The sequence below is a fragment of the Pseudomonas sp. S3E12 genome, assembly GCF_001702295.1.
GTDB classification, from domain to species: domain Bacteria; phylum Pseudomonadota; class Gammaproteobacteria; order Pseudomonadales; family Pseudomonadaceae; genus Aquipseudomonas; species Aquipseudomonas marginalis.
This window is the reverse complement of the sequence record NZ_MBDT01000004.1, coordinates 57672-115342: the sequence shown is the minus strand read 5'-3', so window position 1 is coordinate 115342 and position 57671 is coordinate 57672. Positions and strand designations below refer to the sequence as shown.

The 57671-nt window shown below is 57.2% G+C and carries 46 protein-coding genes, 1 other RNA gene and 1 pseudogene (2 of these 48 cut by a window edge); 25 read left to right on the top strand and 23 right to left on the bottom strand.

Features of this window, described 5'->3' with window-relative positions; genetic code table 11:
• On the top strand, nt 1-215 hold the 3' portion of the coding sequence (gene ettA, locus BB029_RS04050) for an energy-dependent translational throttle protein EttA (RefSeq protein ID WP_027605320.1). The gene continues 1450 nt to the left of window position 1, outside the view; the window shows 215 of its 1665 coding nt (coding positions 1451-1665); the start codon falls outside the window, past its left edge; it ends in the stop codon at nt 213-215.
• Between the two features lie 298 nt (nt 216-513).
• The gene (gene gdhA / locus BB029_RS04045) at nt 514-1851 is read left to right on the top strand and encodes an NADP-specific glutamate dehydrogenase (RefSeq protein WP_065938305.1); all 1338 of its coding nucleotides are present in this window, start codon (nt 514-516) and stop codon (nt 1849-1851) included.
• On the opposite strand, the gene BB029_RS04040 is transcribed toward gdhA, so the two are convergent.
• The 4 genes from BB029_RS04040 to BB029_RS04025 all read right to left on the bottom strand — a co-directional run bounded on the left by BB029_RS04040 (nt 1848) and on the right by BB029_RS04025 (nt 5566).
• Nucleotides 1848-2345 (bottom strand): GreA/GreB family elongation factor, encoded by a 498-nt coding sequence (locus tag BB029_RS04040; protein WP_027605322.1) that lies wholly within the window; start codon nt 2343-2345, stop codon nt 1848-1850. The two genes, gdhA and BB029_RS04040, sit on opposite strands and share 4 nt — an antisense overlap.
• Nucleotides 2346-2415: 70 nt before the next feature.
• The gene (locus BB029_RS04035; protein ID WP_065938304.1) at nt 2416-2772 is read right to left on the bottom strand and encodes a hypothetical protein; all 357 of its coding nucleotides are present in this window, start codon (nt 2770-2772) and stop codon (nt 2416-2418) included.
• 360 nt (nt 2773-3132) lie between these two features.
• Nucleotides 3133-4986, bottom strand: a complete 1854-nt coding sequence (locus BB029_RS04030) for a DUF4105 domain-containing protein (RefSeq protein ID WP_065938303.1) — start codon at nt 4984-4986, stop codon at nt 3133-3135.
• A gap of 91 nt (nt 4987-5077) precedes the next feature.
• Entirely contained in the window at nt 5078-5566 is a 489-nt protein-coding gene (locus BB029_RS04025) for a DUF3015 domain-containing protein (RefSeq protein WP_027605327.1), read from the bottom strand.
• A 268-nt stretch (nt 5567-5834) separates the two neighbouring features.
• Here BB029_RS04025 and BB029_RS04020 point away from each other — a divergent pair, with 268 nt between their 5' ends.
• Nucleotides 5835-8273 carry a Lon protease family protein gene (locus BB029_RS04020; protein WP_065938302.1) on the top strand — a complete coding sequence of 813 codons (2439 nt, stop codon included), beginning with the start codon at nt 5835-5837 and terminating at the stop codon, nt 8271-8273.
• 297 nt (nt 8274-8570) lie between these two features.
• Nucleotides 8571-8888 (top strand): hypothetical protein, encoded by a 318-nt coding sequence (locus BB029_RS04015; protein ID WP_027605329.1) that lies wholly within the window; start codon nt 8571-8573, stop codon nt 8886-8888.
• Between the two features lie 6 nt (nt 8889-8894).
• On the opposite strand, the gene BB029_RS04010 is transcribed toward BB029_RS04015, so the two are convergent.
• Complete coding sequence (locus tag BB029_RS04010) at nt 8895-10718, bottom strand: hypothetical protein (protein ID WP_083236332.1); 1824 nt, start codon at nt 10716-10718, stop codon at nt 8895-8897.
• Between the two features lie 163 nt (nt 10719-10881).
• Between BB029_RS04010 and BB029_RS04005 the strand changes: the two genes are divergently transcribed.
• Nucleotides 10882-11370, top strand: coding sequence for a TIGR00645 family protein (locus BB029_RS04005; protein WP_017253710.1), 489 nt, complete (start codon nt 10882-10884; stop codon nt 11368-11370).
• Nucleotides 11371-11385: 15 nt separating this feature from the next.
• Here the strand turns inward: BB029_RS04005 and BB029_RS04000 are convergent, their stop codons facing one another.
• The 5 genes and pseudogenes from BB029_RS04000 to BB029_RS34090 form a co-directional block, all read right to left on the bottom strand.
• Entirely contained in the window at nt 11386-12825 is a 1440-nt protein-coding gene (locus BB029_RS04000) for a glycosyltransferase family 39 protein (RefSeq protein WP_065938301.1), read from the bottom strand.
• A gap of 149 nt (nt 12826-12974) precedes the next feature.
• On the bottom strand, nt 12975-15137 hold the full coding sequence (locus BB029_RS03995; RefSeq protein WP_065938300.1) for a methyl-accepting chemotaxis protein: 2163 nt from the start codon (nt 15135-15137) through the stop codon (nt 12975-12977).
• 132 nt (nt 15138-15269) lie between these two features.
• On the bottom strand, nt 15270-16385 hold the full coding sequence (locus BB029_RS03990; protein ID WP_083236331.1) for an HD-GYP domain-containing protein: 1116 nt from the start codon (nt 16383-16385) through the stop codon (nt 15270-15272).
• A 75-nt stretch (nt 16386-16460) separates the two neighbouring features.
• A complete protein-coding gene (locus BB029_RS03985) occupies nt 16461-17393 on the bottom strand; it encodes a chemotaxis protein CheV (protein ID WP_065938299.1) in 933 nt (310 codons plus the stop codon).
• 352 nt (nt 17394-17745) lie between these two features.
• Nucleotides 17746-17877 (bottom strand): annotated as a pseudogene (locus BB029_RS34090) (DUF6124 family protein); the annotation flags it as partial.
• A gap of 206 nt (nt 17878-18083) precedes the next feature.
• On the opposite strand from BB029_RS34090, the gene BB029_RS03980 reads away from it, so the two are divergent.
• Nucleotides 18084-19253, top strand: coding sequence for an MFS transporter (locus BB029_RS03980; RefSeq protein ID WP_065938298.1), 1170 nt, complete (start codon nt 18084-18086; stop codon nt 19251-19253).
• Nucleotides 19254-19863: 610 nt separating this feature from the next.
• Here the strand turns inward: BB029_RS03980 and BB029_RS03975 are convergent.
• From BB029_RS03975 to BB029_RS03960, 4 genes are read right to left on the bottom strand one after another with little or no spacing between them, the layout of a single operon-like run.
• Nucleotides 19864-23061, bottom strand: coding sequence for a type I restriction endonuclease subunit R (locus tag BB029_RS03975; protein ID WP_065938297.1), 3198 nt, complete (start codon nt 23059-23061; stop codon nt 19864-19866).
• A complete protein-coding gene (locus tag BB029_RS03970) occupies nt 23061-23768 on the bottom strand; it encodes an abortive infection family protein (RefSeq protein WP_256558124.1) in 708 nt (235 codons plus the stop codon). The genes BB029_RS03975 and BB029_RS03970 overlap by 1 nt, the downstream gene beginning before the upstream one ends.
• Nucleotides 23769-23803: 35 nt before the next feature.
• Nucleotides 23804-25123 (bottom strand): restriction endonuclease subunit S, encoded by a 1320-nt coding sequence (locus BB029_RS03965; RefSeq protein WP_065938295.1) that lies wholly within the window; start codon nt 25121-25123, stop codon nt 23804-23806.
• On the bottom strand, nt 25113-26702 hold the full coding sequence (locus tag BB029_RS03960) for a class I SAM-dependent DNA methyltransferase (RefSeq protein WP_065938388.1): 1590 nt from the start codon (nt 26700-26702) through the stop codon (nt 25113-25115). The genes BB029_RS03965 and BB029_RS03960 overlap by 11 nt, the downstream gene beginning before the upstream one ends.
• An 833-nt stretch (nt 26703-27535) precedes the next feature.
• Between BB029_RS03960 and BB029_RS03955 the strand changes: the two genes are divergently transcribed.
• The 5 genes from BB029_RS03955 (at nt 27536) to BB029_RS33630 (ending at nt 32091) form a co-directional block, all read left to right on the top strand.
• Entirely contained in the window at nt 27536-28072 is a 537-nt protein-coding gene (locus BB029_RS03955) for a LasR-specific antiactivator QslA (protein WP_065938294.1), read from the top strand.
• Between the two features lie 1051 nt (nt 28073-29123).
• A complete protein-coding gene (locus BB029_RS03950) occupies nt 29124-30530 on the top strand; it encodes a YfjI family protein (RefSeq protein WP_065938293.1) in 1407 nt (468 codons plus the stop codon).
• Nucleotides 30517-30861, top strand: coding sequence for a hypothetical protein (locus BB029_RS03945; RefSeq protein WP_065938292.1), 345 nt, complete (start codon nt 30517-30519; stop codon nt 30859-30861). Before BB029_RS03950 ends, BB029_RS03945 begins: the two co-directional genes overlap by 14 nt.
• The gene (locus tag BB029_RS03940; protein ID WP_065938291.1) at nt 30845-31825 is read left to right on the top strand and encodes an integrase domain-containing protein; all 981 of its coding nucleotides are present in this window, start codon (nt 30845-30847) and stop codon (nt 31823-31825) included. Before BB029_RS03945 ends, BB029_RS03940 begins: the two co-directional genes overlap by 17 nt.
• Entirely contained in the window at nt 31822-32091 is a 270-nt protein-coding gene (locus BB029_RS33630) for a hypothetical protein (RefSeq protein ID WP_052965702.1), read from the top strand. The genes BB029_RS03940 and BB029_RS33630 overlap by 4 nt, the downstream gene beginning before the upstream one ends.
• 167 nt (nt 32092-32258) lie before the next feature.
• Here the strand turns inward: BB029_RS33630 and BB029_RS03930 are convergent, their stop codons facing one another.
• From BB029_RS03930 to BB029_RS03910, 5 genes are all read right to left on the bottom strand, one after another.
• The gene (locus BB029_RS03930) at nt 32259-33515 is read right to left on the bottom strand and encodes an integrase domain-containing protein (protein ID WP_065938290.1); all 1257 of its coding nucleotides are present in this window, start codon (nt 33513-33515) and stop codon (nt 32259-32261) included.
• 187 nt (nt 33516-33702) lie between these two features.
• Nucleotides 33703-34099, bottom strand: a transfer-messenger RNA (tmRNA) gene (gene ssrA / locus BB029_RS03925).
• Between the two features lie 94 nt (nt 34100-34193).
• Nucleotides 34194-34472, bottom strand: a complete 279-nt coding sequence (locus tag BB029_RS03920; RefSeq protein ID WP_065938289.1) for a hypothetical protein — start codon at nt 34470-34472, stop codon at nt 34194-34196.
• Between the two features lie 137 nt (nt 34473-34609).
• Nucleotides 34610-37420, bottom strand: coding sequence for an FAD-binding and (Fe-S)-binding domain-containing protein (locus BB029_RS03915; RefSeq protein ID WP_065938288.1), 2811 nt, complete (start codon nt 37418-37420; stop codon nt 34610-34612).
• 105 nt (nt 37421-37525) lie between these two features.
• Complete coding sequence (locus BB029_RS03910) at nt 37526-39220, bottom strand: lactate permease LctP family transporter (protein WP_065938287.1); 1695 nt, start codon at nt 39218-39220, stop codon at nt 37526-37528.
• Nucleotides 39221-39481: 261 nt separating this feature from the next.
• Here BB029_RS03910 and BB029_RS03905 point away from each other — a divergent pair, with 261 nt between their 5' ends.
• Entirely contained in the window at nt 39482-40249 is a 768-nt protein-coding gene (locus BB029_RS03905; RefSeq protein ID WP_065938286.1) for an FCD domain-containing protein, read from the top strand.
• 37 nt (nt 40250-40286) lie between these two features.
• Here the strand turns inward: BB029_RS03905 and smpB are convergent, their stop codons facing one another.
• Complete coding sequence (gene smpB, locus BB029_RS03900; RefSeq protein ID WP_058427663.1) at nt 40287-40769, bottom strand: SsrA-binding protein SmpB; 483 nt, start codon at nt 40767-40769, stop codon at nt 40287-40289.
• A 168-nt stretch (nt 40770-40937) separates the two neighbouring features.
• On the opposite strand from smpB, the gene BB029_RS03895 reads away from it, so the two are divergent.
• Both BB029_RS03895 and BB029_RS03890 read left to right on the top strand, forming a co-directional pair.
• A complete protein-coding gene (locus tag BB029_RS03895; RefSeq protein WP_027605353.1) occupies nt 40938-41372 on the top strand; it encodes a type II toxin-antitoxin system RatA family toxin in 435 nt (144 codons plus the stop codon).
• Nucleotides 41365-41667: an RnfH family protein gene (locus BB029_RS03890; RefSeq protein WP_065938285.1), complete on the top strand. Its 303-nt coding sequence runs from the start codon at nt 41365-41367 to the stop codon at nt 41665-41667. Before BB029_RS03895 ends, BB029_RS03890 begins: the two co-directional genes overlap by 8 nt.
• Nucleotides 41668-41729: 62 nt before the next feature.
• Here BB029_RS03890 and BB029_RS03885 read toward each other — a convergent pair whose 3' ends face one another.
• A complete protein-coding gene (locus BB029_RS03885) occupies nt 41730-42257 on the bottom strand; it encodes an outer membrane protein assembly factor BamE (RefSeq protein WP_027605355.1) in 528 nt (175 codons plus the stop codon).
• Between the two features lie 98 nt (nt 42258-42355).
• On the opposite strand from BB029_RS03885, the gene fur reads away from it, so the two are divergent.
• Entirely contained in the window at nt 42356-42760 is a 405-nt protein-coding gene (fur, locus tag BB029_RS03880; protein ID WP_010562662.1) for a ferric iron uptake transcriptional regulator, read from the top strand.
• Nucleotides 42761-42846: 86 nt separating this feature from the next.
• On the opposite strand, the gene recN is transcribed toward fur, so the two are convergent.
• Nucleotides 42847-44520 (bottom strand): DNA repair protein RecN, encoded by a 1674-nt coding sequence (gene recN, locus BB029_RS03875; RefSeq protein WP_065938284.1) that lies wholly within the window; start codon nt 44518-44520, stop codon nt 42847-42849.
• 254 nt (nt 44521-44774) lie between these two features.
• Here recN and grpE point away from each other — a divergent pair, with 254 nt between their 5' ends.
• The 8 genes from grpE (at nt 44775) to BB029_RS03835 (ending at nt 55239) form a co-directional block, all read left to right on the top strand.
• On the top strand, nt 44775-45335 hold the full coding sequence (grpE, locus tag BB029_RS03870) for a nucleotide exchange factor GrpE (RefSeq protein WP_027605357.1): 561 nt from the start codon (nt 44775-44777) through the stop codon (nt 45333-45335).
• A gap of 102 nt (nt 45336-45437) precedes the next feature.
• Nucleotides 45438-47351 carry a molecular chaperone DnaK gene (gene dnaK, locus BB029_RS03865; protein WP_027605358.1) on the top strand — a complete coding sequence of 638 codons (1914 nt, stop codon included), beginning with the start codon at nt 45438-45440 and terminating at the stop codon, nt 47349-47351.
• Between the two features lie 318 nt (nt 47352-47669).
• Complete coding sequence (gene dnaJ / locus BB029_RS03860; protein ID WP_065925314.1) at nt 47670-48794, top strand: molecular chaperone DnaJ; 1125 nt, start codon at nt 47670-47672, stop codon at nt 48792-48794.
• Nucleotides 48795-48804: 10 nt separating this feature from the next.
• Nucleotides 48805-49611: a 4-hydroxy-tetrahydrodipicolinate reductase gene (gene dapB / locus BB029_RS03855; RefSeq protein ID WP_065938283.1), complete on the top strand. Its 807-nt coding sequence runs from the start codon at nt 48805-48807 to the stop codon at nt 49609-49611.
• Between the two features lie 259 nt (nt 49612-49870).
• A complete protein-coding gene (gene carA, locus BB029_RS03850) occupies nt 49871-51007 on the top strand; it encodes a glutamine-hydrolyzing carbamoyl-phosphate synthase small subunit (RefSeq protein WP_027605361.1) in 1137 nt (378 codons plus the stop codon).
• Between the two features lie 104 nt (nt 51008-51111).
• On the top strand, nt 51112-54333 hold the full coding sequence (gene carB, locus BB029_RS03845; RefSeq protein WP_065938282.1) for a carbamoyl-phosphate synthase large subunit: 3222 nt from the start codon (nt 51112-51114) through the stop codon (nt 54331-54333).
• Nucleotides 54330-54806 carry a transcription elongation factor GreA gene (gene greA / locus BB029_RS03840; RefSeq protein ID WP_027605363.1) on the top strand — a complete coding sequence of 159 codons (477 nt, stop codon included), beginning with the start codon at nt 54330-54332 and terminating at the stop codon, nt 54804-54806. Before carB ends, greA begins: the two co-directional genes overlap by 4 nt.
• A 28-nt stretch (nt 54807-54834) precedes the next feature.
• On the top strand, nt 54835-55239 hold the full coding sequence (locus tag BB029_RS03835) for an MFS transporter (protein WP_065938281.1): 405 nt from the start codon (nt 54835-54837) through the stop codon (nt 55237-55239).
• A gap of 9 nt (nt 55240-55248) precedes the next feature.
• Here BB029_RS03835 and BB029_RS03830 read toward each other — a convergent pair whose 3' ends face one another.
• Nucleotides 55249-55557: a YhbY family RNA-binding protein gene (locus tag BB029_RS03830; protein WP_029298992.1), complete on the bottom strand. Its 309-nt coding sequence runs from the start codon at nt 55555-55557 to the stop codon at nt 55249-55251.
• A 105-nt stretch (nt 55558-55662) separates the two neighbouring features.
• Here BB029_RS03830 and rlmE point away from each other — a divergent pair, with 105 nt between their 5' ends.
• Both rlmE and ftsH read left to right on the top strand, forming a co-directional pair.
• The gene (rlmE, locus tag BB029_RS03825; protein WP_065938280.1) at nt 55663-56313 is read left to right on the top strand and encodes a 23S rRNA (uridine(2552)-2'-O)-methyltransferase RlmE; all 651 of its coding nucleotides are present in this window, start codon (nt 55663-55665) and stop codon (nt 56311-56313) included.
• Nucleotides 56314-56513: 200 nt separating this feature from the next.
• Nucleotides 56514-57671, top strand: the 5' portion of a protein-coding gene (gene ftsH / locus BB029_RS03820) for an ATP-dependent zinc metalloprotease FtsH (protein WP_027605365.1). Its footprint extends 753 nt past the window's final position; 1158 of the gene's 1911 nt are visible here — the first part of the coding sequence; its start codon is at nt 56514-56516; its stop codon lies beyond the right edge, outside the window.

Here is a 57671-nt window from a genome sequence, read left to right as displayed (position 1 = left end):
AAGAAGCCCTGCTGGACTTCCCGGGCGCCGCCATTGTGATCTCTCACGATCGGTGGTTCCTTGACCGCGTCGCGACCCACATCCTGGCGTACGAAGACGACTCGCAAGCGGTGTTCTTCGAAGGCAACTACACCGAGTACGAAGCGGACCGTAAAAAGCGCCTGGGCGAAGCTGCCGCCCAGCCGCACCGTGTACGGCACAAAAAACTGGCCTGATCCGGCTGGTGTGAAAAAAGCGGAGCCCTCGGGCTCCGTTTTTTTTGTACATTTTTCCTGACCCACACCGATCAAATGTGGGAGGGGGCTTGCCCCCGATAGCTTTTTCCCTGCTGGTGCATAACCTGCCTTGGCAATCCCCTTTTAAGTGCGATAAATCCCTTTTTCCTGGGTTTATTTATATCTAATGCACCATTTAAATTCACAAAAGCGACATTTTGCCCTGTCGCGGTGCGACATGAATTGATAAAGTCCGGCTCAATCTCATTTAAAAACAATCAATTTGCCGAGACTTTTCATGATCGAATCCGTCGAATCCTTCCTCGCCCGCCTGAAAAAACGCGACCCCGACCAGCCGGAATTCCACCAGGCGGTAGAAGAAGTCCTACGCAGCCTGTGGCCGTTTCTTGAAGCCAATCCCCACTACCTGGCCTCGGGCATCCTGGAGCGCATCTGCGAGCCGGAGCGTGCGATTACCTTTCGGGTGTCGTGGGTCGATGATCACGGCAAGGTCCAGGTCAACCGCGGCTTTCGTATCCAGATGAACAGCGCCATCGGCCCCTACAAGGGCGGCCTGCGTTTCCACCCGTCGGTAAACCTGGGTGTGCTGAAGTTCCTCGCCTTCGAGCAGACCTTCAAGAACTCCCTGACTTCGCTGCCCATGGGCGGCGGCAAGGGCGGCTCGGATTTTGATCCCAAAGGCAAGAGCGATGCCGAAGTCATGCGCTTCTGCCAGGCGTTCATGAGCGAGCTGTACCGCCATATCGGCGCAGACGTGGACGTGCCGGCCGGCGACATCGGCGTGGGCGCCCGGGAGATTGGCTTCCTGTTCGGCCAGTACAAGCGCCTGAGCAACCAATTCACCTCCGTGCTCACCGGCAAGGGCATGACCTACGGCGGCAGCCTGATCCGCCCGGAAGCCACCGGGTTCGGGTGTGTGTACTTCGCCGAAGAAATGCTCAAGCGCGATGGCCTGCGGGTGGAAGGCAAGCGCGTGGCGGTCTCCGGCTCCGGCAACGTCGCCCAGTATGCGGCGCGCAAGGTCATGGACCTGGGCGGCAAGGTGATTTCCCTGTCCGACTCCGAAGGCACGCTCTACGCCGAAAGCGGCTTGACCGAGGAGCAATGGTCGGCGCTGCTGGAGCTGAAAAACGTGCAGCGCGGGCGCATCAGCGAACTGGCCGGCCGTTACGGCCTGGAATTCCGCGCCGGTAAGACTCCTTGGGAACTGGCCTGCGACATTGCCCTGCCATGCGCTACCCAGAACGAACTCGACGCCGAAGCGGCCCGCACGCTGCTGCGCAACGGCTGCATCTGCGTGGCCGAAGGCGCCAACATGCCGACCACCCTTGAGGCTGTGGATATCTTTATCGAGGCGGGCATTCTGTTTGCGCCGGGCAAGGCATCGAATGCCGGCGGCGTCGCCGTGAGCGGCCTGGAGATGTCGCAGAACGCCATGCGCCTGTTGTGGACCGCCGGTGAAGTGGACAGCAAGCTGCACAACATCATGCAGTCGATCCACCATGCCTGCGTGCACTACGGCGAAGAGAACGGTCGGATCAACTACGTGAAGGGCGCGAACATTGCGGGCTTCGTCAAGGTTGCCGACGCGATGCTGGCCCAGGGCATCGTCTAAGCCTCGGCCTCGATGCGCAGGACTTCGATCAACTGATCGCCGACGGGGCGCTTCCACAGCACCTCGTCACCCACCTGGGCGCCCAGCAAGGCACGGCCCAGGGGCGAGCCCCAGTTGATCAGGCCGGCGCCGGCATCGGCCTGGTCTTCCCCGACCAATTGAATGCGCTGCTGTTCGTCATGCTCATTGGCGAACGTCACCCAGCTGCCGATCTGCACCTTGTCGGTAGACGTAGCGGGCGCCACCACCTGGGCGCTTTGCACGCGCTGGTTGAAGTAGCGCAAATCCCGCTCAAGGTCGGCCTGGCGCTGCTTATCGGCCTGTTCGCCCTTGGCGGACTCGGCGCTGTGGGCGGCCTGTAGCTGCGCAACCTTGGCCTGCAATTGCGCCAACCCCTGGGCGGTCAGGCGATTGGGCTGCTCACTGACCTGGCGCTCCACCGGCTGATCGGCCTGGGCGGCGGCGTTGTCCTCATTTACAAAAGCTCGGCTCATGACGTTCTCCCTCTATGGAGCTTGGGCCATGTTCGCCGCGCTTTAGTTTCGATGAATGTCTGAAAGCGACCTATTGCGAGCGATAGGCCCGCGCAGCATCCCGGTTCTTCTCCTGTTGCCAGGCGCGTTCACGGTCATCCCAGTGATTGTCCTTGTAGTCGCGCAGCTCCTCGTTCTCGCGCATGGCCTTGCACTGGCGAAAACCATCCTCCCAGCCTTCGGCGTAGACCCGGTCTTTCAGGTAACGCGGCACGTTTTTGCGAAACACCCCGGTGATCACCCCCGCCGCCTGGCGGCCGCTGCTGCACCCATCGTCAAAACCATCGGCAAAGGCGGGCGGATAGCCCCGAGCCAGCAATTCCTGATGGGTTGACTGGCAACCCGATAGCCACACCACCGCACACAGCATTACTGCATACCGCCACATTGCTTGCTCCCTGGCCGTTTCACGGCTGATAGGAGAAGTCTAGATAGGGATTTGTCGGGGAGGTGTGAAAGGGGTGTGAGAAAGGTGTGGAGCACGATGAGATCGAGCGGTGGGCGCTGACCCTGCCCCCCCAAAACCAGCCTCTACAGGGTGTCTGATACACCGCGTTCTTCTTTACTGGGGCTGCTACGCAGCCCAACGCGGGACAAGCCCGCTCGCCACAGGGGAATTTTTCAGGATCTGAAAAGTTGTGTAGAGACCCATGCCCCGATAGAGGTGCGCCAGCCACTCGATACTGGACTGAACCGCCGCCATCGGGGGCAAGGCCCTCCCACATTTTTGATGTTCGCCAGGCGTTGGTCAGTAGTGATACCACTTCACCTCAAGCATCACTTCATTCACCGGCGTCGACAAGTGGCTGTACTCGCGCTGTGCACTCAGGCGCAGGCCCAGGTTACGGGACAGTTCCCACTGCTGGTTCAGGCTGATGCTGCGCCGCACTTCACCATTGGTGAAGAAGTCTCCTTTAGCCTCCAGGCTCAAGTTGCCCAGGGGGTTTTTCCACAGCACGCCGGTATTGAACCCGGCAGCAGGGGAGATGGCTTCGTTGAAGTCGTTGTTGTGTTCCACGCGCACGGTGCCGAGGGCGAAGCCGAGCATGTCGTCGCGCAGTTGCCAGGTGCCACCGGCACCGCCGTTGACGTGGGCGACCAGGGTTTCGTCGTCGTGTTTACCGGGCACCCGCTCCAGGCCGCCGGTAACTTGCCAGGACCACGGCTGCAGCAAGGCGTTGCGCGGGGTCAGGGAGCGGATGGTGGCCAGGTCCAGTTGCTGCAGTTGCCAGTGGTTGCCTTCGTACTGGCGCAGTTTCATCTGCAGGATTTCGATCTGCGCGCCGAGGGGGAAGCCTTCGGCGTTGTCGTTGAGGTCGTGGTAGGCCATGCGCAGGCCGTATTCGCCGAAGGCCTTGTCGCCACGGGTGCCGAGGCCGGCTTGCCAGGTGCGCGATTCATGGCCGTTTTCGGGCAGGCCGGGGGGCGTGATCGTCAGGTCGGGCGCGGGGTTCTGGTTGATCGCGCGCAGCAGTTCGAAGCTGCGTTGGGAGCGTGCGGTGTCGCGCTCGAGGCCATTGGCACGGTAGCGGCCCAGGCGGTAGGCGGCGTCGATGATCAGGGCCTGGCGGTCGCGAGGCAATGCTTTGAAGGCTGGCGCCTGCAATTGCTGCTGGTCGTCGCTGACCTTCAACACCCATTGTTGCTCGTCGCTGTTCAGCGGCTTGGCACGCTCCAGCAACTCGCGCTCGCGGGAGGGACGGTAGTCGATCTTTTCCACCAGGCCCGCGTCCTTCACGGCCTTGACCGTGTCGGTGGGGATCGCGGTGAGCGGGAATTGCTCGGTCAGGCGCAGGCCGGGGCGCGCCACTTGCAGCAGCTCCAGCAGGCGATAGGAGCAGTTTTCATCGAAGAAAAAGTAGTCGAACTGGATCTGCTTGAGCTCCCACACGTGTTCGACCATGCGCTCGGTCTCGACCTGGGTGAGGTTGAGGCGGTATTCCCACAGGTCGCGGTTTTCGAGGCTGCGGTATTCGGAGAGTTTTTCCTGGTAGGGCACCAGGGCGAACAGGCCGGGGTAGCCGCCCATCAGGCCTTTCCAGGCGTACAGGATGCTGTTGTCCGAGCCTTCGATATAGGCGCCGAAGTTGATCGCGTAGCTGAGCAGCGCAGTCTTGTTGCTTTGCACGTCGGCCTGGTCGATACGCAGCAGGGTGTGGCCGAACATCGACGACGGGCTGTTGAGGTAGGCCGCCGGGAAGATCATCACTGCGCTATGGGGGGCGACGTCCTTGAACCACTGCTTGAATTCCTTGCAGTCCACGGCGGGCAGGTCAGTGAGGTGCAACTGATCCTTGAGCCAGCGGGTACGTGCGGGGTAAACGCATTGAGCGTGTTTTTCACCCAGGCTGGCCGGAGCGTAAAGCGCTTCAACGGTGGCCTTGAGTTCTGCATCCGGGTGGTGGGCGCCATCGGCGGCGAGGAAGAATTTCTTTTCACTGACATAACTGCGCCAGCCACTGACTTTGCCGGCTTCGTAATGGCCCAGAGAAAGCCAGAACGGATCATTGGCCAGTTGCTGCAAACGTTGATCATCAAGATGCGGTGCCGCGTACAGCGGGGCGCAGGCAAAGAGTGCCATCCAGGCAAAGCGTTTGAGCATAGGGGCAACTTAAGTCGGAAATTAGAGAGACCCAAGGAGAGGCGGGTCCAAAAATAAAACCCGCGCCTGGGTAGGCGCGGGCAGGACGAGCTTAAGCCTGGGTAGCGTATTTCGCCAGACGGGCATCGCCTTTCAGTACAGCCAGGGTGTTGTTGTGCACGTCTTCAGCGGTCACATCGGCCTTGCTGAAGATTTGCTGGAAGTGTTCGTGAGCCACGGCAGCGAAGTGCTCGCGATCTTCCGGAGCAACGCCCAGTACCACGGCGTAGGTGGTCAGTGCTTCGCCATTACCCTTGGCCATGTCTTCGGACAGCTCGTTCATCATGCCATTCATGGCAATCCAGGACTTGCCGCCGTAGGTCAGCGCGCTGTTGGTGCTGCAACCGTTGGTGCCCGAGGTCATGCCGAAGGTGGCGTTACCCGAAGTACCGTTGGTGGTGGAAGCCAGGAAGTGAGCTGGAGTACCGCGCTGGCCTTCGAACAACATGTTGCCCCAACCGCAGTTCGGGCCACCTGGTGCTTCAGCCATTGCATTGAGGGAGACGACGGTGAAGAGAGTACCGAGAAGGATCCGTTTCATAGCTTTGTTCTCTTTGTGTGCAAACCAATGGACAAGGGTTCAGGCACTTCATAGCGCCCTAGGGATCGGTTATTAGTCCAACCCGCGCAGTTTGGAGTTTAGGCACGTTCCAAGGGTTCCGTGTGTTTTTATAAAACAATCAGCATTGTCGCGATTTTTTTGGCAGGGCGCCTCCCGTGTCCAGGGTTTCCCAACGGCGCGCCTTGCCAGAGCGCGCAACAGGGAGCCAGAATGCCGTCATCTGCCCCGCCTGATGTAAGGAAGCCCGATGCCTGATCCTGTTGCTGCCAGCTTGCGTCTAGCGCCCGAAGCGCTGACTCGCCCTTTCTCCGCTGAACAGTTCAGCTTCTCGACCACCAATGATTTGGAGCCCTTTCGCGGTGTGCTTGGCCAGGAACGTGCGGTTGAAGCGTTGCAGTTCGGTGTGGCCATGCCACGCCCCGGTTACAACGTATTTGTCATGGGCGAGCCGGGTACCGGCCGCTTTTCGTTCGTCAAACGCTACCTGAAAGCCGAGGGCAAGCGCCTGCAGACCCCGGCAGACTGGGTCTATGTGAACAATTTTGACGAGCCTCGCGAACCCCGCGCCCTGGAATTGCCAGGCGGCGGTGCGGCGGCGTTCATTGCCGATATCAATGGCCTGGTCGACAACCTCGTCGCGACCTTCCCGGCGGTGTTCGAACACCCGACTTATCAGCAGCGCAAGAGTGCCATCGACCGCGCCTTCAACCAGCGCTATGACAAGGCCCTGGACGTGATCGAGCGCCTGGCCCTGGAAAAGGACGTGGCGCTGTACCGCGACAGCTCAAATATCGCCTTCACCCCGATGCTCGACGGCAAGGCCCTGGATGAGGCCGAGTTCTCCCAGCTGCCGGAAGTGGATCGCGAGCGTTTCCACACGGATATTTCCGAGCTGGAAGAACGCCTCAACGAGGAATTGGCCAGCCTGCCCCAGTGGAAGCGCGAGTCCAATAACCAACTGCGTCAGTTCAACGAAGAAACCATCACCCTGGCCCTGCAGCCTTTGCTCGCACCGCTGTCGGAAAAGTACGCGGAGAACGCCGGTGTCTGCGGTTACCTGCAGGCCATGCAGGTGTACCTGCTGAAAACCGTGGTCGAGCAACTGGTGGACGACGCCAAGACCGACGCCCAGGCCCGCAAGCTGCTCGAAGAGCAATACTGCCCGAGCCTGGTGGTGGGCCATGCGGTCAACGGTGGCGCGCCGGTGGTGTTTGAACCGCACCCGACCTACGACAACCTGTTCGGCCGTATCGAATACAGCACCGACCAGGGCGCGCTGTACACCACCTATCGGCAGTTACGCCCGGGTGCGTTGCACCGTGCCAACGGCGGTTTTCTGATTCTTGAAGCCGAGAAGATGCTCAGCGAGCCGTTTGTGTGGGACGCCCTCAAGCGTTCCCTGCAGTCGCGCAAGCTGAAGATGGAATCGCCCCTGGGCGAACTGGGCCGCCTGGCCACCGTGACCCTTAACCCGCAGATGATCCCATTGCAGGTCAAAGTCATCATTATCGGTTCGCGCCAGTTGTATTACGCGCTGCAGGACGCCGATCCGGACTTCCAGGAGATGTTCCGGGTGCTGGTGGATTTCGACGAAGATATTCCGATGGTGGACGAGAGCCTGGAGCAGTTCGCCCAGTTGCTCAAGACCCGCACTTCGGAAGAAGGCATGGCGCCGCTGACTTCGGACGCGGTGGCGCGGCTGGCCACCTACAGCGCACGGCTGGCGGAGCACCAGGGCCGTTTGTCGGCACGTATTGGGGATTTGTTCCAGCTGGTCAGCGAAGCGGACTTTATCCGGCACCTGGCAGGCGATGAGATGACCGATGCGGGCCATATCGAGCGCGCGCTGAAGGCCAAGGCCACGCGCACCGGGCGTGTGTCGGCGCGGATTCTCGACGATATGCTCGCCGGGGTGATCCTGATCGACACCGCCGGCGCGGCGGTCGGCAAGTGCAACGGGCTGACGGTGCTGGAGGTCGGCGACTCGGCGTTCGGGGTGCCGGCGCGGATTTCCGCCACGGTGTACCCGGGCGGCAGCGGAATCGTCGACATCGAGCGTGAAGTTAACCTCGGGCAGCCGATTCACTCCAAAGGCGTGATGATCCTCACCGGTTACCTGGGCAGCCGCTATGCCCAGGAATTTCCGCTGGCGATCTCGGCGAGTATCGCGCTGGAACAGTCCTACGGTTACGTGGACGGTGACAGCGCGTCCCTGGGCGAGGCCTGCACGTTGATCTCGGCCTTGTCGAAGACGCCGCTCAAGCAGTGCTTTGCGATCACCGGTTCGATCAACCAGTTTGGTGAAGTGCAGGCCGTGGGCGGGGTCAACGAGAAGATCGAAGGCTTCTTCCGCCTGTGCGAAGCCCGCGGTTTGACCGGCGAGCAAGGGGCGATCATTCCCCAGGCGAACGTGGCCACGTTGATGCTGGATGAAAAGGTGTTGCAGGCCGTGCGCGCCGGGCAATTCCACATCTACGCGGTGCGTCAGGCCGACGAGGCATTGAGCCTTCTGGTGGGCGAGGATGCCGGTGAGCCGGACGCCGAGGGGCAGTTCCCGGAAGGCACGGTCAATGCCCGCGTGGTCGAGCGCTTGCGCGCGATTGCCGAGATGATCAGCGAGGAAGACCTGAAGGAAGCGGAGAAGGAGCTGGCGCAGCAGGCGCTGGCCGAAGCCAAGCCCACCTGAGTTCTGAGGCCAGGCCGGATCAAACATGTGGGAGGGGGCTTGCTCCCGATTGCGATAGGTCAGTCATGTAGATGTCGACTGACACACTGCATCGGGAGCAAGCCCCCACACATTTGGATCTGGTTACGTCACTAAATTGACGTCCTTCCGAGGGGCCAACGTCCGTTGGTCCCTACAGCCTTGGTTTGTCATGTTTTTATTCTATTCTGAGCCTTAGGGATATCCACAGGAGTCGCTGGATAGAAACAGCCTCGCCATAGGTTGAGGCTGAACACCGATCTACCGAGGGTCGCCGCCATGCCGCGCAACCTTTGCCTTACCCGCCAGTGCTTCGGCCTGGTTACCCGAATCGAATGTTCCGTTCGCCCGCTCGCGGGGGATAACGGGATGTGGACCTTGTTGTTTGCCGCCGGAATGACGGGTGAGCAGCCTTCCACAATCAAGTCCCAGGGCCCGTTTCATGGGCCCTTCGTGGCAGAAAGCATGCTGCAATCGATCGTCGACAGCCTGACCCTGCATGGCTATGAGCTGGCGGGTGACCCGCAGATCTGGTGCCTGCACATGCAGGCCCATCTGCGGCAGCTCAATGGCAGCCATGAGCAACTGGCGCTGTAGGCGCGGTTATTTGCTCTCGGGTTTGTCCAGCTTGACCTCAAAGCCGTATTGCACGGTACTGAGGTCGGTGCGCTGGTAGCTTTCCAGTGCCGTCGGCTGGCCGTAGAAGTAATGCACGTCAAACAAGGCCGTGCCGTATTCCTCGGCGCGATGGCTGACGCCGAGGATTTCCTTGAGGTAGTTGCCGCTGGCGTCCTTGGCGTAGAAGCGCCAGCTGTCGGCGGGGAACTCCTTTTGGTCGACGATCAGTGCGTTGTCCTTGAGTGATAAACCCTTGGGCAGCTTGGCCGCATCGATGTCGCCTTTCTCGATAGTCGCCAGGAACAGCGGGATCGAACCCACCACAAACGCCGGGTTTTCCGGGAACAGGTTGAGATCGTAGGTGAGGGTGCCGCGGGCCGGGTTCAATTCATACGCCTCGGTCGGCAATTCGATGGGCTCGCCGCGTTCACCTTTCTCATCGGCAGTGAAGAACGTCACCGGTGATTCGCTGCTGTTGCGCTCGCTGCCCACCAAGTCGTCATTGAAGGTGAATGGGTGGTCGAACACGATATGGGCGGCGCTGGCGTCTTCGACGGACTGGCTGATGGTGACGCTGTTCTTCAGTTGTTCCTCGGTCAACGAGGCGTCCTTGAGCCAGCTGGCGGCGCCGTCGTCGTACACGGTGACCGGCATGGGCAAGGCTTGTACGGTTTTTTCCAGGCTGTTCTTGTCGAAGCGCAGGACCGGCAGGTCGAGGTCCTTGCGGGTGACCGTGGCCGTGGAGAAATCCAGCACGTTGATCTGCAGGGTGTCGATCAGGCCATTGAAATAGACCTTGGCGTAATGGCTGCTCTGCTTGTGTTCGAAGGCTTTCTGCTCATCGACCAGTTGCTTTTCAAACCCATCGGACCAGGCCTTCTGTTTTTGCATCTCGGCCAATTGCTTCTGGTAGAACTCGACTTGCGCGCTGCTTTCGTTGATCGAACCCGAGCGTGTGAGGAATTGCCCGGTGCTGTCCCGCGCCTGTACCAGCAAGGGGTTAGGCGATTCGTCACCCACTTCGGGGGCCAGTGGTTGGCTGTTGGTCAGTTCGATTTCGGCGTAGTTCTTTTCCAGGAGCAGCAGGTTGACGGTGATATTGCCTTCGGTGCGTTTGTGGCCGACGTCCTTTTTCGACAAGTCGAAGGTCAGCACCTTGCCCGGCGCGATCACTTCCACTGCGCCTTTGAGGCGAACGGGTTGCGGCTGGCTTTTGTTTTCCGTCTCGATGCCATCGATGAACGGGTAGGTGACCGTCAGGTCATCCGGGTTGGTCAGGTTGGAGCTGCTGGGGCTCAACTGGATGCCGGGATCGGTTTCCGACCATTCCGGCTGGAACGGCACGACCTTGTTGTTGCTCAAGGTGACGGACTGCCATTCCAGGCCGTGGGGGAAGGGGAACTGGTCCGGCACATTGAAGTTGAACGGGAAGACCGGCTGCAGATCGGTCAGGTAGTCGGAATGTGAGGCTTTGCGCAGTACGAACAAGCCATTGATGTAGGTGTCCACCAGCCCTTGCGGCGTGGGGTAGTGCTTGAGCAGCGCGAGGCTGTCCTCGCCGTATTCGGCCTCGATGGGCTTGGTGGCGAGCTTGACCCGCGCCCGTTCCAGCAGCAGCAGCGAGCCGCCGAGGTCGGCAATGGCGTCGCGCAGTTTCGGATCCTGGATGCTGTCGAGGGACTGCTCGAACTTCGCGGTTTTCTCTTCGAGGGTGGCCTGTTTCTGCTCATCGCTTGGGGAACAGCCGCCGGCCAGCAACAAGGCGGCGCACAGGCCAACGCTGGCCAAAGGGGATCGCACATCCATCATCTGAGTTTTTCCTGTCCGACGTCATCGAGCCGAGTTATTGGGCTCGACACTAGCAGAAAAATTCTCTTACAGATGCCGCCCAGGTCAGTTTTCTCGTGGTTACAGGTGTCTTATAGCGGCTGGTATACTCGCCGCCATTTCTAGCCATGCTGTGTGAGATCCAATGGAACGCTTTATCGAAAATGCTATGTACGCCTCGCGCTGGCTGCTGGCGCCTATCTATTTCGGCCTGTCCCTCGGGTTGCTGGCGCTGGCGCTGAAATTCTTCCAGGAAGTGATTCACCTGCTGCCGAGCGTGTTCTCGATGGCCGAGTCCGAGCTGATCCTGGTGCTGCTGTCGTTGATCGACATGGCCCTGGTCGGCGGCTTGCTGGTGATGGTGATGATTTCCGGCTACGAGAACTTCGTCTCGCAGCTGGACATCGATGAAAACAAGGAAAAGCTCAACTGGCTGGGCACCATGGACTCTTCGTCGCTGAAGATGAAAGTGGCGGCCTCCATCGTGGCGATTTCCTCCATCCATTTGCTGCGCATCTTCATGGACGCCAAGAACGTCGATCCGCAACACCTGATGTGGTACGTGATCATTCACATGACCTTCGTGATCTCGGCGTTCGCCATGGGTTACCTGGACAAGGTCACCAAGCACTGATGCCCCGCGCTGGCCTTACTGCTCGATGAAGTAGTAGGGCTGGCGGTTGATGGCTATCTCCTTGATCACCGTGACCTTGGTGGTCAGGTCGTTGGTATGGTCCAGCAGCGCGACGTTGCCGGGCTTGGCGGTCAAAAAGTGCTGAAGCTCGGCTTCGGTCTGCAGGATCGGCAGGTAGGCCTGGGTGTAGAACACGCTGGCGCCGGCGATCCGCTCATTGGGCTGAAACAACACCACCTCCTTGCCTTCGGCTTGCAGTGCCTGGATCTGACTGATCAACGGCACGAACGACTGGCGCACGTCGGCTTTGGGCGCGAACCAGAAAGCAGCGATCAGGTAGCACGCCACTGCCAGGGTGAAAACGCCGCCAATCACGCGGCGGTGATAGGCGTACAACGCCGGCTTGTGATCCTTCAGCCATTTCAGCAGTACCCGCACATATTCCGCAGCCAGTACAGCGGCGGCCGGTGTCAGGGCCATCAGGTAAACCGTGCGCTTGCTTGAGGCCAGCGTCAGCAGGGTGAATTGCGCCACCAGCCATACGCTGAAAAACAGGCGATAGCGGTTACGCACCAGGCTTTTCCGGAAGTGCCACAGGCCCAGGTACACCAGGATGTTCCACGGCAGGAAGGCCTCGGGCAGCTTGGCGATGTAGTAGTAGAACGGCTCGTAATGCCCGGCCTCCACGAACGAGCCGCTGAAACGCCCGACGCTGTTGGTCCACAGCACTTCGCCCACGGCCTGCATTCCGCCGCGCTGGAACAGGAAACCCAGCCAGATCATCAGTGGCACCAATGCCAGCAGGGTGAACAACGCCGGCTTGAGCCAATCGGCGAGGCGCAGGCGCTTGTCCATCAGGCTGGTGCTGGCCAGGTACACAAAAATCACGATGCCCGGCATCGCCAGGCCCAGTACGCCTTTGCTCAAGGTGGCGATCACCATGCCGGCGGTAAACAGCGCCCAGGCCCAGGTCGTCGAGCCTTGGCGCTCGGACTCAGGCCGCATCGCCTGGTAGAACGCCAGCAGCGCGGTGGTCACGCCGAGGCTGAGCAGTGAGTCTTCCCCCACGCCGCGCACATTGCTCCAGTAGCTGGCCATGGTCGCCAGGATCAGCGCCGCACTGAAGGCCAATGTTTTCGGGCGCCCGAACCGGCGCAGCATTCCATAGAACAGCATCACGCTGAACAGACCGGCAAATGCCGAGGCCAGGCGGACCGCCCCAGGCGTGCCGCCGAACAGGCGAATCGCTCCGGCGTCCAGCCACAGGCTCAAGGGCGGTTTTTCCAGGAAGGGTTCACGAAACAGTTGCGGCACGACCCAGTCATTGTCCAGGTGCATGGCCATGGCGATCCCCGCGACGCGGGCCTCGGTGGAGCCTTGCAGTTCGTGGTTACCCAGGGCAAAGAAGAACAACAGAGCAGCAAGCAGGAGCAGCAGGGGGGCGGGGCGCGTCATGGAGTCTGGCTACCGAGGCAGAAGGCCGTTCGGGGGAACGGCTCGCAATCGGTGAGTATAGGGAGACGATTCTTAATATTTCATGAATGGGAGTGGGTTTATATCGCTGGGCCAGGACGTTGATGTACCCCCTGGCTTTGCGTGAGGCATTACGAGGCTTTGACTTTGAAGCGGCTCAGGCCCTGTTGCATGGCGTTGGCTCGTTCCGAGAGGTTCTTGGCCGCCACCGCGCATTGTTGGGAGTTGACCTGATTCTGCTGGGTGACTTCGTCGATCTGCTCCAGGCCGATGCTCGCCTGCTGCAGGCCGGAAGCCTGTTCACTGGAGGCTTGGTAGATCAACGACACCAGGCTGGACACCGTGCTGGTGCCGCTGACGATATTTCTCAACGAGTCGGCTGTACGGCCTGCGATGATCATGCCGCGCTGGGTCTTGGTCGAGGAGTCGGCAATCAGCGCGGCGGTTTGCTGGGCGGCCTCGGCGCTGCGGGCGGCGAGGCTCCTGACCTCATCGGCGACCACCGCAAAGCCACGGCCCAGTTCGCCGGCACGCGCGGCCTCGATGGCCGCGTTCAGCGCCAGCAGATTGGTCTGAGCGGCGATGTTGTCGATGGTGGTGATAATGGCCGTGATGTCTTTGCCCGAGTTGTCGATTTCCGCCATGGCGGCGATCAATTCACTCATCAACTTGTCACTTTCCCCGGCGTCGGCGCGGGAAGCCTGGGATTGCTCGTCGGCCTTTTTCGCATTGGCGGCGTTGTCGGTGGTTTGCGCTGCCATCTGGGTCATCACCGCACTGATTTCAGTGATGGACGAGGCAGAATTGGACGCGCCGTCGGACAGCGACTGGCTCAACTCGGTGACCTGCGCGGAACTGCCGGTGATTTGCGTGGCGCTGGCCTGCACCTGGGAAATCAAGGTGTTCAGGTTGCCGACCATTTTTTCCAACGACTTGCCCAGGGTGTCATTGGGCGAGGACAGGCGCACTTCCAGATCCAGGTCCCCTTCGGAAATTCGCTCGGCCACGCGCACCTGGCGTTGCAGGCTTTCCGACATATCGTTCAAGGCAAAGGATAATTGGCCCACTTCATCTTCAGATTTTTGCACCAGCCGACGCGAGAAATCCCCCAGGCTGATGTTGGCGGCCAGGGCCGCTGCTTCACGAATCGGGCCGACGATTTTCGCCGTGGCCAACCACAGCGCCAGCAATGCCAGCAAGGAGATACCCACGCCGACCGAGACCTGCCAGATGCTGCTCTTGACACCGCGTGACTGCAGTTCCTGCTCCAGGGCAATGGCCTGGCTCATGACCACCGCCTTGGGCAGATGGATCACGATCGCCCAGGGCTTGCCGGTGCGGCCCAGGTTGATCGGCATCTGCACTTCGATTTCCTGGGAATCCGGGTTGAACCGGCTGTCTCCCTGACCCTTCTGTACATTGCTCAACACGTTCTCCCAAGAGCCGGGCAACAACGCTTTCAATGACTGGCCAATGAGTTCCGGGCGTTTACTGTCGGCCACCACCAACCCTTGATTGCTCAGGATCGACACCGAGCCTTTGCCGCCATACAGGTCGGCGGACATTTGCTCGCTGAGTTTCTGGATAAACGAAATGTCGAAGTCTGCACCGACCACGCCGTAGAACTTGCCATTGGCGGTGATCGGTACCGACAGCGTGGTCAACCACACATTTTTGCCTTGCACCACGTAGGGAAGTGGGTCCAGCACGCTTTCTTTCTGGGTGTCCCGCGGGCCGGAATACCAACCGCCCTTCAGCACACCATTGGGGTGGCGGGCATCGGAATCGTACTCAACCAGCGGTTGCACGGCGATATGGCCGTCTGAACTGCGTGTCCAGTAAGGCGTGAAGCGGCCCGTCATCGGGTTGTTACCGCCCTCATTGATACGAAAGGCTTGATCCTGGCCGTCCAGCGCATCAGGCTCCCAGCATGAATACGTGCCGTTGAAGTCGGGGTTGTCCTTGAGCACGCTGAGCAGCATCGCATTGATCTGCTCGCGGCCCAGGGTCAGCGGGCTCTGGGCACTTTTACTCGCTCCAAGGGTATTGGCCATTGTGCGTGCCGAATCCAAGGCGTTTTGCAGTTTTGCCTGGATGGCATTGGCTCGCGACTCAGCCAGGTTTTGCACTTCGCGGATAGTGGCGCTTTCAATCAGGGTTGAAACTTCAGTGCCTACATAGGCCTGGTTGGCGTTCGAGGAATACAGGCCATACAGCACCAGGCTCGCACAGGAGATAAACAGGCAAAGTCCGGCGGTGAAGCAAATTCGAGTCTGCAGTGAGTTGAATTTCATGATATTTCCTGCCCATGCTAATAGTCGCCAACATCATCGAATGTCGACATTCCGGTACTTTCTTTGCACAAGGCATAGTGTTTTATCATTGGCTGCTTAGGCATATACATGCGGTACAGCGCTGGGTGTTGCTTAATGCTCTTTGGGCGTCTCTTCATCGAGCCATAAACGGTCGGTGTTTTTAAAACCGTAACGCTGGTGCGGCACCCTCGCGACAATCCGGTCGGGTTGTGCGGGATCACTCAGGTCTATTATTTTCGGCGTTACATGGATATTCAGAACGGGCAGGAAAAACACTTTTATTTTTGGCGTCAATAAAGAATCAGGATGTTGTTCTATGACTACGCCGATACTGCCACTTTTCAATTGAACGATAGAACCGATCGGGTAAATACCCACGGACTTCAAAAACGCACGAAATACCTCATCATCAAAGTGTCCGTCCCATGTGGACATTTGCTGGATGGCGACGGCGGGGTCCCAGCCCTGGTTGTAGGAACGGTCCGAGGTGATTGCATCGTAGACATCGCATACCGCCGCCATCCGGGCCACCAGGCTGATCTGGTCACCCGCCAACTGATGGGGGTAGCCGGTACCGTCGAACTTTTCGTGGTGATGCAGGCACACATCCACGACCATTTCGCACATCTGCGAGGCCGCCAGCAGGGTTTTCTCTCCCTCCAGTGGATGGGTGCGCACCAACTGCAATTCGTCACTGCTCAACCGGCCAGGCTTGTTGAGGATGGCACCTGGTATGGCCATTTTGCCGATGTCGTGCAGCAACCCGGCCATCCCGACCCGACGAATCAGTGCGGAGGACAGGCCCAATTGATTGCCCAGGGCAATCATCAACGCACACACGGCGACCGAATGCATGTAGGTGTAGTCGTCGATGCTTTTAAGGCGTGCCAGGCTGATAAAGGCGTTGGGATGGCGGGCGATCGAGCTCGAAATGTCGTCCACCAGTGCACTGACGTCTTCAAGCTCCAGGGCCCGGCCCATGCGGGCATGGCCGAACATTTCGACCACGGCGGCCTTGGCGCGGCTACAGATTTCCTGTGCGGCGACCAACTCGTCCTGCATGGAGGTGGGGACGACGGCGATGACCGGAGCAGCTGTTGGGGGCTGGGTGGCTGGCGGAGCGCCGCAGCCCAGGGCGCACGGCCCCTCTGAGGGTGCACCGTCCCGCCAGAAGGGCTTTGCCTCGCCGTCAGGCGCCTGCAGATTGAGTTCATTGCACTTCAACATGGTATGCCCTCTGTTGATGTTCTTCTTATACGTGTCTCATCAGCCTCCCTGGCTTGAGCAGTGTTGTCTTGCCTTTCAGATCGGGCTCGCGGCCTTGATACGCGCGACTACGCGGCCTGCCAGGTCATCCGGGCGAAACTTCGCCAGGAAGTCATCGGCCCCGACTTTCTTGACCATGGCCTGGTTGAAACCGCCCGACAGGGAGGTGTGCAGCACGATATGCAACTTGGCCATGCGCGGGTCGCCGCGGATTTCGGCGGTCAGGGTATAACCGTCCATTTCCGGCATTTCGATGTCCGAAATCATCATCAGGAACTCCTCGTGCGGGTTGCGCCCCTCGTCGAGCATGGCCCGAAGGTAATCCAGCGCCTGGCGCCCATCGTTCAAGGCGACCACCTCGACGCCTACCGTCTCCAGGCAGCGGGTCACCTGTTTACGCGCCACCATCGAGTCGTCCACGGTCAACACACGCAGATGCCTGGCCTGTTGGGTGACCGCGTCATCCACCACGCCGACCGATATTTCCTCGGAGGAGGGCGAGATTTCCGTCAGCACCTTTTCCACGTCGATGATTTCGACCAGACGATCATCGGCACGGGTAACGGCCGTCAGGTAATTGTTGTCGCCGCTGCCCTTGGGGGGCGGATGAATATCTTCCCAGTTCAAATTGACGATGTGTTCAACCGCATAGACCAAGAAGCCCTGAACGCGGTTGTTGTACTCCGTAAGTATAATAAAGGCGCTTTCTTTATCCGTGATCCCGGGCAGCCCCGTTGCCATAGCGAGGTCTAGAATAGGAATGCAAGCGCCGCGTATATTGGCAACACCACAAATGTTGTTATTAGACTTTGGTAGTGGAGATAACTTGGGGCAGCGAATAACTTCCCGAACTTTAAAGACGTTGATTCCGTACAGCTGTTGGTCGTTGAAGCGGAATAGCAATAATTCCAGCCTGTTCTGACCGACCAGTTGTGTACGGCTGTTAACGGATGCCATTACACCTGCCATACACACCCCTTGATTCTGGTTGGAACAGCGTTGATGTCGTAATGACATTATCATATGTAGGGGAATGTAAAATATATGTGAAATAAAAATTATCGAGGGGTTTATCGTTAAAGCAATATCGACGCGGATGAGTAGCTATTCAGGTGGGTGTTTTAAAATAGTTAGTTGGCTAACTTGCTAGTTTGGGAGTTGATAATGATTAAGATTGGAAAATAGCAGGGTGGATGTATGACCACAAAAGGCCGAGACGCTGAATGCGACTCGGCCTTTCTTGTTAGTGGAATGCGCGCGCGTCTTGGGTGAGTACCAGCACTCGTTCGACCAACAGTTCACCTGGCACGATCAATTGTTAGGTGGCCAGTAGCTTGTGACGGTTGGCACCTTCGAGCTCGAAGGCCTGGTCGGTGGTCATGGCGTTGAGTGAGGCGACGGTTTCGCTTGCTTGACTCAGCAGGGGCTCGGGGGGGGGCGGTGCGTAATACATGCTTCACCGCGGGATAGTCGAGCCGGAACAGATGGGTCATCGTCGGGTGCTGGAAATTGCTCTACCCTTCCTCGAAAGCCTCTAAGGCAGCCAGGCCGACTGGACGCCTCTGGACACCATCTGTGCGCTGTTTCACAAGCCCGAAGGTGAGCTCTGCCCGTGGTTGTTCGAACACTTTAGCGCTGTCTAGCCAAGGTCGGTCACGAATGGAAAATACCGGTATTGAGTACACCGACAAACAACGCTGGTTTGCGCTCACCAAGATAAACACGCTCTCGGCCCTGTCACAGGTCGTGCAGATAGGTACCGTCACTCCGCTGCTGTCGCTTTCGCTGGATCAGCAAGGGGTCGAGCCGGCAAAGATCGGGGTGATTGTCAGTGCCTCGTGGTTGGCGATCCTGCTGCTCTACAAATGGGTTCCGCGCTTGCTGGCCCATTTGGGGCTCGTCAGGACGAATATCCTCAGCGCAGCGCTGACGATTGCCGCGCTGATCGGTATGACCTTGACTACCCATTTGGTACTGATTTTTTCGCTGAATTTCGTGCTCGGTATTGGCTTGATCCTGCGCTGGATTGCCTGCGATACGTGGATCCTCGCGGTCGCCTCGAAAGACGAGCGCGGCCGGGCGATCGGCGTACATGAGACCTTGATGGGCCTGGGTATTGCTGTTGGCCCGCTGCTGTTGGTGGTATTCGGCGTCGGGAGTACCGCGCCTTACTACGCCTGTGCCGTGATCGTGTTGTTATCCGGCGCGCTGGTCTTAACCCTCAAGGACTACGATACGCGACCGCAAACCCCGGCGGAAAAACGCCATGGCAAGTTATTCAGCGTCATCCCTACGGCGCTGTGTGGCGCGTTTATCGCAGGCTTTTCGGAAACCTCATCCGTATCGTTCCTTGCCGGCTACAGCCTCTCGACCGGTTATCTATTGACCGCCGCCACCCTGCTGATATCGGTGTTCGGCATTGGAGGCACCGTCCTGCAACTGCCGATCGGTTGGATGGCCGACCGCAGTTCCTACAAGGTCGGTCAATTAGTCTGCGGCTTGATACTGTTGCTGGGCACCCTGGCTATTCCGTTCAGCCAGCCGCTCCCTTGGTTGGCGACGATTACGGTGTTCCTCTGGGGAGGCGCCATTGGCGGCATGAACACCCTGGCAGTGATCGAGGCGGGAGACCGTGTGGGCGAACATCAAGTGTCCACCGCCATGACGGCGATTGCGATGTTCTACACCTTGGGTAGCGTATTGGGTCCCATTGCCACGGGCGCCACAGTGTCCTATGTCAGCGAGCATGGGCTGATGATCTCGGTGGGGACAGTCGGTGCGGTTTTCATTGCAATGTTGATGTTGCGCAGAGCTCCTGCATCAGAGTGAATTGCGTCTGTACCTTGTTTAGCGCTGTATCCCGGTTGCGCCTCTGCTGGAGATAAATTCGGAGAACGTCGTCTTCACAAGTGCAGGGGGGCTTTCCCAAGACTGGTGCTGTGCAGCCGGGAATACCATTGGAATACCAAAGCGTCTGGAACTCAAAAAGCGCTAGAAAGCGCAAAGCAGTCATCAAAACCTTGTGTTTGCTGGATTTCAGGCACAAAAAAAGACGTCCGTGGACGTCTTTAGATGATGAAGTGGTGGACCGGGGTAAGTTGAATTGATTTAGTAACCTATTGATTTATATGATCTATGTAAAAATTTAATTTTAACTGGAATACCAGTTGGAATACGACGCGAATTTGCACGGGGTAGACGAGCAGCTTGCCCATTTAAGGCCCTCCACGGTCTCTACAAAGCCAGGCGCGATTCAGCAAAGTACTAGCCTTGTTCGCACTCCTCTGATCATTTGAGTAGCTGTCGTGACGACTTGACCTGAGACAGGCACCACATGAGGCAGCGACTGACGTAGGGATTGTACGGGGCGGTAGGTGATTGCGGTCCCTACCGCGTCCTATCTTAGTCATCCAGAGACCATTTATTAATGGCCTCTGGCTTAGTTATGGCTCCATGTGGACGATAGTGCTTCTGCTTGTTGTAACACCGTCTGCACTGCAACATCCTGCAAATCTGGGGGATAGCCGTATTTACGAAGGATGCGCTTGACTAGCACACGAAGCCTAGCTCTAGCTGACTCACGATGTGCCCAGTCTACGGAAACATTTTCACGCAGGCTGACCAATAATTCATAAGCAATCAAACGCAGCTTTTCATCTCCCATCATCTGCAACGCTGATTCGTTTTCGGCCAGAGCATCGTAAAAAGCAATTTCCTCATCGGACAATCCCTGTTCCTCGCCCCTGCTTCGTGCGGCGCGGATATCTCGTGCAAGGTTTATTAAGTGCTGAAGAACTTCAGCGGTGGTAATGGCGTTCGCGTGATAACGTGATATAGCATCCTCTAATCTTTCACTGAAGGTACGCGTCTCTACTACGTTTGTCCGAGTTCGGGAACGAATGCTATCGTTAAGCAACTTACGAAGGGCCTCCAACCCCAAGTTTTTCTTGTCCATTTGTTGAATTTCTGCGAGAAATTCGTCCGAGAGAATGGATATATCCGGAGTTTGTAAGCCTGCGGCAGCCAAAATATCGACTATCTCAGTGGAAACCACTGAGCGGCTAACAATCTGCTGGATAGCCAACTCCCGATCCTGCCTTAGCATGCCGGTGCCAGAAGCAGTCTTCACCAATGCAATACGAATTGCCTGGAAAAACCCCACCTCTTCCCTGATAACCCTTGCTTCATCCGAACTGGCTGCCAAGGCAAATGATTTAGAAAGCGCAAGAACACTATCTGCAAAGCGTCGCTGTGCCTTTCTTTTGGCTTCATGTGTCTTTTCCACAGAAGCCCATTGCTGCTGTTTGTTAAGAATCCACTCGATGGCTCCCGCCATCATTTTTAGGCGTTCACTGGGCGAGCCGTCCAAAACAGTGCGGTAATCAAATCCATGGAACATATCCCTTACTACTTCGTACTTTTCCTGCATCACGGCTATAGCTTCGGCTTCGTTTATTCCCGTCTTGTCTTGGTCGGGTTTCGAATACTGTGCTAGCGCAGACTTTAGATTCTGTGCGATACCAATGTAGTCTACGATAAGACCCCCCGGCTTATCTCGGTACACGCGGTTAACGCGAGCGACTGCCTGCATCAAGCCGTGGCCACGCATGGGCTTATCGATATACATAGTATGCATACTTGGGGAATCAAATCCGGTTAGCCACATGTCGCATACGATCACAAGGTTGAGTGAGTTATTTGCGTCGCGCGCGCGTTTAGCAAGTAAGTCTCTGCGAGCATTATTACCAATGTGTTGTTGCCATTCAGCGGGGTCGGAGGCATTGCCCGTCATGACGATTTTAATTGTGCCAGCATTATCATCTGTGCTGTGCCAGCTTGGGCGCAGCTTTACGATTGTGTCGTAGAGAGCGATGCAGATTTTTCTGCTCATGCATACAATTATCGCTTTACCATCAAGTGCCGCAATGCGATCTTCAAAGTGTTGTACTAGATCGGTGGCCACTAAAGTCAGCCTCTTTTCGCTGCCTACAAGGGCTTCTACGGTGCTCCACTTCTGTTTAGTACGCTCTGCATCGGACTCTTCTTCATCTTCTAGAAGCGCCTCTATTTCCGCATCAATATGCGGCGTTTCGTTTTCATCTAGTTCGATACGGGCCAGCCTTGACTCGTAGTAGATTGGTACAGTTGCACCGTCCTCTACCGCACGACTAATATCGTAGATGTCGATGTAGTCACCAAAGACCGCTGGTGTGTTAACGTCGGTAGCTTCGATTGGCGTGCCCGTGAAACCAATGAAAGATGCATTGGGCACAGCGTCTCGTAAATATTTGGCAAACCCATAGGCTATTTCACCGGTTTTGCTTGCAAACTTTGCTTTGAAACCGTACTGACTACGATGTGCCTCGTCAGCAATGACAACTATGTTTGAGCGATTTGTAAGTGGTGAGTAATCAGTCTCTGTCGCAGGAGGGGAAAACTTCTGCAAAGTAGTAAAAATAACTCCCCCAGAGGCCCTGCTCAGTAGTGTGCGGAGATGTTTTCGGCTCTCGGCCTGTACAGGAGTCTGTCGGATTAAATCTTCACACATCGCGAACGTAGCAAAAAGCTGATCGTCTAAGTCATTGCGATCTGTGAGTACTATTAGAGTAGGATTGGCCATTCGTGGCTCTACTACTAAAACGCCTGCGTAAAAAGCCATGAGCAGGCTCTTCCCTGAACCCTGAGTGTGCCAAATCACTCCAGCCTTATGATTCCCCGGCGCTTGGTTGGCGACGTTGGTCAAATCATTGGTTGATGAATGGGTAACCTTACTGGTTGAGCTCGCTCGGAGCGTGGAAGCGACAGCCTTCTTCACCGCGTGGAACTGATGATAACCAGCGATTATCTTATTCAAGCCTCCGCTGGTTTTACCGAAAACTGTGAAGTTCCGTAGCAACTCAAGTAGCCGCGATTGATCGAGAACGCCGCCAATTAGGGTTGTCAGTTCCGGAGTTCCTAGAGGCGCAATTTCCTGACCGTCAACAGTGCGCCATGGCATAAATCGTTCTAAATCGGCGGAAAGCGATCCAACTCGAGCCGAAAGTCCGTCCGAGGTCACGAGAAATGCATTTGTACGAAATAGCGCCGAGATTTGCAATTTATATGTTTGTAGCTGATTAAAGGCGCCGACTAAAGATGCGTTCTCGCTACTAGGCGCTTTTAGCTCAATTACTACTAATGGCATACCATTGACGAATATCACCACATCCGGCCTACGCTTTATTTGCCCTGATACTACTACGAATTGCCGCACCGCCAGCCAGTCATTACTCGTCACGTCGTCAAAATCGATGAGTCGAACTTTGCCCGCAGTTAAAGTACCATCCTCGGCATAATATTCAACATCAACACCTTCCGTTAGCAGGCGATGAAGGCGATGGTTCTCATCCAGCAGGTTGGGCATTTCAGATTGTATTACGCGACGTACAGCATCTGCCTGTGCTTCGGGAGGGAAACTAGGATTAAGTAGAGCTATTGCTGTGGTGAAACGCGCCTTAAGTATCACCTCGTCATATGATTCTCTCTCCGGCAGTTTGCTATCCGGGCCGATCAAATCATCAGATATACAGGCATATTGCAATGCAGCTAGTTGACCAAGTAGCGCTGTTTCTAATTGGGCCTCTGATAGAAAAGCCATTAGAGTTCTCCTGCTTCTTTGGCTTGACCCGCGATCGTGACAGGAACGCCGCGCGCAGCGATCAGGGCTTCGATGTAGGCATCGCGATCAAGTAGATAAAGCAGACGGCTGATAGGTATGTTTAGAGAGAGAGATTCGTTGCTAGGTAAGAGAATCTGAAGCGTTGAGTCTCCATCATCGTCTATTTCAAGCGTTAACCTTACATGTTCATCTATTAGTTGATTAAAACTTTCAAATCGTTCCCATGGCTCGCGAGAATTGACAGGGTCGAGGTGGGTTTCCAGGTATGCCTGATGTAAAAAAGTTACGAGGGCGTCGGCCGCCAAGATCGACGAACGCCTGTGATGGATTGAAAGCTTATTAAGAAAGCCGTCTCGTCCATGGCTTACCGGGCCTGACTCATTGCGGAGGTCACCTAGAGCGGTAGTCAACTTGTGATGTTGCGAAACCAGCTTCAGGAATTTGTTGTTCTGATTTTCGCCAAGTTTCAAAACGCGCACTGCAGCGCCAACCCATTCCCCGAAGTCTGGTGCACTCGCTTTAGGTTTAATAGGATGGGTTGGAGAATCAAGTTCGTCTACGATGATGCGGCAGAATACCTCGACGATTGACTTTGCACAGTCAATACATGCGTCATTGTCCTGTTCTAGGGTTCGTTCCAACGCCTCGAATGTCTGTTGCAGCATCTCTGCATCACGCCAGTGCATGCAAGCGTCGCGTATACCGGGGCACCAGTCCAAATTCATATATTGTCTTCTATAAAACGCTTGGCATTTTTAATACGAAGCTCGCCTGAAATTAGCTTTGGCAATAGCGTATCGCGAAGGGAGACGAGGGTGCGAGACTCTTCTACGCTGGAAAAAATCTCTTCAAACCACTCTAGAACCAAGGTCTCAAATTTTTTAATTATCTCGGGAGGCGGGAGCGGACGTTTAATTGCTTCAAACGTTTGCCTAGTAATAGTTGAAAAAACGGAGCCATGTGCCATCGACTTAAGTTGATCCACCATCTGCTGTGCCGTTAGGTAAACAAAATAGTCACCTATGCCCGCAACGCCTTGTAACCCGTAGCATGATTGATTGAATGAAATAGGGCATCCAGCAATCGCGAGGTTTCCAACCGTGCCCCGGGCGGAAATAATGGTTGTACCTTTCGGAACACGCCTGGCGGAGCTCTCTGCTAACCCCTGTTCTGTAATTGACTTCTCGGTTGTGATCACGAATACATCGCTAGCCGATGGTGTATCGACTACCGAAAACCAAGGTATATCACCGCCCCAATATTCTGTGACAGAGGTTTTTGGTGTTCCACCACCGATAATGGTAAACATTGAACTTAGCGGTTTTTCATCCCAACCTTCTGGTTTACCACTCGCATCGAAGCGTTTGGGAAAAATTTCCCAGATTTCAGTGGGCAAATAGGGCACGCGGCCCTCCACTTTTGCGCGGACTGGACCGAAGTCGACGAACCAGTCGTTAAAGAGCGCACGAGCCATAGACTCTAATGTCTGATTTCTTTGGCGGATAAGTGCGATCTTGTCGTCAAAAGATCCTAGGATGTAGGCGATAGCCCGTTGTTCGGCTAGCGGAGGAATACGGGTGGTAAAACTCTCAATTCTGCCTGGAGACGTGTGCTTCACAGTTGTTCCCGTAGCCGAACCGATTACCCATGATCTATATTCATGGGATCGCAGAAGATATTCGACAAATCGAGGAATGGCAGGCGCCTTATGCTTGAACTCCAAAAGCCCAACTCGCTGGTTATGAAGCCAAGTGTTGGAGTCGTCAGGAATACGACCAGCAAAACCCAAGGTGTCGGCTTCCTTGCTGAGATCCGTCATTGTAACGACAATCTGACCCGGTTTCAGTATGTAGTCGCCTAGAATCGGACCGCGATAATATCTTCGTTTTTCGTCCTTAAATCCTCCGCCAACAGCGAAGTTTCCAGGTGTGACGAGAACGGTTTTGTGCTTCTCGTTGGTAAAATGTTCGCCTTTAAAAGCGAAGCCGTGCTTTACCTTAAATAAATCACCAAGAGAAACATCCTGCCACTCACCCGCCATATCCAAGCTCCTTCAAATTGGCTTCGATTACAGTCGTCAGTCTCGTAGCTTCCTTTTGCCACTGTCTCCACTCAGCGCTCAATCGCTGCATTTTTTCGGAGAATACTTCACTATCGATTTCCGCTGTTTGGGCACCGACGTAGCGCCCAGGCGTTAGTACATGGCCATGCTCGCGAATCTCTTCCAATGTAGATGATTTGCAAAAACCAGGTATGTCTTGATAATTACCGGCATTTTGCTCCCCGCGCCAAGCATGATAAGTGGTTGCGATCTTCAGTGCATCGTCATCTGTAAGTTCGCGGCGGGTACGATCCACCAGTTGTCCCATATTTCGGGCGTCTATAAATAGCACTTCGCCACGACGATCCCTTAGATGCGATTTTCCTGCTTTGCCGTTGGATTTGTCGCGTGCTAAAAACCATAGACAGGCGGGAATTTGCGTTGAATAAAACAATTGCCCCGGCAGAGCAACCATGCAGTCCACTGTATCTGCCTCAATCATGGCTTTACGGATATCTCCTTCGCCACTTTGCCCTGAACTCATCGAGCCATTGGCCAGCACCACTCCAGCGGTTCCAAACGGTGCAAGGTGATGGTATATGTGCTGAAGCCAGGCGTAATTGGCATTTCCGGCGGGTGGCGTACCGAATTTCCAGCGCACGTCGTCCTTCAAACGTTCGCCACCCCAGTCAGAGATGTTAAACGGGGGGTTGGCCAGTATGAAGTCAGCTTTTATAGGCGCACCATCGTTGCCACGTTTGGCCGCGAATTCGTCTTTATGGAAGCTGCCTTCGTTATTCCACGATATGTCGGCGTCAATGCGGCGAACAGCTAAGTTCATTTTTGCTAATCGCCATGTTGTGTAGTTGCTCTCTTGGCCATAAATAGCTATATCGCCGATGCGTCCGCCATGCTCTCGCACGAACTTTTCGCTCTGAACAAACATGCCCCCTGAACCGCAGCACGGGTCGTATACTCGACCTTGATAGGGTTCAAGCATCTCCACCAGAAGTCGGACTACTGAGCGCGGCGTATAGAACTCTCCTCCGCGCTTACCCTCGCTACCCGCAAACTGGCTGAGGAAATATTCATAAACTCGTCCAAGTACGTCCTTGGACTTGTTTTCACCTTCACCCAGTGCTATCCCTGAAATGAGATCAATTAGTTCACCCAGCATTACCTTGTTGAGCGCAGGGCGAGCATATTCTTTAGGTAGAACGCTTTTCAGTGATTCGTTATCTTTTTCAATTGCCCTCATAGCATCGTCGACTAAAGTACCAATCTGTGGACGCTTGGCATTTGCTTTCAGATGCGACCAGCGAGCCTCTTTTGGAACCCAAAAGATGTTATCGGCAATGTATTCGTCCTTATCTTCCGCTGCTAGTGGATCTTCCTCCAACAGTTCCGCGTGGCGGGCTTCGAAAGAATCGGAGATGTACTTGAGAAATATTAGACCCAGTGCAACATGCTTGTAGTCGCTTGGTTCCATATTTCCGCGTAGCTTGTCTGCTGCTTTCCACAAGGCATCCGCATAGTCAATCTCGGGATTGAGGGCTTGGTTGGGCTGCGAATCTTTCATTTTTGGTTGCGTAGGTTGGACCCCGAACTTCTCAATATGCACGACCGTATTCTCAGCCGGCGCGAGTGCCACTGACCCCCCACGGCCTCGTCCTGGATTAATGCGTTTTGTTTCAATGAGTTGTTGCTTGATACGCTGATAAGTGCTTTCCGGCCAGGCCAGAGCCTCAAGCAGTCGCTGATTACCCGCACTGCCTCCAAGCGAGGCTAAAGTGGCGATGAAATGCTCGATTTGTTCTGCGGTAGATGTCACTTGCTTTTCCTATGGCTTAACGCCAGCCAGTTAGCTGCCTCACGGCTTGATACTCTGGGATCCGGCGTCGGTGGCGTCGGCGCATTTAATCAGTGTCTGACCACGTGGTCGAGCTCCCACGACGGTAATAGGCGAAGACGCATTCGGCGGCTATGTCTCAATTTGGAACGTACCAGGTTTCCTGGAGACGGTTTGTCTGCGTAAAGGCGGAAAATGTAAGCGACTCGTGATGGTGCGAGGTGGCGTGACCTAAGCTGACAGAAACACAGATAAGCCCTCATTCGGATGCCGAGCTTATTTATGTGCATGCTTGTGTTCCTGCGGCTTCACATTTACGCTTTGCTTCGTCGCGGTCAATCCCGCGACCGGGCGTCAGAACCTGAATCAAAACCAAGGCGCGGTATCTTCCATTCCGCACAGCTAGCGCTTCGAGTGCTAGCTGCTGCTTTTTTATGGCGAACCGTGCGGGGCAGGCTTCGGCCTGGCCGGTTCCTTGGTTTCCGGTTTCTGACCCCCGTACGGTTTCGTGCGCCACCCTGGCCGTTTGTTTCGTCCCGCAAACTATCTCGGAGGATTCCGCGATGTTTGATCTTTCGCTTCTAATCGGTCTTCCCAAATCCAGCAGCATCGATACTGCGTTGCTTACTCCTGAAGATGCCGCAATTAAGCTACGGCAGGCTGCCACGCTTCGGCTCAACGGAGCGCAGAGTATTCTGCTTCATTTTCCGCAAGACGTTGAGCTGGCGGTAGAGCTGTTGGATGACGCGGCAGTGCTGTTTGACAAGGCATTCCGATATCTGTCCGGTATCCCTGCTCAGCGCGTTCATCAACAGATTGGTGAGTATGTTTCAGTCCCTTCCGCTGAAGGCTGTCCCGGTATCCGAACACCATGGGGCAATGAATTCCGCCCGGTGATTGAGGACGGCGTTCGATGTGCTGAGACCTGGCTCGATGGCTCATCATTACCGCTGTGGTGGGCACTTGCGCAAAACCGAAAGCATCATCGTCCAGGTGACCCCCAAGAAGCATTTGAAGCCGGTTTTCTGCTGCGGTTGCAGCAGACGCTGATCATGCGGCGTGAGGCAGTGATTTCCCAATCAACCAGCTTTGATGCCTGAGTCTGTAATTGGCGTTTGAGACTTTGCTTTTCCGGCCAAACCCTCCGATCCAGCGATCTTTGATCGCGCCGATCGGAGGGTTCACTCGCTTTTTCTCGAAGCGACCTCGTTCCATCCTCCCATTTCAAATTCATCAGCGTCACGCCTGCTTTCACCCATCAGTAACTTCCCGCGATTCCTATCGAGCGCAGCGCCGTTTAAGTGTCAGAGCGGATCTTTCCGTGGGCTCATGAATGAGATGTGGCGACAACCCGCGTAGAACGCGGCCTGGAGCATGGCGACAAAAGTGGCGACAGTCGCCACTTTCTGAGCGCATTGGCCGTGACGCTTGACCGCCTTTTCGAGTGGGTATAAAAATTGGCGCACGGATCGCTGTCGTTGACAGCACCTGCCCAGGTAGCCAGAACCTTCAAGGCTACGCCACTTGCGTGGTGGTTCTCCCAAAGTGCGATTAGCATCCGGCGGCTCGCACGGTCACTCCCACAAGAGTGATGGATGCCTACTCGACTGATCTGCCCTCTGCGGCAGACGATGGCCCTTCCTCGCTGCGCTGCAGCAACCCCACCTTTCGGCACACTTCGCTGCGCCAGACTGCGCCCGTCTCTTTCTCCTGGAAAGAGACGGGCGCTCGTACCACTGCTGCAAGCCATGTCGTACAAGGCATTGCCGCAACTCTCCTCGTGACAATCGGCCTGACAGCTCCGATTCGTCGCCCTCCGCAACGATACAGGCACCGGTGCCGCAGCCCATGGAAGTGCTGCACCTGACTGACAGTCAGGCATGCCCCGGGTGCCCAGGTCTTTGCCTTCTCCCACCCAGGATCTCTAGGTGCCGAACTCGTCACTCGGCACAGCCTCCACCCGCCCGCATCTTCGGATGCGTCTAAGGAGGCCAGATTCATGGGTTCATGCCCTTGCTCCCGGTCGTAAGGAGCCGTTCGTTCCGCGTCAGTGAACACCTCACAGGCCGCAGGGGCCTTGATCCCTGATAACACTCAACAGCCGTGGCGGGGCCACGTGAGGACAACGAGCAGTGAACGAGGAGAGGGCCCATGCAGCAGTTAGATCCGAAGCTTGATTTACCGCGACCGCCTCGGCCGTTGATTGAGTCGAATCCCGTGGTCCAGCCTTATCCGATGCAGGCACTGGGTGGGATTCTTGGGCCTGCGGTGGAGCGAATGGCCGAGGTCATCGGCGTGCCCCAGGCACTGGCCGCTCAATCGGTCTTGGCTGCCTCAGCGCTCGCCACCCAAGGTCACGCGGACTTACAGCTCGACGGAAGAAATTATCCCCTGTCGCTGTACCTGATCACCGTGGCTGCGTCCGGAGATCGCAAAACGGCGGCGGATCGATGTGCATTGCTGCCCGCACGTCAATGGGAGCGTGAACAGTGGCAACACTATCGTGAACAGCTCTCCCGGTACCGCGCCGCACCGCGACAGACGCAGCGTATCAATCCTGCCGATCCCGCCTCCGCAAGCTGCGTACCGCTCGAAGCGGAGCCCTCGGTTCCTCGGCTGATCACCACGGACCCGACGATCGAGGCCCTGATCAAGGGGCTCTGTAACGACCTGCCCAGCATGGGCCTGTTCTGTGACGAAGGCGGACAGTTCCTCGGCAGCACCACCATGAGTCGGGATAACCGTTTGAAAGCGGTCACGACCTTATCGTCACTCTGGGACGGTAGCCCGATTGATCGTGCTCGCTCCATGGCCGGCGAAAGCCTGCGAGCGTATGACCGACGCGTGAGCCTGCACCTGATGCTGCAACCGTACTTGGCCATGCAGTTACTCAGTGACCCGTTGCTGCAGGGGCAAGGCATTCTAGGGCGCTGCCTGATGACCTGGCCCACCAGCCTGGCCGGACAACGCAGCTACCAGGCTGTCGACTTATCCAAAGACGCGGCCCTAAAGCGCTATCACCACCGCCTTTCGGCGCTGTTTCATCAGCCCTGGTCACTTACCGCTGACGGTGCTTTGCGGCTGTCACCGCTGAGCCTCAGTCCACTGGCCCGTCGTCGCTGGATTGATTTGCATGATGCCATCGAAGCTCAGTTGGGGGAGTTTGGCGAGCTGGCCAGTGTGCGACCTAGCGGATCGAAGGCCGCCGATAATCTACTGCGTGTCGCCGGCATTCTAGCAGTTGTGGAGGAGAGCACCGTCGTGGAGGTCGACCATATCCAACGGGCCTCGGACTTAGTTGGCTACTACCTCACCGAGATCCAGCGCATGACCGAGCAGGAGCCAGTTTGTCGAGTTAAGGAGGAGGCGGACCGGCTGTTGCGCTGGCTGCAGGTCAAAGATTGGAAGCGCTTTAGTATTCGAGAATTGAACCGCAACGGTCCCCGCTTTGCCCGTAAAAGCAGTCGCCATGCCACCAAGCTTCTGCTCGAGTTGCTTGATCATCATTGGCTGATTACCGACGGCCATACCTTCGAGGTGCGCCATGTTCAATCTTGATGAAGCGCTGCGCAACCACTTAGCTCAACGTCAAAAGGAGCCGAAAGCGCGGTTTGTCGCCGCGAGTGTCGCCATTTTGTCGCCACGCTCAAAGCCAGGTAGGACAAGGGTTGTCGCCGCTGTCGCCACCGTTCGTAAAACTATCACCTCGACGACAGCCATTATCCAGTGGTTAGAAAAGGAGGGGGCGCATCTCTACGTCGTCGACAACATGCTGTGTTTTCGCCCTACTGATTGGGCCCAGTTCGCCATCGTAAGCGCACACTGGCGAGCCCTTCAGCATGAGCTCGCTGCAGTCGATCAGGAACAGAAAAATGGCTCGCGTCGGTAAGAGAGCGGGGCGCAATTTCGGCTTCGGTCGCCAGCTCAGCTATGCCGGACCGCAAGCCTTGAAAGATCTGTTTGGCGACGGCCATTTTGCTACCGTCAAAGCCCATAGCGATCGATGGCAGGCATTCGTGCAATGGTGTCGATCGGATGAAGGACCGGGACTCAATGACGCGCGCCAGATCGACCGCGAGATTCTCATGCGGTACGCCGTCCACGTGCGGGAGGAGGTTGATCAGGGCAACGTCGGCATTGCCACCGCGCAGAACCGCCTGTCCAGCGTGAACCGCACGATGGCCGCGCTGCGCGGTGATCAGTACGTCAAAATCCCCAGTCCGAGCAAGGCGCTAGGCCTACAGCGTTCGAGCGTGCGTAGTGAGGCACCGCAAGGCCAAGATCGTTCTCAGATCGAGTTGATCGCACTCCTACTGTCAGAGCGAGGTCAGGAGCGTGTGGCCGCAATTGTGCATCTGGCCCGGGATACTGGTATGCGCCTACGTGAAGCGATCTTGGCGGACCTGCCCCGACTGCAACGTGAGGCCAGGCAACTGGACAAGATCAACATCCAGGACGGCACCAAAGGCGGTCGATCAGGCGCGTCAGCACCGCGTTGGATCGCGGTTACTGATCAAATTCGTGGCGCCTTGGATAGGGCCTGGGAAGCTTCACCCAGTGGCAGTCGGAACTTGTTGGCCCCCAACGAGAGCTATAAAGAGTTTATGCAGTCAGTTGTGCGACCGGCACGGGACATCTTGCATGAGCATGGATTGAAAGGCTTTCATGAGCTACGGGCGGCTTACGCCTGTGAGCGCTATGAGCAACTGACTGACTTAAATGCACCCGTCAATGGCGGTCGTGTTCATCGAGAAGATCGAGAGCTTGATCAGCGTGCACGACAGCAGATCAGCCACGAATTGGGACATAACCGCATCGATGTGGTGAGTTCCTACATCGGAGGCCGGCGATGAAGTCCGAGTTCGATATGGCGTTGTTTCTGAGCCCCGTGGTCAAAGGTGCGCATGCCACGCGACAGCGGCACATCAGGCAAGCAGAAAGGATGCACGAGGTGATTCGTGAGCGCTGGGGTTGCGCGACTCCCTGGTCTTGGAGGGAAAAACATGTGAGATGGTTTTTGGAGCACTACCTGCGTTGCTCAGCGCCAGCGACCGTCTATTACTATGAGTTAACAGCAGGATTGATCCGCCGTAGAAAGGCGCAACTCGTGGTTGTCTGATAGACGCTTTTAAGCGTGAGCCCCTGAGTATGGGAATGCGGAGCCTTCCCATACTCAGGGGCTTGGCCGAAGAAACGCAGGCATGCCAGAGATTTAGCGACAGTCGTCACTTCTGTCGCCCTGCTGCACGACACGGATTGTCGCCGGCGTCGCCAACCTTTGGATGCTCAGCGTATCGGTACGACGTTGCGGTCCCTGGTTTGATTGATGGCCGATGCCGACAGGCTGCCGGTGGCCGCCTTCTGGATATGTTCACTCCACCAGGCCATCATCGGACGCCGGCGTTCGATGTAATCCGCTCGGTTGTAGGCGCTTCGAACTTCGTCTTTATCGACATGCGCCAGCGCGACTTCGATTAGCTCCGGATCCCATCCATGCTCGTTCAGAATTGTGCTGGCCATGGAGCGCATGCCGTGGCTGACTAAGCGGTCCTGAAAGCCCATTCGTTTCAACGCCATGTTGGCTGTCTGGCTATTCGCGTGGGTGCGCGGGTTTCTATCTGACGGGAACACATAATCCCTGTGGCCGCTATGGGGCTTAAGCGTCTCCAATAACGAGAGTGCATGTTCGGTCAGCGGGATTGTGTGGGGGCGACGCTTTTTAATTCGCTCCGGAGGGATGGTCCAGATGCGTTTGTCGAAGTCGATGTCTGCCCATCGGGTAGTCGCCGCTTCGGCAGGGCGGGTCATAGTGTGTAGCTGCCATTCGATCAGGCAGCGGGTCGTCCGCTTGATGCTGGCGTTGGCGATTTCCATCATGAGCTCCGGAAGCTCATCTGGTGGTAGCGCTGCCATGTTCTCTTTCTTAGGTTTCTTGAACACCGCTCGAATGCCGCTGAGAGGGTTGGCAAAGATCATTCCGGAATTGACCCCGTAGGTCATGATCTCGTTAAGGCGCTGGCTCACTCGCTTAACTGTCTCGAGGCTGCCTTTGGCCTCAATCGGACGAAGGAGCTTGATGACCATTGGGGCGCTGACTTCCGAGAGAGGCGTTGATTTCATGCTCGGAAAAACATGCAGTGTGAGAGAGCGCCAAATGTCTTCGGCATACGCCGGCGTGACGGAATCCTTCTTCAGCTCGAACCAGGCGGTGGCCACGTTCTCGAAGGTGTGTTCCGTTTCCGCTCGTTTGGCTTCCTGCAGCTCATTGCGCTGAGCTTTTGGGTCGATGCCCTGTGCAAGCAGCTCTCTGGCCTCAACGGTTTTCTTCCTCGCTTGCGCGAGAGAAACCTCGGGATAAGAGCCGAGTGCCATGTTGATTCGATTCTTGGTGACGGGATGCCGGTAGTTGAAATTCCACTGCATTGAGCGATTGACCCTGACTCGCAGCTGGAGCCCGTCGCCATCAGTGAGGACGTAATCCTTACCTTTCGGTTTGACCGCCTTGAGCTGGCGGTCGGAGAGGCGGGTGGTTTGAGCGCACATGAGAAGTACTCCATGACACCTTTTGGTATTCCCAAGATTAGCGCCGGGTAGCCGGGAATACCATTGGGAATACCAAATCGCCTGGAACTCAAAAAACTTCGAAAGCCCCCAATAGTCCTGAAACCCCCGTATTTACTGAATTTCAGGCACAAAAAAAGACGTCCGTGGACGTCTTTAGATGATGAAGTGGTGGAGCCGGGGGGATTTGAACCCCCGTCCGCCAGTACTCCGCTGTCGGTACTACATGCGTAGCCGTTTCTATTAAGTTAACCCTCAGCGACCCGAAGGGCAGGGTGCTTTGGGCGAGTTGTGTAAGTTTTAGCCGCTTCGTCCACAACGTACTGCACGGCGATTCTGTTCTATATGACAATCACTTTGGGTTTACAGACATCCCCTGGTGATTGCTGGACCCGAAGGTACCAGAAGCTCAGGTCTAAGGCTGCTTACGCAGCGATAGCGAATTCCTGGCCGTAGTTTTCGTCATTGGCAACTATAAGTAGTTGCAACAGTGGATTTACGAGTTCTGTTACCAACTCGGCATGCACCTAAAGTTTCGCGACCGGCGTCGAATCCTAAACGGCCCCGTGCTTGTAACTCGTTGTTTCATAGTGAGTGACAAGCCTGTGCAGTGTACGCCAAACGGTCACGGAAGGCCAACCCGAAGGTTGGCCCTATCGTTTACTGGCCGCCTTTTTCGAGGTTCTGCAGGTCTTGCAGGGCCTTGGAGGTGATTTCGATGCACTTCTTGTCATCACCGGCGGCGTGTGCGGCCTTGGCTTGGGAGACGGCTGTGTCGATCTCGCCGCTTTTGCCACTGGTGTCGGTGGCGAGCAGCGCTTTACCGTTGTTGATTTTGTCCAGGTTGATCTTGCACAGGTCGGGCTCGCCAGCAGCGAAAGCAGGGGAGGCCAACATCGCAGCGGTAATGAACAAGCCAGCAAGAGCGGAACGCTTCATAGGGTATCTCCTTGCGCAAAAAAGGCTCGACGCTGCTGGCGTTCATGGGCTGCCAGCGACATCACTGATGGGCCTCGTTCGTCGAGGCCTATGCAGATGACTACGCCAGCGCGCAGGGGTTCTGTTTTTTTGCGGGATCAATGGGCGCGGGCCTGGGTCACGCGATCCACGAGGTAAACCAGTCCGTGATAGTCGATGCCGCCATGCTGGCTCAGGCCGATCTCGCAGGTGCGGCTGGTGGAGATCCCTTCACTGCAATACTGCACTGCATCCTTGAGGGAGCGAAGCGAGTGGGCGTTGAGTTCCGGCGTGGTGAAACCTTTGTCGCCGGCAAAACCGCAGCAGTGAATGCCTTCCGGGATCACCACGGTTTTGGCACAGCGGCGGGCCAGGTCGATCAGGGCCTGGCTTTCTCCCAGGTGTTGGGTGCTGCAGGTGACGTGTACGGCGATCGGCGCCTCCTGCGGGGTGAAATCGAGACGGTCCATCAGGTGCGTGCGGATGAAACGTACGGGGTCGTAAAGGTCCAGGCGCGTTTCGCCGAGGTCTTGCACCAGGCGCAGGGTGCAGGGGCTGGTGTCGCAATAGATCGGGTCCAGGCCGCCGCGGCTGGCATGGAGCAGGGCGCCGATCAGTTCCTGGCGTTTGTGTTCTGCCTGTTCGGCGTAGCCTTTGGACGCGAAAGGCTGGCCGCAGCACAGGTTGTCCTGGTTGTCGGGAAACACGACCTGGTAACCGGCTTTTTCCAGCAGGCCCTGGGTTTTTTCGTACAACGACATCTGCTCTTTATCACCTGCCGCCGGGCCCATGGCGCGTGAGACGCAGGCCGCCAGGTAGACCACCCGTGGCCGCTCATCCGTCACCGCCGGGCTGAAGCGAATGGCTTTTTCCGGTTGTGGCATGGCGTTGGTCCACTGCGGGATCTGCCCCTTGGACAACTTGGTCATGGTGGCCGACAGCTTCGCCAGGCGAGGTGCCCCCAGCAGCATGCGTGCACCATTGGCTACATGCAGGGTAAAGCGCGCACCTTGCAGTGCCGTGGCGAAATGGGTGGCCAGCCATTCGGCGGTTTTCGTACGGTCGGCGTCACGGCTTCGCAGTTTTTTCACCAGATCGCCGGTATTGATTCCTACCGGACAGCGTTGGGCGCATAGGCCGGTGGCGGCGCACGTGTCGATGCCCTGGTAGTGGTAGGCCGCTTCCAGTTCGGTGGTGTCGACGCCGGCGCGTTTTTTCGCCTGTATATCTCGCCAGATCACGATGCGCTGGCGCGGGCTCAACGTCAGGCCCTTCGATGGGCATACCGGTTCACAGAAGCCGCATTCGATGCACTTATCCACAAGCTCATCGGCCGCGGGCAGCGGCTTGAGGTGCTTGAGGTGAATCTGCGGATCTTCGCTGAGCACCACATCAGGATTGAGAATGCCGTTGGGATCGAGCAGGCGTTTGAGTTGCCACATCAATTGATAGGCGTCGCTGCCCCATTCCAGTTCAACGAACGGTGCCATATTGCGGCCGGTGCCGTGTTCGGCTTTCAGTGAACCGCCGAACTCCACGGCCACCAATTGCGCGACGTCATCCATGAACGCTTGATAGCGTGTGACTTCTTCCGCGCTGTTGAAGCCTTGGGTGAACACAAAGTGCAGATTGCCTTCCAAGGCATGTCCGAAAAGGATGGCTTCGTCGTAGTGATGCTTGTCGAACAGTTCGATCAAACGGTTCACGCCAATGGCCAGTTGTTCGACCGGGAAGGTGACGTCTTCGATGATCACCGTGGTGCCGGTTTTGCGTACTGCACCTACGGCGGGGAAGGTGTCCTTGCGGATGGCCCACAGGCGGGCGTTTTCCGCCGGGTCCTCGGTGAAGTCGACCTGTTTCTCCACCGGGAAACCGGCCAGCGACGCCATGATCAGCGCCAATTGTTCATGCAGCAATGACGGCGATGCGGCGCGGGATTCAATCAGCAGGGCGCAGGCACTTTCTGACAAATGCTGTACGAATGCAGGCATGCCCGGTTTGTTCTGCACCGAGCGCATGCTGCGTCGGTCCAACAGCTCGACGGCCGACACCGGTTGGGTCTTCAGGATGGTGACTGCTTTGCAGCAGGTCTCTACATCCGGAAACACGATCAACGCCGACGCCTTGTTGGGGTGATCGATCACGGTGTCGTAGGTGACTGCGCTGATGAACCCGAGGGTTCCCTCGGAGCCCACCAATAAATGGCTGAGGATATCCAGCGGTTCATCAAAATCCACCAGGGCGTTGAGTGACAGGCCGGTGGTATTTTTCAGGCGGTATTTGTGGCGTATTTTGGCTGCCAATTCGGCGTTTGCCCGCGTTTCACGGCCGAGTGTCGCCAGGCGCTCGAGCAGTGCGCCGTGCTGTTCACGAAACGCCGTAACGCTGCTTGCGTCTTCTGTATCGAGGCGGCTGCCATCCGCCAGGACCAGACGAATTCCGGCCAGGGTGTGGTAGGTGTTCTGCGCCGTACCGCAGCACATGCCACTGGCGTTGTTGGCGACGATTCCGCCGATCTTGCAGGCATTGATCGACGCCGGGTCTGGGCCGATCTTGCGCCCGAATGGCGCCAGCCAGGCGTTGGCCTGTGCGCCGATCACGCCGGGCTGCAGGCGGATCTGAGTGCCTTGCCCGCGAATCTCACGGCCGTTCCAATTGTCCCCCAGCACGATCAGTACCGAGTCGCTTATCGCTTGCCCGGACAGGCTGGTGCCGGCTGCGCGGAAGGTTACCGGCACACGTTCACGCTGGGCCAGTTGCAGCAGCGCCACCACTTCGTCTTCCGATTCGACGCGGATCACCAGTTGTGGGATCAATCGGTAAAAACTGGCGTCAGTGCCGAATGCGAGGGTGGAAAGTGGATCGTCGAAACGTCGATCTTGTGGGATCAGCTGTGCGACGTCAGCAAGGAAAGCGGCAGGCAGACTCATTGGTCCTCCAGGATCAGCACCCCCTGGGCGCCGTATTGACACGATTGCGCAAAGCCGACGCCGAAGTTATAGCCCGGCGTCGGTTATGACCCTATTGCTACGGCTTTAGTGCACCAGCATGCCGGTAAACCAGTAAGCCTGGGCCAGGGTGATCAGCCCCACGATCGTGGCGAAGAACAGGCTGTGCTTGAGGGTGAAGCGGAACAGGTCGGATTCTTTTCCCACCAGTCCGGTAGCGGCGCAGGCCACGGCGATCGATTGCGGCGAAATCATTTTGCCGGTCACGCCGCCGCTGGTGTTGGCAGCGACCAGAAGCGTGTCGTTGACGCCGATCTGGTGCGCCGTGGTGGCTTGCAACGAGCTGAACAGGGCGTTGGACGATGTGTCGGAGCCTGTCAGGAAAACCCCCAGCCAGCCTAGGAAAGGCGAGAAGAACGGGAAGGCTGCGCCGGTGCCGGCCAATACCAGTGCCATGGTCGAAGACATGCCGGAGTAATTGGTGACAAAGGCGAATGCCAGCACCATGCCGATAGACAGGATCGGCCAACGCAACTCGTAGAAAGTCTCTTTTAAAGTGGTAAGACCAATCTTGATGTTGATCTTGAGTACCAGCATCGAGATCAGTGCCGAGAAGAAAATCGCGGTGCCGGTCGCCGAAATCGGGTCCAGCTTGAATATCGCTGGGATCGCAGTCGGGTTGGTCACGATGGGGGCAACCTTGATCACCATTTGATCCAGGTGCGGGATCGCAAAGTTGAATACCCAGCTGTACATCGAGCCGCCTGCGGCGAACATCGCCTTGAACGGTTTGAGGGTCCAGATGGTGACCAGCACGGTGAGGATCAGGAACGGTGACCAGGCCTTGAAGATCTGGCCCAGGCTGTAAGGTGAGGCGACGGTGCTGCGCGGCAGGCCGAAGCCGCCGGCGCTGGCGGTAATCGCTACGTCGGAAGTGGCGCCGGCAATCTGCGCGCCCGCAGTGCGTTTGGGTTGCCAGACTTTCAGGAACAGGGTCAGAGAGATCAGGCTGGCCAGGGCCGAGGTGATGTCCGGCAGTTCCGGGCCGATGAAGTTGGACGTGAAGTACTGCGTAATGGCAAAGCTCAGGCCCGCGACCAACGCAGCTGGCCAGGTTTCGCGAACGCCGCGCAGGCCATCCATCATAAAGACCAGCCAGAACGGCACGAACAGCGACAGCAGCGGCAGTTGGCGGCCAGTCATGGCGCCGATCTTGAATGCATCGATTCCGGTCACTTGCCCGGCAACGATGATCGGAATTCCCAGGGCGCCAAAGGCGACGGGTGCGGTGTTGGCAATCAGGCACAGGCCGGCCGCGTACAGCGGGTTGAAGCCCAGGCCTACCAGCAGTGCGGCGGTAATCGCCACGGGGGCGCCGAAACCGGCAGCACCTTCCAGGAATGCGCCGAAGCAGAAGCCGATCAACAGCACCTGCAGACGCTGGTCATCGGTGATCGACAGGACAGAGCTGCGGATGATCTCGAACTGGCCGCTCTTGACGGTGAGTTTGTAGAGAAACACCGCCGCGACAATGATCCAGGCAATAGGCCACAGGCCATAGGCAAAACCGTAACCGGCGGCTGCCAGCGCCATGTCCACTGGCATGTGGAAGGCAAAGATCGCCACCAGTATCGAGAGTGCCAGGGTGATGCTGCCGGCCACGTGACCTTTGAGGCGAAACACGGCCAGAGCCAGGAAGAAGAACACGATCGGAATAACGGCGGCCAGTGCGGACAGGCCGAGGCTGCCGAGCGGGCTGTAGAGCTGTTGCCAGGTTTGCATATGGGGTGGCCCCTAATTGTTGTTGGTCAGGCACTTCATAGTCGACTTGGATAATTGGTAATACCAATTTACAATCGCTGGAGGCTAGGTTAAAAGTCTTCGGGGTATGTGTCAATTTGCCGCTTGCGAAACTTTGGTCGTAGCCCGGCAGGCGAGGTGGTTTGATCGGGTGAATCGAAGCGGTTCTGATAGGTGCTGGAAGGGCGGCGATAGGCCAGAATAGAGGGCCCGGCGAGTGGTCGGGATGGTGGGGAGTGAGTTATGGGGTTTGATCAGGTGCGTCAGCGCCGTTTGTCTGACGATATAGTCGAGCAGCTTGAGGGGATGATCCTTGAGGGCACGTTGAAGTCGGGTGAGCGCTTGCCGGCCGAGCGTGCTTTGGCTGAACAGTTTGGTGTGTCGCGTCCTTCGTTGCGGGAGGCGATTCAGAAGCTGGCGGCCAAGGGCTTGTTGGTGAGTCGTCAGGGGGGTGGCAACTATGTTGCCGAGTCACTGGGCTCGACGTTCAGCGATCCGTTGCTGCACCTGTTGGAAAACAATCCCGAGGCCCAGCGTGACCTGCTGGAGTTTCGTCAGACCCTTGAAGCGTCCTGTGCTTATTACGCAGCATTGCGAGCTACTGAGGTCGACCGTGAGCGGCTGACCGCTGCATTCGAAGCCTTGCAGGATTGCTATGCCCGCGTTGATGAAGTGAGCCGGGTCGAGGAAGGGGCTGCGGATGCACAGTTCCACCTGGCCATTGCGGAGGCTAGCCATAACGCGGTGTTGCTGCACACCATTCGCGGCTTGTTCGACCTGCTTAAGCGTAATGTGGTGACCAATATTGGCGGCATGTATCAGCAACGTACGGAGACGCGCGACATGCTGATCAGTCAGCACCGGGAGCTGTACCTGGCGATTATCGAGGGCCGGGCAGAACAGGCGCGAGAAGTCTCGACACGTCACCTTGAGTACGTGCAGGAAGTGTTGGAGGAGGTGCGTCAGGAGGTTCAGCGCGTGGCGCGTGCGGAGCGGCGCAAGGGGATGTAGCCGGGGGGGAAGTCCCGAGGCTACATCGTCACAAGGGTTACTCTTCCTTGCCCTTGTTGCGCACGGCGCGATGCAGTTCGCGGTTGGAATCGCGTTCGCGCTCAGAGTCACGCTTATCGTATTCCTTCTTGCCCTTGCCCAATGCGATCTCGCACTTGACCAGGTGCTTGCTCCAATACCAGGACAGGCAGACACAGGCGTAGCCTTTCTGCTGCACGGCTGCGGCGAGCTTTTCCAGTTCACGGGCATTGAGCAATAGTTTGCGCGTGCGCACCGGGTCGGCAATCACGTGGGTGCTCGCGGTTGTCAGCGGGGTGATATGACTGCCGAGCAGCCATGCCTCGCCATCCTTGAGCAATACGTAGCTGTCGACCAGTTGCAACTTGCTGGCACGCAGACTCTTTACTTCCCAGCCGGCCAGGACCAGACCAGCCTCGAACCGATGTTCGATGAAGTAATCGTGTCGCGCTTTTTTATTTTGCGCGATGGTCCCTGTGGGGTGTTTCTTTTGTTTAGCCATAGGGGCGGCATTATAGGGAGTTGCGAGCGTGTCGGCTACGGTCAACCTGCGTGCTTGAGCGTGTTGGTCGAATCCCGGACAATACCGGCAGTTCTTTGGTTTTTTTCTTTCGCGGATCGGACTGTTGTTTCGCGATGTTTGCCGCTCAGCTGTGGAAATCACGCACACATGACGACGCATATTCAACGTTCGGCCCTGCTGCCCTATCCGGCGCAGGCGCTCTATGACCTGGTCAACGACGTGGCGCGTTACCCGGAATTCCTGCCTTGGTGCTCAACTGCCGAGGTGCTGGAAAGCAGTGATGAACATATGGTTGCCAGTGTTGGGGTGGCGAAAGGCGGGCTCAGTCAGCACTTTGTTACGCGGAATGCGCTGGTGCCGGGCAAGTCCATTGAAATGAATTTGCAGGAAGGGCCGTTTACCCAGCTACATGGTGTATGGGTTTTCAAGGCGCTTACCGACAAGGCCTGCAAGATCAGCCTGGATTTGTCGTTTGATTACGCTGGGCCGATTGTGCGGGCGACATTGGGGCCGTTGTTCAACCAGGCGGCCAATACCCTGGTGGATGCATTCTGCCAGCGAGCCAAGCAATTGCATGGTTGAGGTCGAGGTGGTTTATGCCGCCGAGGATCGCCAGGTTCTGCTGGCGCTGACGGTGGCTTCGGGAACCAGTCTGCGTGCAGCAGTGCAGTTGTCAGGGATGGCTATGCAGTTTCCTGAACTGGATCTGGCTGATTGTCCTTTGGGGGTATTCGGTAAGGTCGTCCCGGATGCGGAGGTGCGCCCCGTACAATCGGGCGATCGCATTGAAATCTATCGGCCCTTGCTTGTGGACCCTAAAGAAGTGCGCAGGCTGCGTGCGGCCAAGGCGGCGTTGGCGAAGCGGCAGCATCCATAGGCTGGCTGAATGACAGGCAACAAAAAGCCCGGCATGCCGGGCTTTTTATATGCGTCGCAATGTTACTGCGGGCTGGTGTCCAGAGGCTGAGGCGTCGGGACAGGGACCGTTTCGACCCCGTCGACGTCTTTCTGGATCTTGTCGAGCAAGGAGCCTGGCTTGGCCGGTACTTCGGACTTCGGCTTCTCGCTTTCCTGCACTGGTGCAGTCACGTTGGTGCCGTTATCGTTGCCGAGCAGCGCTTGATCACGGCTCACGCCTGGCATGAAGTCGCCCGACAGGCTGACAAGCTGGTCATTGCCATTGAAAATGACGCTGACGCGCTCCTGTTGGCGTTCACCGCCACCAGGCTGCAGGCTGTAGAGATAATCCCAGCGATCGGCGTGGAAAGTGTCGGTCAGCAGGGGGTTGCCCATAATAAACCGTACTTGCCGTCGGGTCATTCCCGGGCGTAACTGGTCTATCATGTCCTGCGTGACGACATTGCCCTGCTGGATGTCGATTTTGTAAACCCCGGGGAATGAACAACCGGCGAGTGCGAGCAGTCCCACAAAGGTGAAACTGGTTAGCAAGAGCTTGGTGTTTTGCATCGGTGGGCGACTTCCACTATCTTGGCTGGGACAACGTAAACGCCGATCATACCCGTATTAAGAGAAGCTGCGAAGCAGCATCCGCGAGAAAGCTAACCATGGTTGAAAATAGCGAACTACGCAAAGCCGGTCTTAAAGTGACTCTGCCACGAGTCAAGATTCTACAAATGCTCGATTCTGCTGAGCAGCGCCACATGAGTGCCGAGGATGTATACAAGGCGCTGATGGAGTCTAACGAGGACGTCGGCCTGGCCACGGTTTACCGTGTACTGACCCAGTTTGAAGCCGCAGGGCTGGTGGTTCGTCATAATTTCGACGGCGGTCATGCTGTGTTCGAATTGGCTGACGGTGGTCATCACGACCACATGGTTGACCTGGATACCAATGAGGTTATCGAGTTCACCAGCCCGGCAATCGAAAAGCTCCAGCACGAAATTGCTGAGGAGCATGGTTTCGATTTGGTCGACCACAATCTTGTGTTGTACATCCGTAAGAAAAAGTAAAAAGCGACGCAGAATTGCTCTGCGAAACGATCGAAGGCGACCCTGGGGGTCGCCTTCGTGCTTTCTATAATAAGGAAAAGTTCGGCTCAAGCCTTGGCGGCTACGACCATTTTCTTCGCGTGTGCCAAAGACTCTTTGGTCAGGTCTATCCCTCCGAGCATCCGCGCCACTTCTTCCACGCGCTCCGACTTATTCAATTTGGATACTGCCGTGTGTGTCGCTTCGCTGCCTCTCACCTTGTGCACAAACAAGTGCTGATGTCCTTGAGCCGCCACTTGTGGCAAGTGAGTAACGGTCAGCACCTGGCCGCGATCCCCCAGGCGGCGCAGTAACTGACCCACAATTTCCGCCGTGGGGCCACCGATACCTACGTCTACTTCATCGAACACCAGTGTCGGTACCCGTGAGGTTTGCGCGGTAATCACTTGGATCGCCAGGCTGATTCGCGACAGCTCACCACCAGACGCCACTTTTGCCAGTGCCTTGAGCGGTTGCCCCGGGTTGGCGCTGACCAGTAGCTCTACCTGCTCCAGGCCGTAGGGCTGCAGCTCGTTGCTGGCGTTGGTACGCAACTCGATGGTAAAGCGCCCGCCCGGCATGCCCAGGCGCTGAATTTCCTGCTCGACGGCGCCAGCCAGGCTGGTGGCGGCCTGTTGGCGCAGATCGCTCAGTTCACGGGCCTTCTCCTGATAGTGGCGGGCAAAAGAGCCGAGCTCTTCGCCCAGTCGCTCAATGGATTCGTCATTCGCGTTCAGGGTCTCGATTTCATCCAGCAGTTTCTGCTGCATGGTTACCACTTCGGTGGGCTGGATTCGATGTTTGCGCGCCAGCGTATAGATGGTGTCCAGGCGCTCTTCTATTTCCTGCAGTCGCGCCGGGTCGGCGTCGAAATGATCGAGAAAGCGATTGAGTTCGCCGACGGCTTCTTCTACCTGGATTTGCGCACTGGTCAGCAGGGTGGTGGCTTCACTCAGTGAGCCCGAAGCGCTGTTAACGCTGGATAGTCGGTTGAGGCTGGCGGTGAGTGCGTTGAGCACATTGCCGGAATCGCTCTCGCTGCATTGCTCCACCACCTGGCGGCAGATAGACAGCAGGGTTTCGGCGTTGGTGAGGTTCTTGTGTTCCTGTTCCAGTTGTTCCAGCTCGGTTTCGCCAAGACCCAGGCTTTCCAGCTCTTCAAGCTGATAGCTGAGCAATTGATGGCGAGCGCGCTGCTCGTCACCGGAATTGGACAGTCGCTCCAGCTCCTGTCGGGTCTGGCGCCAGCGCTGGGCAGCCAGTTGTACCTGCCGGGCAAGGTCGGTGGCGCCAGCGTACTCGTCAAGCAGGCGGCGGTGGGTGTCGGTTTTGAGCAGGGATTGGTGTTCATGCTGGCTATGGATGTCGATCAGCAGTTCGCCCAGGGCCTTCAGGTCGCCAAGGGGGCAGGGCGTTCCATTGATATAGCCGCGCGAGCGGCCCTCGACGGTGATGACTCGGCGCAGGATGCACGGGCCGTCGTTATTAAGGTCGCGCTCGACCAGCCAGGCTTCGGCTTCGGGGATGTCCGCGAGGTCGAAGGTGGCCAGAATGTCGGCCTTGTCCGCGCCGGGGCGCACCACGCCACTGTCGGCGCGGTCGCCCAGGGTCAGGCCCAGGGCGTCGAGCATGATCGACTTGCCGGCGCCGGTTTCGCCTGTGATTACGCTCATCCCGCGATCCAGTTCGAGGTCCAGATGTTCAACGATGGCGTAGTTGTGTACAGACAGGTGCACGAGCATGACGGCCGCTCCCAGGCTTTAGGTCTGGTTATTTATACAGTGTTTTGTTCTGGGCTGACAATCCTGGTGCTTAGCTCAATTTGCTCGGTCATTCAGCTTTTTTAGTGCAAAGAAGAATGATCAGGCTGAAGTTGATCTGGGGCAGGCGAAAGACTTTTGGTAGCGCCTGTACCCTTGAACCTGGAAATTGTGGCCCCATATACCGGAACAGAAGCGCGAGTTGAGTTCGCGCATGATTTTGAAAGGAGAAATCTATGGCTGACGAACAGACGCAGGATACGCAAACTCCGGACGCCAATTCGGCTGTCGGTGATGAACTGGCAACTCGTGTGCAAGTGCTCGAAGAGCAGTTGGCCGCTGCGCAGGATCAGTCTTTGCGTGTTGCCGCCGATCTGCAGAACGTCCGCCGCCGTGCCGAGCAGGACGTAGAAAAAGCTCACAAGTTCGGGTTGGAAAAGTTCGCGGGCGACCTGCTGCCAATTATTGACAGCCTGGAGCGTGGCCTTGAGTTGTCCAACCCGGATGACGAAAACATCCGCCCGATGCGCGAAGGGATCGAACTGACCCTGAAAATGTTTCAGGACACCCTGAAGCGTTATCAGCTGGAAGCCATTGATCCGCAAGGCGGCGAACCGTTCAGCGCTGAGCTTCACCAGGCCATGGCCATGCAAGAAAGCCACGACCTCGAACCCAACAGTGTGTTGAAAGTGTTCCAGAAGGGCTATCAGCTCAACGGTCGCCTGTTGCGCCCTGCAATGGTGGTAGTGAGCAAGGCTCCTGCACCCGTTGCACCTTCTATTGATGAGCAGGCTTGAAATCCGCCGCAAGGCCCCCATTTATAAGTCAAGCGTTTAAGTGCTACCGCAGTTAGCCACCACTGCTGCGGCAACCAAATTCAAGTTTCGGGAGAGTAAATCATGGGCAAAATTATCGGTATTGACCTGGGGACCACCAACTCCTGCGTCTCCGTGTTGGAAAACGGCGTTGCAAAAGTAATCGAAAACGCCGAAGGCGCGCGTACCACGCCGTCGATCATCGCTTACGCCAACGATGGTGAAATCCTGGTTGGCCAGTCGGCCAAGCGCCAGGCTGTGACCAACCCGCATAACACCCTGTACGCGGTGAAGCGCCTGATCGGTCGTAAGTTCGACGAAGAAGTCGTACAAAAAGACATCAAAATGGTCCCTTACAAGATCGCCAAGGCTGACAACGGTGACGCCTGGGTTGAAGTAAATGGCCAGAAAATGTCGCCACCGCAAATCTCGGCTGAAATCTTGAAGAAGATGAAGAAGACTGCCGAAGATTACCTGGGTGAGACAGTGACTGAGGCGGTGATCACCGTTCCAGCCTATTTCAACGACAGCCAGCGCCAGGCGACCAAAGACGCCGGCCGCATCGCGGGCCTGGATGTAAAACGTATCATCAACGAACCGACCGCAGCTGCTCTGGCTTACGGCATGGACAAGGCCAAGGGCGATCACACCGTGATCGTTTATGACCTGGGTGGCGGTACGTTCGACGTTTCCGTGATCGAGATCGCTGAAGTAGACGGCGAGCACCAGTTCGAAGTGTTGGCCACCAACGGCGACACCTTCCTGGGTGGTGAGGACTTCGACATTCGTCTGATCGACTATCTCGTTGACGAATTCAAGAAAGAAAGCGGCATGAACCTCAAGGGTGACCCGCTGGCGATGCAGCGCCTGAAAGAAGCTGCTGAGAAAGCCAAGATCGAGCTGTCTTCCGCTCAGTCGACCGACGTTAACCTGCCGTACATCACTGCAGACGCCACCGGTCCTAAGCACTTGAACGTGAAGATCTCTCGCGCCAAGTTGGAAGCGCTGGTCGAAGACCTGGTTCAACGCACCATCGAGCCATGCCGCATTGCGCTGAAAGACTCCGGTATTGATGTTGGTGCGATCAACGACGTGATCCTGGTAGGCGGTCAGACCCGTATGCCACTGGTTCAGAAGTTGGTTACCGAGTTCTTCGGCAAAGAAGCACGTAAAGACGTGAACCCGGACGAAGCGGTTGCCATGGGTGCTGCCATCCAGGGCGCGGTATTGGCTGGTGACGTGAAAGACGTGTTGCTGCTGGACGTAAGCCCGCTGACCCTGGGTATCGAAACCATGGGTGGCGTGATGACTGCGCTAATCGAGAAAAACACCACGATTCCTACCAAGAAATCCCAGGTGTTCTCGACGGCTGATGACAACCAGGGGGCTGTGACCATTCACGTGCTGCAAGGTGAGCGTAAGCAGGCTGCTCAGAACAAGTCCCTGGGCAAGTTCGACCTGGCTGAGATTCCACCAGCACCGCGTGGCGTGCCACAGATCGAAGTGACCTTTGACATCGACGCCAACGGCATTCTGCACGTAGGTGCGAAAGACAAGGCTACCGGCAAAGAGCAGAAGATCACCATCAAGGCCAACTCCGGTCTTTCTGATGAAGAAATTCAACAGATGATCCGCGATGCTGAAACCAATGCTGAAGCTGACAAGAAGTTCGAAGAGTTGGCAGGTGCCCGTAACCAGGGCGACGCACTGGTTCACTCGACACGCAAAATGATCGCTGATGCTGGCGAGAAAGTGACCGCTGAAGAGAAGGCCGCGATCGAAGCTGCTGTCGTTGCCCTGGAAGCTGCTGTCAAAGGCGACGACAAGGCTGCCATTGAAGCCAAGGTTGAAGAGTTGTCGAAAGTTTCCGCGCCAGTGGCTCAGAAAATGTACGCCGAACAGGCTCAGCCGGCTGACGGTGCTGCTCAACAGGCAGAGCCAGAAGCTAAAGACGATGTTGTCGATGCCGAGTTCGAAGAAGTTACCGACAAGAAGTAAGTTGGTCGCCCGGTTGACCGCTATCAAGCGGTGACTGGTAGGATGTCGCCGCGCGGGAGCTTGCTCCCGCGTTGGCGTGTCTGGGGTATGCGAATTTTTACAGCATGCGACTGTGTTCGGATGTTGGCGGTGTGATCGGGGATGCTCCTGCTTTCCGAGCAATGAATACCGCGTTTTTGGCCGGGTCCCTGGCTAAAAAGTAGTAACGACCAGGATCGTTGAATTGACGTGAGTTGGGTCCGGGCCTGTATTGGGGCTCAACGAGTTTAGCCAGGCTCAGGAGGGTCTGGCTGGACGTCCTTAAGAGTGCAAAGACTTATGGCAAAGCGTGACTATTACGAAGTGTTGGGTGTGGAGCGCGGCTCCAGCGAGGCGGACCTGAAAAAGGCTTACCGTCGCCTGGCAATGAAGCACCACCCGGACCGTAATCCGGATAGCAAAGAATCCGAAGACATGTTCAAAGAGGCCAATGAGGCCTACGAATGCCTGTCTGATCCCAACAAGCGTGCAGCCTACGATCAGTATGGCCACGCGGGTGTCGACCCGAGCATGGGGGGCGGCGGTGCCGGTTTTGGCGGTCAGAACTTCTCCGATATTTTCGGCGATGTATTCAGTGACTTCTTCGGCGGTGGCCGGGGTGGTCAGCGCGGTGGTGCCCAGCGTGGCAGCGACTTGCGTTACACCCTGGAGCTGAACCTGGAAGAAGCTGTACGCGGCACCAGCGTCAATATTCGCGTACCCACGCTGGTTAACTGCAAGCCGTGTGATGGTTCGGGTGCCAAGAAAGGCTCTGCGCCGATTACTTGCCCGACGTGCGGCGGTATCGGCCAGGTCCGTATGCAGCAGGGTTTCTTCTCGGTGCAGCAGACCTGTCCGCGTTGCCATGGGCAGGGCAAGATCATTTCCGATCCGTGCGATTCCTGCCATGGCGAAGGCCGCGTCGAAGAGTACAAGACCCTGGCGGTGAAAGTGCCGGCGGGAGTCGATACCGGAGACCGTATTCGTCTGTCGGGTGAGGGGGAGGCCGGTACCCAGGGCGGTCCTACGGGCGACCTGTACGTGGTGATCAATGTGCGCGAGCACTCGATCTTCCAGCGCGACGGCAAGCACTTGTTCTGTGAAGTGCCGATCAGCTTTGTCGATGCAGCCCTGGGTGGCGAATTGGAGATCCCGACCCTGGACGGTCGGGTCAAGCTCAAGATCCCTGAAGGTACGCAGACCGGCAAGCAGTTCCGTATCCGTGGCAAAGGCGTCGCGCCGGTGCGCGGTGGCGGTGCCGGCGACTTGATGTGTCGTGTGGCTGTGGAGACTCCAGTCAATCTGGGGCGCCGTCAGCGTGAATTGCTTGAGGAATTCCGCAGTTCGCTGGAGGGCGATGACACGCATTCGCCGAAAACCACTGGCTTTTTCGAAGGCGTGAAGCGCTTCTTCGGCGACCTGTAAGGAAGTGAGTATGCGACGTATAGCCGTAATGGGCGCTGCCGGGCGCATGGGCAAGACGCTGGTCGAGGCGGTGCAGCAGCGCTCCCCGGCCTCTGGGCTGACTGCGGCGATTGTTCGTCCCGGTAGCACGTTGATCGGTGCGGATGCGGGTGAGTTGGCTTCTCTGGGGCGTATCGGTGTCTCCTTGTCAGGTAGCCTGGAGCAGGTGGCTGACGAGTTCGATGTGCTGATCGACTTCACCCTGCCGGAAGTGATGCTGAAAAACCTCGCGTTCTGCCGCAAGGCGGGCAAGGCGATGGTGATCGGCACCACGGGGTTGACTGCGCAACAGAAGCAGTTGCTTGAGGAGGCGGGTAAGGATATTCCCGTCGTCTTCGCAGCCAACTTCAGTGTCGGCGTGAATCTGTCGCTCAAGTTGCTGGACATGGCGGCGCGGGTGCTGGGGGATGAGGCGGATATCGAGATTATCGAGACGCATCACCGCCACAAGATCGATGCGCCGTCGGGTACCGCACTGCGCATGGGTGAGGCTATTGCCGATGCGCTGGGGCGTGACCTGTCCAAGGTGGCGGTTTACGGTCGCGAAGGGCATACCGGTGCGCGTGCACGTGACACCATTGGTTTTGCGACCGTCCGCGGCGGTGATGTGGTGGGCGACCACACGGTATTGTTTGCTACCGAGGGTGAGCGCCTGGAAATCACTCACAAGGCTTCCAGCCGCATGACATTCGCCAAGGGCGCGGTGCGTGCCGCGCTCTGGTTGGAAGGTCGCGAGCCTGGTCTGTACGACATGCGCGATGTGTTGGATCTGCACTAATCAGTAGCTAAAACGGGGCCTCAGGATTATCCTAAGGCCCCGTTTTTACCCGCTAAGCGACGTCCTGTCGCATTCTCCTGCCTTTAAGGCTCATTAGCGGTGGACCAAAAAAGCCTTTTTCTGTAAGCTACAGCTTTAGTGTGTCCACTAAAAGCGCGCAGAATAATTCAGTGAAGAAGCGGGGTGACGTGTCCATACGTCACTCCGCTTTTTTACAACCTGCGATCGCCCTTTCAGGCTTTATTTACGGGAGGTCTTCTTGACTAAGCCAGCCATACTCGCCCTTGCTGATGGCAGCATTTTTCGCGGCGAAGCCATTGGAGCCGACGGTCAAACCGTTGGAGAGGTGGTGTTTAACACCGCCATGACCGGCTATCAGGAAATCCTTACCGATCCTTCCTACGCCCAACAGATCGTTACCCTGACCTATCCGCACATCGGCAACACCGGTACTACGCCGGAAGACGTTGAGTCTGATCGTGTCTGGTCGGCGGGTCTGGTCATTCGTGATCTGCCACTGGTTGCGAGCAACTGGCGTAACACGATGTCGCTGTCCGATTACCTGAAAGCCAACAACGTTGTGGCGATCGCCGGTATCGATACGCGCCGCCTGACGCGCATCCTGCGTGAAAAGGGCTCGCAGAACGGCTGCATCATGGTCGGTGACAATATTTCCGAAGCTGCGGCGATTGCAGCAGCGCAGGGCTTCCCTGGCCTGAAAGGCATGGACCTGGCGAAAGTCGTCAGCACCAAGGAGCAGTACGAGTGGCGCTCCACCGTCTGGGACTTGAAGACCGACAGCCACGAGACTATCGAAGCGGCTGACTTGCCGTATCACGTGGTCGCATACGACTACGGCGTCAAGTACAACATCCTGCGTATGCTGGTCGAGCGTGGGTGCCGTGTGACCGTGGTGCCGGCGCAAACGCCTGCCAGCGATGTGCTGGCCCTGCAACCTGACGGCGTGTTCCTGTCCAACGGCCCGGGTGATCCGGAGCCTTGTGACTACGCCATCCAGGCCATCAAGGAAGTGCTGGAAACCGAGATTCCGGTATTTGGTATCTGCCTCGGTCACCAGTTGCTGGCGCTGGCCTCCGGCGCCAAGACCCTGAAAATGGGTCATGGCCATCACGGCGCCAACCACCCTGTGCAGGACCTGGATACCGGTGTTGTGATGATCACCAGCCAGAACCACGGTTTTGCGGTGGATGAAGCGACCTTGCCGAGCAATGTCCGCGCGATTCACAAGTCGTTGTTCGACGGTTCCCTGCAGGGCATCGAACGTACTGACAAGAGCGCGTTCAGCTTTCAGGGCCACCCTGAAGCAAGCCCGGGCCCGAACGACGTAGCGCCGCTGTTCGACCGTTTCATCAATGAGATGGCCAAGCGACGCTGACTGAGCGGCCTGCGGGCGGCCCCTGCCTTGGTGGCCCCTGCAGGCTCTTCGAAGATTGTTCAAGACGGCTTGCCGACTGACCTGCGGATTTGAGTGACAAACCCATGCCAAAACGTACAGACATAAAAAGCATCCTGATTCTCGGCGCTGGCCCGATCGTTATCGGCCAGGCCTGCGAATTCGACTACTCCGGCGCCCAGGCTTGCAAGGCCCTGCGCGAAGAGGGTTACCGCGTCATCCTGGTGAACTCCAACCCGGCCACCATCATGACCGATCCGGACATGGCCGACGCCACCTATATCGAGCCGATCAAGTGGCAGACGGTTGCCAAGATCATCGAGAAAGAGCGTCCGGACGCACTGCTGCCGACCATGGGCGGCCAGACTGCATTGAACTGCGCCCTGGACCTGGAGCGCGAAGGCGTCCTGGAAAAATTCGGCGTAGAGATGATCGGCGCCAACGCCGACACCATCGACAAGGCTGAAGACCGTTCGCGCTTCGACAAGGCCATGAAGTCCATCGGCCTTGACTGCCCGCGCTCCGGTATCGCCCATAGCATGGAGGAGGCCAACGCAGTTCTCGAAAAGCTCGGCTTCCCGTGCATTATCCGTCCGTCCTTCACCATGGGCGGCACCGGTGGTGGCATTGCCTACAACCGTGAAGAGTTCGAAGAAATCTGCGCCCGTGGCCTGGACCTGTCTCCGACCAAAGAGCTGCTGATCGACGAATCCCTGATTGGCTGGAAAGAGTATGAGATGGAGGTTGTCCGCGACAAAAAGGACAATTGCATCATCGTCTGCTCCATCGAAAACTTCGACCCGATGGGTGTGCACACCGGTGACTCGATCACCGTTGCTCCGGCGCAGACCCTGACGGACAAGGAATACCAGATCATGCGTAACGCCTCGTTGGCGGTATTGCGTGAGATCGGCGTTGAAACCGGTGGCTCCAACGTTCAGTTCGGCATCTGCCCGGACACAGGCCGCATGGTCGTGATCGAGATGAACCCGCGTGTATCGCGTTCTTCGGCGCTGGCATCGAAAGCGACCGGCTTCCCGATTGCGCGTATCGCCGCCAAGCTGGCTATCGGTTACACCCTAGACGAACTGCAAAACGAAATCACGGGCGGCGCTACGCCGGCGTCCTTCGAACCGTCCATCGACTATGTCGTGACCAAGCTGCCACGCTTTGCCTTCGAGAAGTTCGCCAAGGCCGACGCGCGCCTGACCACCCAGATGAAGTCGGTGGGTGAAGTCATGGCCATCGGCCGGACCTTCCAGGAGTCCCTGCAGAAAGCCCTGCGTGGCCTGGAAGTCGGCGTTTGCGGCCTGGACGAGAAGCTCGACCTGAGCAATCCGGAAAGCATGAGCATCCTCAAGCGCGAGCTGACCGTACCGGGCGCCGAGCGTATCTGGTATGTGGCTGATGCCTTCCGCGCCGGCATGACTGTTGAAGACATCTTCGGCATGAACATGATCGATCCGTGGTTCCTGGTGCAGATCGAAGATCTGATCAAGGAAGAGGAGAAGGTCAAGACCCTGGGTCTGGCCAGCATCGACCGCGACATGATGTTCCGCCTCAAGCGCAAAGGCTTCTCCGACCAGCGCCTGGCCAAGCTGCTGGGTGTGACCGAGAAGAACCTGCGCACGCATCGCCACAAGCTGGAGATCTTCCCGGTCTACAAGCGCGTTGACACCTGTGCCGCCGAGTTCGCCACCGACACTGCGTACCTGTACTCCACCTACGAGGAAGAGTGCGAGGCCGCGCCGTCGGGCCGCGACAAGATTATCATCCTGGGCGGTGGTCCGAACCGTATCGGCCAGGGTATCGAATTCGACTATTGCTGCGTACATGCCGCCCTCGCGCTGCGCGAAGACGGGTACGAGACCATCATGGTCAACTGCAACCCGGAAACTGTTTCCACTGACTACGACACTTCCGACCGCCTGTACTTCGAGCCGGTAACGTTGGAAGACGTGTTGGAAATCTGTCGCGTCGAGAAGCCCAAAGGCGTGATCGTCCAGTACGGCGGCCAAACCCCGCTGAAACTGGCGCGTGCCCTTGAGGCTGCCGGCGTGCCAATCATCGGCACGAGCCCTGACGCCATCGACCGTGCCGAAGACCGTGAGCGCTTCCAGCAAATGGTTGAGCGCCTGAACCTGCGTCAGCCGCCAAACGCTACCGTGCGCAGCGAAGACGAGGCCATCCGTGCTGCCAGCAAGATCGGCTACCCGCTGGTGGTGCGTCCGTCCTACGTACTGGGCGGCCGGGCGATGGAAATCGTCTACGAAGAAGAAGAGCTCAAGCGTTACCTGCGTGATGCGGTAAAAGTGTCCAACGACAGCCCGGTGCTGCTGGACCACTTCCTCAACTGCGCCATCGAGATGGACGTGGATGCAGTTTGCGACGGTACCGACGTGGTCATCGGCGCGATCATGCAGCACATCGAGCAGGCGGGCGTTCACTCCGGTGACTCCGCGTGCTCGCTGCCGCCGTATTCGTTGCCTGCACATATCCAGGACGAGATGCGCGAGCAGGTCAAGAAAATGGCCTTGGAGTTGGGTGTTGTCGGCCTGATGAACGTACAGTTGGCGTTGCAAGGCGAAGACATCTACGTCATTGAGGTCAACCCGCGTGCTTCGCGTACCGTGCCGTTCGTTTCCAAGTGCATCGGCGTGTCCCTGGCCATGATCGCTGCGCGTGTGATGGCTGGTAAGACCTTGAAGGAAATTGGCTTCACCAAGGAAATCATTCCGAACTTCTACAGTGTGAAAGAGGCAGTGTTCCCATTTGCCAAATTCCCTGGTGTGGACCCGATCCTCGGCCCAGAGATGAAGTCCACCGGTGAAGTGATGGGTGTGGGCGATACCTTCGGTGAAGCATTCGCCAAGGCCCAGATGGGCGCCAGCGAAGTGCTGCCGACCGGCGGTACTGCGTTTATCAGCGTGCGTGATGATGACAAACCGCTGGTTGCAGGCGTGGCCCGTGATCTGATCAACTTGGGCTTTGAAGTCGTGGCAACTGCCGGGACCGCCAAGCTGATTGAAGCGGCCGGCTTGAAAGTGCGCCGCGTGAACAAGGTGACGGAAGGCCGTCCGCATGTGGTCGACATGATCAAGAATGACGAAGTCACGCTGATCATCAACACCACCGAAGGTCGCCAGTCGATCGCGGATTCCTACTCCATTCGCCGTAATGCCTTGCAGCACAAGATCTACTGCACCACCACTATTGCTGCTGGCGAAGCTATCTGCGAAGCGCTCAAGTTCGGTCCGGAAAAGACCGTGCGTCGCTTGCAGGATCTACACGCAGGATTGAAGGCATGATCAAATACCCAATGACCGTCCAGGGTGCCAAGGCCCTGGAAGAGGAGCACGCCCATCTGACCAAGGTCGTACGTCCAAAGCTGAGCCAGGACATTGGTACGGCCCGCGAGCTGGGTGACCTGAAGGAAAACGCCGAATACCACGCTGCTCGTGAGCAGCAGGGTATGGTCGAGGCGCGGATCCGTGATATCGAAGGCCGTTTGCAGAATGCGGTGATCATCGACGTCACGACTATTCCCCACACTGGCAAGGTGATTTTCGGTACCACCGTGGAGATCGCCAACGTCGAGACTGACGAGAGCGTGGTCTACCACATCGTGGGAGAGGACGAGGCTGACTTCAAGCTCGGCAAGATCTCCGTCGGCTCACCACTGGCCCGTGCCTTGATCGCCAAGGAAGAGGGTGATGTGGTGTCTGTCAAAACGCCAGGCGGTGTGATCGAGTACGAGATTGTTGAAGTTCGTCACATCTGAAAGGCGGCGCCCGCTTCGTGCGGGCGCCATGCTCTGGCAGCTTGCCCAGATGCTTTGGGTGGGCGGCCTGTGGTTGTTACATCTTGGTGTATTGCCGGTGCTGGGCCTGATTGGCCTGGCTCCGTTGCTGATCGATGAAATCGATGGATTATTGAGTGCGCTGCTGGTGGGTTTCGCGGCGGCGTGCGTAGCACTTCAGGCATTGGTGCTGGTCAAGGCTGAAGGCTTGGAGAGTCTGTGGCGGGATATTCGCGGCCAACTGCTGTTGATGGCGCTGTATGCGTGTGCAATGTATTGCATTGTGCATGTCTGGCTGCCGGAAGCGTTGCGCTGGCAGCTATTCAGCTATCTTGTGCTAGGGTTCTCCGGCCTGGTGCTGGTTATACAGCCTGCTCCGGGATGGAGTGGCGGGGCGCGCGAAGCACGCCCGTGACCCTTTGTATTACTTGAAGCGGTGTACGTTCGACAGTTGCTTGTTGGCGCTGAAGTTCTTGCGATACAGCAGCGCCATCTTGCCGATGACCTGAACCAGGTCCGCCTTGCCAACCTTGCACAGTTCTGCAATGGCGGCCAGGCGTGCTTCGCGGTCAAGGATGTTGACCTTGATCTTGATCAGTTCGTGATCGCCCAGTGCGCGTTCAAGTTCGGCTAACACACCTTCAGTCAAACCGTTGTCTGCCACAATCAGAACTGGTTTCAGATGGTGGCCAATGGATTTGTACTGTTTCTTCTGCTCTTGAGTGAGCGGCATAATCTGACCCCTGCGTCTGATCTTGTAAAAAGCGGCGGCCAGTTTACCCGAGCGAGTCCGGGACCGCCCAGTTAATCACGACCCGTTTTATTTTCGAGGTGGCCCGTGGCCCGTTCCAAAACTAGCCTTAAGTGGCTGCAAGAGCATTTCAACGATCCTTACGTCAAAAAGGCGCAAAAGGATGGCTATCGTTCCCGGGCCAGCTACAAGCTGTTGGAGATCCAGGATAAGGACAAGTTGATTCGTCCTGGCATGAGCGTTATCGACCTTGGCGCGGCCCCTGGTGGCTGGTCCCAGGTGACCAGTCGTCTGATTGGTGGTCAAGGCCGCCTGATCGCTTCCGACATCCTGGAAATGGACAGCATCCCGGACGTGACCTTTGTTCATGGAGACTTTACCCAGGACACCGTGCTGGCCCAGATCCTCGAGGCTGTGGGAAATTCGCAGGTAGACCTTGTGATTTCCGACATGGCCCCCAATATGAGTGGATTACCGGCCGTTGATATGCCGCGGGCCATGTTCCTTTGTGAATTGGCGCTGGATTTGGCAGGTCGGGTGTTGCGTCCCGGTGGCGATTTCCTGGTGAAGGTGTTCCAGGGAGAGGGTTTCGACGAGTACCACAAGAACATCCGCAAGTTGTTCGAGAAGGTGCAGACGCGTAAACCAGACTCTTCCCGGGACCGGTCCAGGGAGCAATACCTGCTGTGCCGCGGCTTCCGTGGTGTCGAAGGCGCGGCGAGTGAAGAGCGTTTTTGAGGAATTCGAGGAGGGCGATAGGTTTTTTTATATCGCTTTCGTCACGAAGCTTTACGAATATTGTGTAGTCAAAGTTTCACAAAGGGTTACAGACGGCGCCTGCCAGAGTTGTAGGTTATGTAGTAAGTTAGGCCGGTGAATATCATGCGAAGCACGCGCCAGTAGCGGAGCTTGCTTCAGAGGGTAGTTAATTGAACGATATGGCAAAGAATCTGATCCTGTGGTTGATCATCGCGGCTGTCCTCGTGACGGTGATGAACAACTTCTCCAGCCCTAACGAGCCGCAGACCCTCAACTATTCCGACTTCATCCAGCAAGTTAAGGATGGCAAGGTCGAGCGCGTAGCGGTTGATGGCTACGTGATCACCGGCAAACGCAACGATGGCGATAGCTTCAAGACCATTCGTCCGGCAATTCAGGACAATGGTCTGATTGGCGACCTGGTGGATAACCACGTGGTTGTCGAAGGCAAGCAGCCTGAACAGCAGAGCATCTGGACTCAACTCCTGGTGGCAAGCTTCCCGATCCTGGTGATTATTGCCGTGTTCATGTTCTTCATGCGCCAGATGCAAGGTGGTGCGGGAGGCAAGGGCGGGCCGATGAGCTTCGGCAAGAGCAAGGCGCGCCTGCTCTCTGAAGATCAGGTGAAGACCACCCTGGCTGACGTAGCGGGTTGCGATGAAGCCAAGGAAGAAGTCGGCGAGCTGGTTGAGTTCTTGCGCGATCCAGGCAAATTCCAGCGCCTGGGTGGCCGTATTCCTCGCGGCGTGCTGATGGTCGGCCCCCCAGGTACCGGTAAAACCTTGCTGGCCAAGGCGATTGCCGGCGAAGCCAAGGTACCGTTCTTCACCATTTCCGGTTCTGACTTCGTTGAAATGTTCGTCGGTGTCGGTGCGAGCCGCGTTCGCGACATGTTCGAACAGGCCAAGAAGCATGCACCATGCATCATCTTCATCGATGAAATCGACGCCGTTGGTCGCCATCGTGGTGCTGGCATGGGCGGTGGTCATGATGAGCGTGAGCAGACCCTCAACCAGTTGCTGGTCGAGATGGATGGTTTCGAGATGAATGACGGCATCATCGTCATCGCGGCAACCAACCGTCCGGACGTGCTGGATCCTGCGCTGCTGCGTCCAGGCCGCTTTGACCGCCAGGTGGTGGTTGGCCTGCCGGACATCCGTGGGCGCGAACAAATCCTGAAAGTGCACATGCGCAAAGTGCCAATGGGCGACGACGTTGCACCGGCTGTGATTGCCCGTGGTACCCCGGGGTTCTCGGGTGCTGACCTGGCTAACCTGGTGAACGAGGCTTCGCTGTTTGCAGCCCGTACCGGCAAGCGCATCGTTGAAATGAAAGAG

Bases quoted from the DNA above. Each gene is read 5' to 3' on its own strand.
- gdhA (WP_065938305.1), top strand. From the start codon at position 514: ATGATCGAATCCGTCGAATCCTTCCTCGCCCGCCTGAAAAAACGCGAC.
- BB029_RS04040 (WP_027605322.1), bottom strand. From the start codon at position 2,345: ATGAGCCGAGCTTTTGTAAATGAGGACAACGCCGCCGCCCAGGCCGAT.
- BB029_RS04035 (WP_065938304.1), bottom strand. From the start codon at position 2,772: ATGTGGCGGTATGCAGTAATGCTGTGTGCGGTGGTGTGGCTATCGGGT.
- BB029_RS04030 (WP_065938303.1), bottom strand. From the start codon at position 4,986: ATGCTCAAACGCTTTGCCTGGATGGCACTCTTTGCCTGCGCCCCGCTG.
- BB029_RS04025 (WP_027605327.1), bottom strand. From the start codon at position 5,566: ATGAAACGGATCCTTCTCGGTACTCTCTTCACCGTCGTCTCCCTCAAT.
- BB029_RS04020 (WP_065938302.1), top strand. From the start codon at position 5,835: ATGCCTGATCCTGTTGCTGCCAGCTTGCGTCTAGCGCCCGAAGCGCTG.
- BB029_RS04015 (WP_027605329.1), top strand. From the start codon at position 8,571: ATGCCGCGCAACCTTTGCCTTACCCGCCAGTGCTTCGGCCTGGTTACC.
- BB029_RS04010 (WP_083236332.1), bottom strand. From the start codon at position 10,718: ATGATGGATGTGCGATCCCCTTTGGCCAGCGTTGGCCTGTGCGCCGCC.
- BB029_RS04005 (WP_017253710.1), top strand. From the start codon at position 10,882: ATGGAACGCTTTATCGAAAATGCTATGTACGCCTCGCGCTGGCTGCTG.
- BB029_RS04000 (WP_065938301.1), bottom strand. From the start codon at position 12,825: ATGACGCGCCCCGCCCCCCTGCTGCTCCTGCTTGCTGCTCTGTTGTTC.
- BB029_RS03995 (WP_065938300.1), bottom strand. From the start codon at position 15,137: ATGAAATTCAACTCACTGCAGACTCGAATTTGCTTCACCGCCGGACTT.
- BB029_RS03990 (WP_083236331.1), bottom strand. From the start codon at position 16,385: ATGTTGAAGTGCAATGAACTCAATCTGCAGGCGCCTGACGGCGAGGCA.
- BB029_RS03985 (WP_065938299.1), bottom strand. From the start codon at position 17,393: ATGGCAGGTGTAATGGCATCCGTTAACAGCCGTACACAACTGGTCGGT.
- BB029_RS03980 (WP_065938298.1), top strand. From the start codon at position 18,084: ATGGAAAATACCGGTATTGAGTACACCGACAAACAACGCTGGTTTGCG.
- BB029_RS03975 (WP_065938297.1), bottom strand. From the start codon at position 23,061: ATGGCTTTTCTATCAGAGGCCCAATTAGAAACAGCGCTACTTGGTCAA.
- BB029_RS03970 (WP_256558124.1), bottom strand. From the start codon at position 23,768: ATGCACTGGCGTGATGCAGAGATGCTGCAACAGACATTCGAGGCGTTG.
- BB029_RS03965 (WP_065938295.1), bottom strand. From the start codon at position 25,123: ATGGCGGGTGAGTGGCAGGATGTTTCTCTTGGTGATTTATTTAAGGTA.
- BB029_RS03960 (WP_065938388.1), bottom strand. From the start codon at position 26,702: ATGAAAGATTCGCAGCCCAACCAAGCCCTCAATCCCGAGATTGACTAT.
- BB029_RS03955 (WP_065938294.1), top strand. From the start codon at position 27,536: ATGTTTGATCTTTCGCTTCTAATCGGTCTTCCCAAATCCAGCAGCATC.
- BB029_RS03950 (WP_065938293.1), top strand. From the start codon at position 29,124: ATGCAGCAGTTAGATCCGAAGCTTGATTTACCGCGACCGCCTCGGCCG.
- BB029_RS03945 (WP_065938292.1), top strand. From the start codon at position 30,517: ATGTTCAATCTTGATGAAGCGCTGCGCAACCACTTAGCTCAACGTCAA.
- BB029_RS03940 (WP_065938291.1), top strand. From the start codon at position 30,845: ATGGCTCGCGTCGGTAAGAGAGCGGGGCGCAATTTCGGCTTCGGTCGC.
- BB029_RS33630 (WP_052965702.1), top strand. From the start codon at position 31,822: ATGAAGTCCGAGTTCGATATGGCGTTGTTTCTGAGCCCCGTGGTCAAA.
- BB029_RS03930 (WP_065938290.1), bottom strand. From the start codon at position 33,515: ATGTGCGCTCAAACCACCCGCCTCTCCGACCGCCAGCTCAAGGCGGTC.
- BB029_RS03920 (WP_065938289.1), bottom strand. From the start codon at position 34,472: ATGAAGCGTTCCGCTCTTGCTGGCTTGTTCATTACCGCTGCGATGTTG.
- BB029_RS03915 (WP_065938288.1), bottom strand. From the start codon at position 37,420: ATGAGTCTGCCTGCCGCTTTCCTTGCTGACGTCGCACAGCTGATCCCA.
- BB029_RS03910 (WP_065938287.1), bottom strand. From the start codon at position 39,220: ATGCAAACCTGGCAACAGCTCTACAGCCCGCTCGGCAGCCTCGGCCTG.
- BB029_RS03905 (WP_065938286.1), top strand. From the start codon at position 39,482: ATGGGGTTTGATCAGGTGCGTCAGCGCCGTTTGTCTGACGATATAGTC.
- smpB (WP_058427663.1), bottom strand. From the start codon at position 40,769: ATGGCTAAACAAAAGAAACACCCCACAGGGACCATCGCGCAAAATAAA.
- BB029_RS03895 (WP_027605353.1), top strand. From the start codon at position 40,938: ATGACGACGCATATTCAACGTTCGGCCCTGCTGCCCTATCCGGCGCAG.
- BB029_RS03890 (WP_065938285.1), top strand. From the start codon at position 41,365: ATGGTTGAGGTCGAGGTGGTTTATGCCGCCGAGGATCGCCAGGTTCTG.
- BB029_RS03885 (WP_027605355.1), bottom strand. From the start codon at position 42,257: ATGCAAAACACCAAGCTCTTGCTAACCAGTTTCACCTTTGTGGGACTG.
- fur (WP_010562662.1), top strand. From the start codon at position 42,356: ATGGTTGAAAATAGCGAACTACGCAAAGCCGGTCTTAAAGTGACTCTG.
- recN (WP_065938284.1), bottom strand. From the start codon at position 44,520: ATGCTCGTGCACCTGTCTGTACACAACTACGCCATCGTTGAACATCTG.
- grpE (WP_027605357.1), top strand. From the start codon at position 44,775: ATGGCTGACGAACAGACGCAGGATACGCAAACTCCGGACGCCAATTCG.
- dnaK (WP_027605358.1), top strand. From the start codon at position 45,438: ATGGGCAAAATTATCGGTATTGACCTGGGGACCACCAACTCCTGCGTC.
- dnaJ (WP_065925314.1), top strand. From the start codon at position 47,670: ATGGCAAAGCGTGACTATTACGAAGTGTTGGGTGTGGAGCGCGGCTCC.
- dapB (WP_065938283.1), top strand. From the start codon at position 48,805: ATGCGACGTATAGCCGTAATGGGCGCTGCCGGGCGCATGGGCAAGACG.
- carB (WP_065938282.1), top strand. From the start codon at position 51,112: ATGCCAAAACGTACAGACATAAAAAGCATCCTGATTCTCGGCGCTGGC.
- greA (WP_027605363.1), top strand. From the start codon at position 54,330: ATGATCAAATACCCAATGACCGTCCAGGGTGCCAAGGCCCTGGAAGAG.
- BB029_RS03835 (WP_065938281.1), top strand. From the start codon at position 54,835: ATGCTCTGGCAGCTTGCCCAGATGCTTTGGGTGGGCGGCCTGTGGTTG.
- BB029_RS03830 (WP_029298992.1), bottom strand. From the start codon at position 55,557: ATGCCGCTCACTCAAGAGCAGAAGAAACAGTACAAATCCATTGGCCAC.